Annotated in this window: 48 protein-coding genes, 5 pseudogenes and 1 riboswitch (2 of these 54 cut by a window edge); of the genes and pseudogenes, 13 read left to right on the top strand and 40 right to left on the bottom strand. The window is 39.5% G+C overall.

Annotation, left to right across the window (positions count from 1 at the left end; translation table 11 throughout):
* The 15 genes from NYE65_RS24820 to NYE65_RS24750 all read right to left on the bottom strand — a co-directional run.
* Nucleotides 1-689, bottom strand: the 5' portion of a protein-coding gene (locus NYE65_RS24820; RefSeq protein WP_340861963.1) for an SDR family NAD(P)-dependent oxidoreductase. 100 nt of this gene lie to the left of the window's left edge; only the first 689 of its 789 coding nucleotides appear in the window; the start codon lies at nt 687-689; its stop codon lies beyond the left edge, outside the window.
* 113 nt (nt 690-802) lie between these two features.
* Complete coding sequence (locus NYE65_RS24815; protein ID WP_214768222.1) at nt 803-1,453, bottom strand: GntR family transcriptional regulator; 651 nt, start codon at nt 1,451-1,453, stop codon at nt 803-805.
* Nucleotides 1,454-1,600: 147 nt separating this feature from the next.
* On the bottom strand, nt 1,601-2,398 hold the full coding sequence (locus tag NYE65_RS24810) for a DUF2935 domain-containing protein (RefSeq protein ID WP_340861962.1): 798 nt from the start codon (nt 2,396-2,398) through the stop codon (nt 1,601-1,603).
* 796 nt (nt 2,399-3,194) lie between these two features.
* Complete coding sequence (locus NYE65_RS24805) at nt 3,195-4,745, bottom strand: histidine kinase N-terminal 7TM domain-containing diguanylate cyclase (RefSeq protein WP_340861961.1); 1,551 nt, start codon at nt 4,743-4,745, stop codon at nt 3,195-3,197.
* A 217-nt stretch (nt 4,746-4,962) separates the two neighbouring features.
* Nucleotides 4,963-6,762, bottom strand: coding sequence for a S9 family peptidase (locus NYE65_RS24800; protein ID WP_340861960.1), 1,800 nt, complete (start codon nt 6,760-6,762; stop codon nt 4,963-4,965).
* A 298-nt stretch (nt 6,763-7,060) separates the two neighbouring features.
* Nucleotides 7,061-8,062 (bottom strand): C40 family peptidase, encoded by a 1,002-nt coding sequence (locus NYE65_RS24795; protein ID WP_445670436.1) that lies wholly within the window; start codon nt 8,060-8,062, stop codon nt 7,061-7,063.
* Nucleotides 8,063-8,086: 24 nt separating this feature from the next.
* The gene (locus NYE65_RS24790; protein WP_340861958.1) at nt 8,087-9,169 is read right to left on the bottom strand and encodes a dipeptide epimerase; all 1,083 of its coding nucleotides are present in this window, start codon (nt 9,167-9,169) and stop codon (nt 8,087-8,089) included.
* Nucleotides 9,170-9,184: 15 nt separating this feature from the next.
* A complete protein-coding gene (locus tag NYE65_RS24785) occupies nt 9,185-10,345 on the bottom strand; it encodes a DUF819 family protein (protein WP_340861957.1) in 1,161 nt (386 codons plus the stop codon).
* Nucleotides 10,346-10,506: 161 nt separating this feature from the next.
* Nucleotides 10,507-10,824, bottom strand: a complete 318-nt coding sequence (locus NYE65_RS24780) for a DUF3870 domain-containing protein (protein WP_034312026.1) — start codon at nt 10,822-10,824, stop codon at nt 10,507-10,509.
* A gap of 320 nt (nt 10,825-11,144) precedes the next feature.
* The gene (locus NYE65_RS24775; RefSeq protein ID WP_340861956.1) at nt 11,145-12,011 is read right to left on the bottom strand and encodes a carbon-nitrogen hydrolase family protein; all 867 of its coding nucleotides are present in this window, start codon (nt 12,009-12,011) and stop codon (nt 11,145-11,147) included.
* 52 nt (nt 12,012-12,063) lie between these two features.
* A complete protein-coding gene (locus tag NYE65_RS24770; RefSeq protein WP_340861955.1) occupies nt 12,064-13,548 on the bottom strand; it encodes a sodium:solute symporter family protein in 1,485 nt (494 codons plus the stop codon).
* On the bottom strand, nt 13,545-13,745 hold the full coding sequence (locus NYE65_RS24765; protein ID WP_053534973.1) for a DUF3311 domain-containing protein: 201 nt from the start codon (nt 13,743-13,745) through the stop codon (nt 13,545-13,547). Before NYE65_RS24765 ends, NYE65_RS24770 begins: the two co-directional genes overlap by 4 nt.
* Nucleotides 13,746-13,874: 129 nt before the next feature.
* Nucleotides 13,875-15,107: a Zn-dependent hydrolase gene (locus NYE65_RS24760; protein WP_340861954.1), complete on the bottom strand. Its 1,233-nt coding sequence runs from the start codon at nt 15,105-15,107 to the stop codon at nt 13,875-13,877.
* Between the two features lie 101 nt (nt 15,108-15,208).
* Nucleotides 15,209-16,828, bottom strand: coding sequence for an amidohydrolase (locus NYE65_RS24755; RefSeq protein WP_340861953.1), 1,620 nt, complete (start codon nt 16,826-16,828; stop codon nt 15,209-15,211).
* Nucleotides 16,829-17,126: 298 nt separating this feature from the next.
* Nucleotides 17,127-18,011 carry a hypothetical protein gene (locus NYE65_RS24750; RefSeq protein WP_340861952.1) on the bottom strand — a complete coding sequence of 295 codons (885 nt, stop codon included), beginning with the start codon at nt 18,009-18,011 and terminating at the stop codon, nt 17,127-17,129.
* 192 nt (nt 18,012-18,203) lie between these two features.
* Between NYE65_RS24750 and NYE65_RS24745 the strand changes: the two genes are divergently transcribed.
* Complete coding sequence (locus NYE65_RS24745; RefSeq protein ID WP_340861951.1) at nt 18,204-18,923, top strand: hypothetical protein; 720 nt, start codon at nt 18,204-18,206, stop codon at nt 18,921-18,923.
* Between the two features lie 986 nt (nt 18,924-19,909).
* Here the strand turns inward: NYE65_RS24745 and NYE65_RS24740 are convergent.
* The 3 genes and pseudogenes from NYE65_RS24740 to NYE65_RS24730 all read right to left on the bottom strand — a co-directional run.
* The gene (locus NYE65_RS24740) at nt 19,910-21,166 is read right to left on the bottom strand and encodes an ATP-binding protein (RefSeq protein WP_340861950.1); all 1,257 of its coding nucleotides are present in this window, start codon (nt 21,164-21,166) and stop codon (nt 19,910-19,912) included.
* Between the two features lie 555 nt (nt 21,167-21,721).
* On the bottom strand, nt 21,722-22,549 hold the full coding sequence (gene speE / locus NYE65_RS24735) for a polyamine aminopropyltransferase (protein WP_328177976.1): 828 nt from the start codon (nt 22,547-22,549) through the stop codon (nt 21,722-21,724).
* Nucleotides 22,550-22,936: 387 nt separating this feature from the next.
* Nucleotides 22,937-23,101, bottom strand: a pseudogene (locus NYE65_RS24730) (IS6 family transposase); the annotation flags it as partial.
* Between the two features lie 302 nt (nt 23,102-23,403).
* On the opposite strand from NYE65_RS24730, the gene NYE65_RS27380 reads away from it, so the two are divergent.
* Nucleotides 23,404-23,637: an IS3 family transposase gene (locus NYE65_RS27380; protein ID WP_445670461.1), complete on the top strand. Its 234-nt coding sequence runs from the start codon at nt 23,404-23,406 to the stop codon at nt 23,635-23,637.
* Nucleotides 23,638-23,925: 288 nt separating this feature from the next.
* On the opposite strand, the gene speB is transcribed toward NYE65_RS27380, so the two are convergent.
* The 5 genes from speB to NYE65_RS24705 all read right to left on the bottom strand — a co-directional run bounded on the left by speB (nt 23,926) and on the right by NYE65_RS24705 (nt 31,282).
* Nucleotides 23,926-24,924, bottom strand: coding sequence for an agmatinase (gene speB, locus NYE65_RS24725; protein ID WP_328177975.1), 999 nt, complete (start codon nt 24,922-24,924; stop codon nt 23,926-23,928).
* 431 nt (nt 24,925-25,355) lie between these two features.
* The gene (locus NYE65_RS24720) at nt 25,356-26,828 is read right to left on the bottom strand and encodes an aldehyde dehydrogenase family protein (RefSeq protein WP_340861949.1); all 1,473 of its coding nucleotides are present in this window, start codon (nt 26,826-26,828) and stop codon (nt 25,356-25,358) included.
* Between the two features lie 182 nt (nt 26,829-27,010).
* The gene (locus tag NYE65_RS24715; RefSeq protein ID WP_328177973.1) at nt 27,011-28,192 is read right to left on the bottom strand and encodes an iron-containing alcohol dehydrogenase; all 1,182 of its coding nucleotides are present in this window, start codon (nt 28,190-28,192) and stop codon (nt 27,011-27,013) included.
* A gap of 88 nt (nt 28,193-28,280) precedes the next feature.
* The gene (locus tag NYE65_RS24710; RefSeq protein ID WP_328177972.1) at nt 28,281-29,753 is read right to left on the bottom strand and encodes an aldehyde dehydrogenase family protein; all 1,473 of its coding nucleotides are present in this window, start codon (nt 29,751-29,753) and stop codon (nt 28,281-28,283) included.
* Nucleotides 29,754-29,890: 137 nt separating this feature from the next.
* Nucleotides 29,891-31,282 (bottom strand): APC family permease, encoded by a 1,392-nt coding sequence (locus NYE65_RS24705; protein WP_340861948.1) that lies wholly within the window; start codon nt 31,280-31,282, stop codon nt 29,891-29,893.
* A 151-nt stretch (nt 31,283-31,433) separates the two neighbouring features.
* Here NYE65_RS24705 and NYE65_RS24700 point away from each other — a divergent pair, with 151 nt between their 5' ends.
* Nucleotides 31,434-32,237, top strand: coding sequence for a MerR family transcriptional regulator (locus NYE65_RS24700; protein ID WP_340861947.1), 804 nt, complete (start codon nt 31,434-31,436; stop codon nt 32,235-32,237).
* Nucleotides 32,238-32,306: 69 nt separating this feature from the next.
* Nucleotides 32,307-32,437 (top strand): annotated as a pseudogene (locus NYE65_RS27375) (MFS transporter); the annotation flags it as partial.
* 197 nt (nt 32,438-32,634) lie between these two features.
* On the opposite strand, the pseudogene NYE65_RS27370 reads toward NYE65_RS27375, so the two are convergent.
* The 3 genes and pseudogenes from NYE65_RS27370 to sdaAB form a co-directional block, all read right to left on the bottom strand.
* Nucleotides 32,635-32,733 (bottom strand): annotated as a pseudogene (locus NYE65_RS27370) (DUF6262 family protein); the annotation flags it as partial.
* Between the two features lie 62 nt (nt 32,734-32,795).
* The gene (gene sdaAA, locus NYE65_RS24695) at nt 32,796-33,671 is read right to left on the bottom strand and encodes an L-serine ammonia-lyase, iron-sulfur-dependent, subunit alpha (protein WP_340861946.1); all 876 of its coding nucleotides are present in this window, start codon (nt 33,669-33,671) and stop codon (nt 32,796-32,798) included.
* 40 nt (nt 33,672-33,711) lie between these two features.
* Nucleotides 33,712-34,374, bottom strand: a complete 663-nt coding sequence (gene sdaAB, locus NYE65_RS24690; RefSeq protein ID WP_340861945.1) for an L-serine ammonia-lyase, iron-sulfur-dependent subunit beta — start codon at nt 34,372-34,374, stop codon at nt 33,712-33,714.
* 219 nt (nt 34,375-34,593) lie between these two features.
* On the opposite strand from sdaAB, the pseudogene NYE65_RS24685 reads away from it, so the two are divergent.
* Nucleotides 34,594-34,863: pseudogene (locus tag NYE65_RS24685) on the top strand (hypothetical protein); the annotation flags it as partial.
* A gap of 270 nt (nt 34,864-35,133) precedes the next feature.
* Here the strand turns inward: NYE65_RS24685 and purU are convergent.
* The 9 genes from purU to glyA form a co-directional block, all read right to left on the bottom strand.
* Entirely contained in the window at nt 35,134-36,003 is an 870-nt protein-coding gene (gene purU, locus NYE65_RS24680) for a formyltetrahydrofolate deformylase (protein WP_328177967.1), read from the bottom strand.
* A gap of 220 nt (nt 36,004-36,223) precedes the next feature.
* On the bottom strand, nt 36,224-37,621 hold the full coding sequence (gene lpdA / locus NYE65_RS24675) for a dihydrolipoyl dehydrogenase (RefSeq protein ID WP_340861944.1): 1,398 nt from the start codon (nt 37,619-37,621) through the stop codon (nt 36,224-36,226).
* Nucleotides 37,622-37,835: 214 nt separating this feature from the next.
* On the bottom strand, nt 37,836-38,015 hold the full coding sequence (locus NYE65_RS24670) for a hypothetical protein (protein ID WP_340861943.1): 180 nt from the start codon (nt 38,013-38,015) through the stop codon (nt 37,836-37,838).
* A gap of 38 nt (nt 38,016-38,053) precedes the next feature.
* On the bottom strand, nt 38,054-38,932 hold the full coding sequence (gene lipA / locus NYE65_RS24665) for a lipoyl synthase (protein ID WP_328177964.1): 879 nt from the start codon (nt 38,930-38,932) through the stop codon (nt 38,054-38,056).
* Nucleotides 38,933-39,177: 245 nt separating this feature from the next.
* A complete protein-coding gene (gene gcvPB / locus NYE65_RS24660) occupies nt 39,178-40,662 on the bottom strand; it encodes an aminomethyl-transferring glycine dehydrogenase subunit GcvPB (RefSeq protein WP_340861942.1) in 1,485 nt (494 codons plus the stop codon).
* Complete coding sequence (gcvPA, locus tag NYE65_RS24655) at nt 40,655-42,007, bottom strand: aminomethyl-transferring glycine dehydrogenase subunit GcvPA (RefSeq protein WP_340861941.1); 1,353 nt, start codon at nt 42,005-42,007, stop codon at nt 40,655-40,657. Before gcvPA ends, gcvPB begins: the two co-directional genes overlap by 8 nt.
* Before the next feature lies 1 nt (nt 42,008).
* Nucleotides 42,009-42,404: a glycine cleavage system protein GcvH gene (gene gcvH, locus NYE65_RS24650; RefSeq protein ID WP_328177961.1), complete on the bottom strand. Its 396-nt coding sequence runs from the start codon at nt 42,402-42,404 to the stop codon at nt 42,009-42,011.
* Nucleotides 42,405-42,553: 149 nt separating this feature from the next.
* Entirely contained in the window at nt 42,554-43,663 is a 1,110-nt protein-coding gene (gene gcvT / locus NYE65_RS24645) for a glycine cleavage system aminomethyltransferase GcvT (protein ID WP_328177960.1), read from the bottom strand.
* Between the two features lie 147 nt (nt 43,664-43,810).
* Complete coding sequence (gene glyA, locus NYE65_RS24640) at nt 43,811-45,061, bottom strand: serine hydroxymethyltransferase (protein ID WP_328177959.1); 1,251 nt, start codon at nt 45,059-45,061, stop codon at nt 43,811-43,813.
* A 168-nt stretch (nt 45,062-45,229) separates the two neighbouring features.
* Nucleotides 45,230-45,333: riboswitch (glycine riboswitch) on the bottom strand.
* Nucleotides 45,334-46,217: 884 nt separating this feature from the next.
* On the opposite strand from glyA, the gene rocF reads away from it, so the two are divergent.
* Nucleotides 46,218-47,168 (top strand): arginase, encoded by a 951-nt coding sequence (gene rocF, locus NYE65_RS24635; RefSeq protein WP_328177958.1) that lies wholly within the window; start codon nt 46,218-46,220, stop codon nt 47,166-47,168.
* A gap of 370 nt (nt 47,169-47,538) precedes the next feature.
* Entirely contained in the window at nt 47,539-48,975 is a 1,437-nt protein-coding gene (locus tag NYE65_RS24630) for an amino acid permease (RefSeq protein ID WP_328177957.1), read from the top strand.
* 259 nt (nt 48,976-49,234) lie between these two features.
* Here NYE65_RS24630 and NYE65_RS24625 read toward each other — a convergent pair whose 3' ends face one another.
* Nucleotides 49,235-49,513 carry a hypothetical protein gene (locus NYE65_RS24625; RefSeq protein WP_133346176.1) on the bottom strand — a complete coding sequence of 93 codons (279 nt, stop codon included), beginning with the start codon at nt 49,511-49,513 and terminating at the stop codon, nt 49,235-49,237.
* 380 nt (nt 49,514-49,893) lie between these two features.
* Between NYE65_RS24625 and NYE65_RS24620 the strand changes: the two genes are divergently transcribed.
* Both NYE65_RS24620 and NYE65_RS24615 read left to right on the top strand, forming a co-directional pair.
* Nucleotides 49,894-51,225 (top strand): oligosaccharide flippase family protein, encoded by a 1,332-nt coding sequence (locus NYE65_RS24620; RefSeq protein WP_340861940.1) that lies wholly within the window; start codon nt 49,894-49,896, stop codon nt 51,223-51,225.
* A gap of 180 nt (nt 51,226-51,405) precedes the next feature.
* Complete coding sequence (locus NYE65_RS24615) at nt 51,406-51,597, top strand: DUF3934 family protein (RefSeq protein WP_034312059.1); 192 nt, start codon at nt 51,406-51,408, stop codon at nt 51,595-51,597.
* A gap of 215 nt (nt 51,598-51,812) precedes the next feature.
* On the opposite strand, the gene NYE65_RS24610 is transcribed toward NYE65_RS24615, so the two are convergent.
* Nucleotides 51,813-52,178, bottom strand: coding sequence for a DUF948 domain-containing protein (locus NYE65_RS24610; RefSeq protein WP_158226141.1), 366 nt, complete (start codon nt 52,176-52,178; stop codon nt 51,813-51,815).
* A 95-nt stretch (nt 52,179-52,273) separates the two neighbouring features.
* A complete protein-coding gene (locus NYE65_RS24605) occupies nt 52,274-52,663 on the bottom strand; it encodes a DUF948 domain-containing protein (RefSeq protein ID WP_328177956.1) in 390 nt (129 codons plus the stop codon).
* Between the two features lie 130 nt (nt 52,664-52,793).
* Between NYE65_RS24605 and NYE65_RS24600 the strand changes: the two are divergent.
* The 3 genes and pseudogenes from NYE65_RS24600 (at nt 52,794) to NYE65_RS24590 (ending at nt 54,100) form a co-directional block, all read left to right on the top strand.
* Nucleotides 52,794-53,048 (top strand): annotated as a pseudogene (locus NYE65_RS24600) (four-helix bundle copper-binding protein).
* Nucleotides 53,049-53,332: 284 nt separating this feature from the next.
* The gene (locus NYE65_RS24595; RefSeq protein WP_340861939.1) at nt 53,333-53,680 is read left to right on the top strand and encodes a hypothetical protein; all 348 of its coding nucleotides are present in this window, start codon (nt 53,333-53,335) and stop codon (nt 53,678-53,680) included.
* Between the two features lie 108 nt (nt 53,681-53,788).
* Nucleotides 53,789-54,100, top strand: coding sequence for a hypothetical protein (locus NYE65_RS24590; protein WP_340861938.1), 312 nt, complete (start codon nt 53,789-53,791; stop codon nt 54,098-54,100).
* 389 nt (nt 54,101-54,489) lie between these two features.
* Here the strand turns inward: NYE65_RS24590 and NYE65_RS24585 are convergent, their stop codons facing one another.
* Nucleotides 54,490-55,161 carry a hypothetical protein gene (locus NYE65_RS24585; protein WP_340861937.1) on the bottom strand — a complete coding sequence of 224 codons (672 nt, stop codon included), beginning with the start codon at nt 55,159-55,161 and terminating at the stop codon, nt 54,490-54,492.
* A 317-nt stretch (nt 55,162-55,478) separates the two neighbouring features.
* Between NYE65_RS24585 and NYE65_RS24580 the strand changes: the two genes are divergently transcribed.
* Nucleotides 55,479-55,688: a YqaE/Pmp3 family membrane protein gene (locus NYE65_RS24580; RefSeq protein WP_106026579.1), complete on the top strand. Its 210-nt coding sequence runs from the start codon at nt 55,479-55,481 to the stop codon at nt 55,686-55,688.
* 60 nt (nt 55,689-55,748) lie between these two features.
* Here the strand turns inward: NYE65_RS24580 and NYE65_RS24575 are convergent, their stop codons facing one another.
* Nucleotides 55,749-57,671, bottom strand: partial view of a helicase-related protein gene (locus NYE65_RS24575; RefSeq protein ID WP_340861936.1) — the 3' portion only. The gene runs 648 nt beyond the window's last position; only the last 1,923 of its 2,571 coding nucleotides appear in the window; its start codon lies off the right edge, out of view; it ends in the stop codon at nt 55,749-55,751.

Here is a 57,671-nt window from a genome sequence, read left to right as displayed (position 1 = left end):
GGATCAGCATACCGGCCATCCGGAGTCGTTGCTTCCAACTGTTTTCTAGCCGCTTCAGCTGCCGCGGAATCTCCTTGACCAAATCCGCTTTCAATCGACCGCATCATAGCCGTGTTGACGACACCTGGGCAGACGGCATTCACCCGGACACCATGTGGAGCTACTTCGACACCAGCTGTTTTCGTCATTCCTAGAACCGCATGTTTACTAGCGCCATACGCCACCATGTTTGGCGTTGCCAGTAAACCAGCTCCAGAAGCTGTATTCACGACCGCCCCGCTTTTTTGTTCAATCATATGGGGCAATACATGTTTCATGCCCAAGAAAACACCTCGTACATTTATTGACATTAATTGATCGAAAACCTCAGCAGGATAGTCGATAAGCGGCATTATTTTGCCTTCCCAACCTGCATTATTCAAGAAAATATCGATTTTTCCATAGAAATCTATCGTTTTTTGAACATAATTTTTTATATCGTCTTCCTTTGTAACATCGGCTTTAACGAATTTGGCTTCGCCGCCGTTTTCTTTGATTTCATTTACCGTTAGCATGCCAGCCTCTTCCGAAAGGTCTACAACAACCACTTTGGCACCATTTTCTGAAAGTGTAATAGAAGCTGCCCGGCCGATACCCCCGCCGCCACCGGTAACAATTGCTACTTTTTCTGTAAAATCGAATGCTTGCATAATATTCTCCCTTTCTCCCTTTGATCTTGGTGAAGATATTCTTGTTTGAATACGATTACATCATAACATTCTTTTTGTCGATTGTCGACAATTCGGTTTTAGAGTCAAAGACTCTACATCACTCCACGATTCAAGGCTTCATGAATTTCATTTTTTGCTTTAACTAAATCATCTTCTAGAATGGCCTCAATAGACATCTTTAATCTGAAATGGAAACTTTCCATCGTTTCCGTATTCCATTGACTTTGGGCAAAAACCATGAGGATATGACTGGCTTCTTCAAAAAATCTTGCTAATGCTTTGTTATTGGCGATTGAAAAAATATATCGAAATATCTGTGTTGCCCTTTTTTGATACTCGATAACATTACCTTTTTCACACTCATCGGTTGCACTTTCCAAATGCCTTTGTAATGATTGCTTATTTTCTGAGTGCCAATTCCCTTGGGAAAATTCAATGCCCATCTGGATCAGTCCGATCGTAACATCATTATATTCAATGATTTCCCTTTGTGAAAATGGCTTGACGATCGTTCCCCGCCGCGGCATCCTCTCAACAATACCGTCAACCTGCAGTAAATAAAGGGCTTCACGTACTGGTGCACGGCTAGTGTTCAATTCTTTGGAAATGTCTTCTTCGACGATTTTCTCTCCAGCTTCTATTTCACCTTCAATGATTTTTTTTAAAATGTGTTTAGCGATTTGTTGTGGTAACGATTCTCCAAAATAAATGCCATCTGTCAAATTGGAAGCATTTCCAAACATCTTTCAGCACTCCTATACTTCTATAATTAATTTTAGTTCTTCTAGTATAACATAAGGATAGGAATTAACTTCCTTTATAAATCACATCCATTAAGGAAAGCACATATAAAGAGCCCGTTTAAAGAAAGGGCTCCATGAGGTACTTTTTTATTCGACTAGCCTCGGTTTCGCTGGATCGCAATTTGGCTTTTCCATGTCTGTCGATTCAGCGAGTTTCGTTAAATAATAACATTCTTCACGCCACATATGATCGGCCATTAATGGCGAAAAAGTTCCAAGAGCCTGCGCACTGAGGTCAAGCTCCTCCAATTCAAGCAGGAAGTGCTGGAAGAATTTAATTTCCAATGTGACGTCCGCATTCATTTTTTCCAATGCTGGGAATGTTGACAGATTAGTTCGTAAAAATCCAGCCATTTCAACAGCTTTTAAATAAAAATCATTAAAATGTTTTTTATATTGCTCACTTTTCTCTTTTAATCTTTTTTCAACATCATCCATATTGGATGATATTGTACCTGCATGCCCTGCTGCATCTAGCAGCCAAAGCAAATGATGATGAAGTTCATGAAAAACCGGCGGCATTTGATTTGCATTGAAATATTTCAATAATCTTAAATATTCTTCTAATTCGTTCACCATATGATTAATAAATGAAGGTGAAAGATGTATTTTAATTTTACCTACCAGATGCTCTTTTAAAAGACATAGCTTAAACTCCCGAAATCTTAATGTTTCTTGTTCTGCTGTGGCAGTAAGTTGCGAAATCTCTTCCGAATTGGCTTTACGAAGGAGAGTATCAAAAATTCGAATGAATTCTGAGGCAATTTCAATGTATTCCACTTCGACCGGAGCTAAAGACTCGTGGATGAACCTGGCATGGTCTCCTAAGATTTGCAGCCAAAACCGATGCTCGAATCTTGCTGTTTTCTCCAAAAACTCGTTCATTTGCTCTCCCCCATAATTTAAAGTAAAAGAAACACACTTATAATTTGTATTCTTAAACCTACAAACTTATTAATATAAATTATATGTGGCTTAATCAATCTAAAATTGATTCATTACCCGCACGATTGAACATCCGGCCGAGACAAAATCCCGTCCACACCCCAAGTGGGTCAAACGTGTTCATACCTTCTCCAAAAACGTTCATTTGCGTTCTAATTTAATCTCTGGCAGTATAACTAAAAAAACAATGTTCTTCGAGTGGTGAAAGTTCAGAAATAGAATTAAGGGACGATAGAATTAAAAGCAAATGGAAAGCTGAAATCAGACCGTTTCTTCTTGCTCGTTTTTCTCTTACTGCGGATTTCTATTTTGATATGACAGCGGAAACCAGCCTTGATTCTGCCTCAAAAAAGGAAATCATGAACTTTTATCATTTAAGAGAATTATTGATGCAATCCGAATGGTTAAATTCCTTCCGAAAACGGATTTTCAGAGGTAAAAATCTTGAGATCGAGTACCGTCTTAGAAGAATTAATGAATTCTTCAGCTTCAAATAGCCCCCTTCAGCCTTTGAATGAATCTTTGAAACGAGTCATGGACAACATTACCGCCTCATTTTTTCTTACGGAAACAGCCTCGGTTATAGAGTATTCAGAGCAAGTAAAAAGTAATCTCCAGCTACAAGAAGTTACGCAAGTTCTTCAGTTTGTTTACAGGGATTACTGAATACAACAATTATGAACACAATGAAAAAACCTAGAACAAGTTCAAGGTTTAAAGGAATGGTAATATAGTCTTAGGCTATGATCCGTACACAATTTCGGCCATTCTTCTTTGCGGCATATAAGGCTTGGTCGGCCCGTGGCATCAATGTTTGGATGGTATGGCCTCGATCACCAGCTTCAATTGATGCATGAGTCACACCGAAACTGCAGGTAACGGAAATCTTCTCTCCATTAACCTCTGCAATACTTTCAGAAACCTTACCCCTTATAACATCGGCTAACTCATATGCAGTCGGTAAAGCGGTATTCGGCAAACATACGATAAATTCTTCACCACCATAGCGCCCCAATAGATCTCCTTCCCGAATATATTCTTTTGCAGTATTTGCAACAAGCATTATGACGGCATCCCCTGCTTCATGTCCAAAAGTATCATTAACATTTTTAAAATGATCGATATCAAACATGATGACTGAAACACTGCCGCCTTCCCTGCTTAGAGCATCGAATAAAATTTCCGATTTTTTGATGAAAAATGTTCTATTCAATATTTGGGTTAACCCGTCCAAGCTGGCAAGTTGTTTCAACTTTTCCAGCATGAGCACTCTTTCAGTTACGTCGGCGAAGGTAATGATCTGTCCGATAGGCAGGTTGCTTTTGTTGAACACGGGTGAAAAACCAATATGGTAATGTACCATATCACCATTTATGCTGCATGTAAAATCACTGTCTTGCTTAAGGTAGATTATTTCACTAAGATGATGATTCCCATTTAGCACACTTGTAATCGATTTACCTATAGTATGTTCATCCAACAAAGGTATGATTTTGCGCATTCCATGGTTATAATCAACAATCAAACCCTGTTGATTTAAAACGATGACACCCTCTTTCATACTTTCAAAAACAGTATCCCTGGCGATCGGTGCTACATTGAACATTTGAAAAGTCAATAGTGCCGCACCATGAAAAATAAACGTGATACTCATGGATACAGGACCAAGATCGATACCATATAAGCTTAATCCATTTATATAATAGTAATTTGCTAATATAGGAATAAGCAGACCTGCCACCATCATTGATATTTGCATCCTGAATCTGAATGAAGAATTTTTCAACTGCCTTAGCAATATTATTATACTTATCATCACACATAAAAAAAGAAACAGGGAGTGAACGTAAAACCAAGGGCCGCCCACCAGTTTAATTATTGGAAAAGGACTATCGCCTCTCAATCCCATTGATTTGTAATAAAAGTGATGAGAATCATTTGTATAATGCATGAAAATGGTGATGAACGGTATGATGAAGAGTGCATATTTCCATACCCTCTTGATTCTATGCCCTATATATTCTATGCACATCAACAAAAGGAAGACTGGGATGAAAGGCAAGGCCAAGTACTCGACCCTTAACCAAAATAAGATTTGTTCCAAAGATGTACTGGAAAGTTCGAAAGCATAGGAAAAAGTAAAAATGGAAGACAATAATGTCACGATAATATACGGTGTTTCTCCAGGTGCATCCTTGACCTTTAATAGTGCAAATAAACACAGGAACAAACTTAAAGCACCTGCCAATATAACTACGAGTAAGTATATCGATAATTCCCGTGGCATTGCGAATCAACTCCGTTTAACAAAAAAATGATTTTTCCGTATATTATATAGCACTTTATAACTAGGTGACTAGTGTTTATTCGGGGAATTCTGAATTTTGAATGACTGATTTTAATGCCGTATTAGGAAGCTATTTACTAACTCCCAAAACTCAAAAACCCCTGCTTCATCACTTTGAACGTGAGCGGCAGGGGTTCTTAACTTGTATAAATATGGATTATACCTTCTCTGTTACTGCTGTGAATCGCTTTAAGAAGGAGAGTATTTTTTGATAGACGGCAATTTCATTTTCTTTTTTGGAAAATCCATGTCCTTCATTTTCTAGAAGCATATAATCGACATCTCTTCCTTTATCCTTCAACGCTTGAACGATTTGATCCGATTCCTCTTTGACGACACGGGGATCGTTTGCCCCTTGAATGACAAGCATTGGCTTTATCATGGATTCTAGATAAGTGATAGGCGAAAACTCGATTAGTTTTTCTTTATCTTTTTCCGGATTTCCTACCCATTGGTCCATTACTGGCTTCCAGTCTTCAGGTACAGAATTGATAAATGAGAATAGGTTGGATGGGCCGAAGATATCGACAACCGCCTTAAAATAATCCGCATGTCGCCCGTGCAACAGAAGGGCCATGTAGCCTCCGAAGCTTCCGCCCATCAAAAGAATGTTGCCTTTTTGTGCATGCCCTTGGTCTATCAGCCAATCAAGGCCGGCTACATTATCAAGTCGCGGTCCATTTCCCCAATCTCCCTCTACCATTTTCATGAATTCCAAACCATAACCAGTAGAACCGCGGAAGTTTGGCGCGAAAATACTGTAACCGTTATTCAGAAAAAATTGAAATGAAGCTCTAAAAAACTTCCGTTCTGCCGCTTGAGGTCCTCCATGAGGCCAAAAAATTACTTCACCATTGCCATTTTCCTTTTTTGCCCTAAAAAATAACGATTCGATCTCCCGGCCATCAAAGGAAGGGTAGGTAATGATGTCCGGTTCAACCAATTCATTAGAATCGACGCCAGGAACAGTATATTTAGTTAATGATACCCACTCATCACCTGTATTTTTATAGATATTATGAGGCTTGGTTGCACTCATGCCAAATAGGTAAAGCGTGCCTGATGCAGCAACTTCAAGTTTATTAATGACACTGCATGGCACGGGGATGTTTCTCCAATTTTCATTTTGCAGATTGATTTCATATAATTGATCCTCTACACCCTTTTGACTGGTTATATATAATAATTGATTCTCTTTACTATAAGTAAAAGCAGTAAAACTCTCATTCTCCAATTCTTTAACTTTACAGAACTTGTTTGTTTCAAGGTTGTATGAAGCCAAATAGGTAAAGTCCGAATCATAATCAGTCAATAAATATATCATCGAATCCGAAACAAAAACCCCATCATTCACTGTGTGTTGTTTCTCTGTCGGCGGAGTGAGCAGGATATCTTCGTTCCCTTTTTTTGCATAGAGAAGAGTATATGTATTAGCAAAGTGTTTATAGTAAAGTAAGGTTTCTTCATCCGGGCTGAAGCCAAATAAATAGGTCGCTGCATCTTTTCCCTCCAGTACCAGCCTTTCCTGTCCTGATTCTAAATCCAAACAATAGGAATTAAGAAAGGAAGGATTTCCTCTGGATGTCGTGTAATAGAGATTTTTACTGTCATTCGATAATTTTGGCATGAAATTACGTGTATTTTCATGATTAACGATTTCCTTCATTGTTCCTCCATTCAAAGGAACTCCGTAAAACTGGGTATTTTCATTACCGTCTTGATCGAAACCAGCAATGATAAACCGGCTCTTCTTATCATATATAAGCCCTTGGCAGCTTTGATCGATGGATGTTAGCGGATAAGGAAAGGAGTTTGGCAAATCCATTCCCCATAAATTATACTTGCCGCTCAAATTGGTACTGAAAACCAGATGTTTTTCATCTGGACTTACAGCAAAATCAGCAATGGAAAACGTTCGTAAAAATTGCTCAACATCAGGTTTTGGAAAAGTGATCATCATTGGCAACCCCTTACTTTTATAATATTGAGAAATATCCGTAAATAATTATACCATATTTTTCCTAAAAGGTACTGAGGAAATAGTGAATTAAGGTTTTAACTAGCGAAATATGGATAATTTAGTCTCATTAAATATTAACTAAAACACTCTATAGGCATTCGGAACATCCAGGTTATGCAAAACTATTCTTTTTTAAATTCATCGGAGCATCGTTATGTCATTCTATATACTGAGTAAAGATCTATTTACATATGAAACAAGCTTAAGAGCACTGGGCTCTTAAGCTTGTTAAGCATCAATCGATATATCTTCTTGCTCCGGCATATTCCTCTCCGTATCCCGATGTTTTTATTTCATCAATCCTTACATGTGTTGAGCTGTTAGGCGAATGGATCATTTTGCCGTCACCAATATACATTCCGACATGATGGACCCTTCCTTTCCCTTTATCATGGGCAAAAAATAGTAAGTCACCTGGCTGAAGATTTTCTTGTTCAACCTTTTTGCCATGCTGGGCCTGAATGGAAGAGTCCCGTGGGATCGTTATTCCATTAGCATGGTACATCGTATACGTAAATCCAGAACAGTCAAATCCAAAACCGGACATTCCAGCCCATAGGTAAGGTAGCCCCAAAAAACCTTTTCCTGATTCAACGATGTCCTTACCGGTTGGATCCGGTATTTGATTTTCATTTTGATAGACTGAAACGTCTTGCTTTTCCATCCATTTTGCCCCATTACCCGGTGTCATCACCTTCACTTTATCTTTTTTCACCTGCAATAGCGGAAGGCGGGTATTGAAGCTGACTTCGATGAATCTGGACTGAAGTTTCGAATCCGAATAGAGCCAGGTCTTTGGGGCATTTACAAGGGCAAATCCTCGTTTAAATTGCTTCTCAAAAGAATGTCCGTCTTTTAATTGTCCCTTCGGCATCCAACCTGGGTAACCAATATCATTGCGGGGTGTAGGTTGATTGGAAACGGCTACTTTCACCCATTCGCCACGTTCTTCAAGAATCGTCACTTTAGAACCATATAAAGCTTGTGTTTCCAGGTTACCTACAAGCCATAGCTTGTCTTCATATTTCATCGAGCCGATCCATTCATTCAAATCAGCGGGATTCGATGCAGAAGGGGCATCGATTCCCCTTAATAATCCCGGCTCAGTCCAAAGAGTGGCCACGTTCACATCAACATAGGCAATTCTCTGCTTCTCCCTGGAACTAGCTTCATTGGGACTGCCTACTAAAATGCCAAAAGCCAATAAAGATAACACAAAAACGGTTAACCTTTTCAAATCATTCACCCTTTCGAAATTTTTTTATTGAGCAAAAGAGGATTTCCTCTTGACTCCCAGTCCAGGTTTATCGGAAATGAGAAGTTGATCTTTCATAAATTGAATGCCTTCAAATGGCTCATTCTTAATCCATAATGGGGCATCTAAATCAATCTTCGTTATATTTGGATGGGCGGTTGCCAGATGAGCCGCGGCCGCTACACTAACGGATGATTCCATCATACTCCCGATCATGCATTCCACCCCGGCTGCTTCTGCCATATCGGCGATTTGGAGTGCACGTCGAATTCCGCCAGTTTTCATTAATTTGATATTAAGGAAATCAACAGCATGTTCATTCAGGAGCCTCATGGCATCACGTGGGGAAAACAAACTTTCATCGGCCATGATCGGCACTTGGACAGAGCGTTTTATTTTTTTCAATCCTTCGATATCATGGGCTTGCACGGGCTGTTCCACCAAATCAACGTTCAGCTTTCTTTCTTCGATTTCATGAATGATGGAAATCGCTTGTTTTGTTGTCCACCCTTGATTTGCGTCAATCCTGATCATGACCTGTTCGCCAACAGCAGCACGAATGCAGGCAACACGCTCCACGTCATTCTTCCAATCCTTCCCCAGTTTTATCTTCATCGTAGAGAATCCGCTTTCGATAAGGGACAATGCCGCCTTTGCCATTTCTTCAGGTTCATCAACGCTGATTGTCATATCATTTTTCAGGACATTAGATTTACCGCCAAGATATTGATATAATGGGAGCTGCCATCGTTTGCTGACTGCGTCGTACAAAGCGATTTCAACAGCAGCTTTTGCACTTGTGTTACCTACACAGGATCGTTGGATCAGCTGAGACAATGCATTGATATTCTCGATGTCGCGGCCAAGTAGATGTGGTCTGATCACTTCTTCAATGACCGTCATGATTCCTTTTGTAGAATCACCTGTGATGGCAACCGTAGGGGCTGCAGCCCCCAAACCTTCCGTTCCATCCTCCAATTTTACGGAAACCATGATGTTTTCAATTTCCATTGCAGTGCGTAATGCAGTCTTGAATGGCTTGATAAGTGGCAAGGTTTCCACTGATACTTGTAAACTTTCAATCTTCATATTAACAACCCTTCCTTAAAAGCTTGAGAGTATATATGATGTAAGAATTCCAAAATAGGTGCCCAGAAGACTGCCAAGTACTGCCATCAATATCCCGACTGGTATTAGCGACCGGTTGAATGCACCTGCCAATATGGGGGCTGATGCCACGCCCCCTATGTTGGCCAAAGAGGCAACTCCCATTGTAAATAGATCCAACTTAAAGATTTTGGCCAAAATGACCATGATCAATCCATGAAAGAATAGAATCATAAAGCCGGAAATAATATACACAGGTGCTTGAAACAGCTGTGAAAAATCGGCATGGGAAGCAATTAAACCAATGACGATATAAAGCATGACTTTGGAAATTTCCATGGAACCGGCAATACGTCCAACCTTCGTGACAGCCAGAATTAATCCTACGGTCGAAGCGATGATGATCGTCCAAGTGGTTCCATTCACAGCGGCACCGAGTACCGGGAGTCTCTCCCCAATTTTGGTTGCACCTGCTGAAACAATTAAAGCCAGCGCCAAGAAACCGATCAATTCAACGAATCCAAATTCCGTCTTGGCGGTTTCCCCCGCTTCAAGCTCGGAAGTCATCTGATCAATGAAAGATGTATCCGCTTTCGTCCAAATATTGAATTTTCCAGCAAGAGGCACCAGCCAAAACAAGAACATGACCCAAATGGAATAATTAACAGTATCCATGATCAACGCATAGCCAAAAATATTTTCAGGCACATCGAGTATGCCTTGCAAGATCACCATATTGGCAGAGCCCCCTGTCCAGCTTGCGCTCAAGGCCGAGAATGCCTTCCAAGTTCCTTCCGCATAAAAGCCATTCATTAAAACGTAAGTAAGCGTGAACCCTCCAATAATGCTGAATGAAGCCGCAAAAAAAGTTAACAGCATCTTTGGTCCAAGCCTGATGATTTTCCGCATATCGCATTGCAAAAGCATAAGCATCAACATGGCAGGCAAGAGGAGCGCCCGTATGGTGCTATATGCACTTTCGACTGACTCACTATCTGAAAAGACCCCGAATGTTTTCATCAGAGCCGCTCCAATATAAATAAGGACAATACCAGGAACATACTTGAAGAACTTTCCTCCTATCTTTTTCTCCACAACCGCAATCAGGGCAGTAAATGCCAATAAAAAGCAGACAAACATTACACCATCTTGAATCATATTCCATACCTCCTAATCTTTTATAACTAAATGCAATTTCCATTTTATTTAACCCCATCAATGAATTATTGCATGGCACTACATAGAAAAATCCAGCTGCCAAAGAGCGCGTACGCACTCTTTAACAGCTGGATTTCAATTGCGACTGACAAAAGAAGCAGCTATAACTTATAAAGTTGCTGATATTTGATGCTGGCATTTCTAAGGGCGACGGTCAGTGCTTTCTGAGATGAACCAAAATACCGTTGCTCAATTTCTGTCTCCAATTCATCGGGCCGAAGAATGGATTTACCAACTAACATGGATTGAATGAAGCGTGATGTAATCGATATCGTGGTCGAGCATTCCGCATCCACTATTTCATGCGTATCACGATCAATGACGAACCCGATAAAAAAGCAGTTGAATTGCTGTGTAATTGGATTATTGGACGGTGCCTTCGATTCGCCAACTATATATACTGTATTCTGTTGAAACATGATTGTTGTGCCTCCTGCCATTACAGACATCATAACAGGTATAAATAGGGTGACTATCTATATTATTACAATATGAAATGGTTATATATATTTTAATATATATAGCAAGCATTTGACAATATATTTTGTATATTAAGTCAATTCCCGATTCCTTCGGCCAGAGAATAGATAAGTTCTACAACTAATACGCCAATCAAACTGAAGAATCACGAAGAATAACCAGGTATTGTTAAAGAACTCGTCTCAGGGGTCATTTTTTGACCTACCACCACACTTTATTGGACCTTCATTCGGACGACAATGGTTCGGGATCCAACACATCATTTCAGCCCTTCGTATGGTTCATATTTCGCATACATATCTTTTCGGCGATTACGATCCTTGAAGGTGGTTGCTGCACCACTTTTTCGATTCTCATAAAGTTCGTCCATATCCACTGTACCGGTAATGATCGTATGTTCATTCATTACCGCCTCGGCCACTATTCCATTAGCAGGCCAAGCGCTGTCACAGGGGCTAAGGATACTGGCACGGCCATACCCGTTCGGCAAGGGTGATCCCGGTTCACCAACTGTGGGGCAATGAACAAAATATACCTGATTTTCTATTGCACGTGCATGTGCGCAATGGCGAACTCTCCAAAAACCAGCCTCCGTAAATGTGTATGATGGGCAAAAAATGATGTCGGCACCGTTCACTGATAATATCCTTGAAATTTCAGGTATCTCCGCTTCATAACATACCGCTATCCCTATCCTAACCGGACCCACGGAATAAACCTCCAGTTCATCGCCTTCAGAAGTATGCCAATTCGCTTCAGCAGGAAAGATATGAGTCTTTTTATGCTCCACGACTGATCCGTCTTCATCAAAAATATAAGCAATATTGTAGTATTCATTTTCGCGGCGTTCCAGATGAGTGCCTGCAATGATGACCTGTTTTCTTTTTCTTGAAATTGACCTGAAAAGATCTTTGTATTGATTGGTATATTCATCGATGCTGATAAGGGACGAAGCATCCTGTTCTCCAAAGGCCGCTGATAACCCGATAGTTAACAGTTCAGGAAAAATGATATAATCCGAGTTTTCGGGAACTTGGGTGATCAAGTCTTCTACTTGTTTCTGAAATTCAAGGAAATTTGACACTTTTTCTACACGAAATTGGCAAGCCGTTATTTTAATTTTCACAAAAGCCCTCCCATATCATGTTTTATCAGCTCTTCCAGACTTTTAAAAGAAATCAGGATATCTTATCCAGATCATTCATCTCGGTCTGTTGCATGGAGATTTGTTTAGTCAGGGCACTTACAAGGAATGTTACTAGTATATTAATCAACAAAGCTATGACGCCTGTACTGATATCATTAATTACATGTGGGGTATTTGGCAGGAATGTAGCAACCTTCACATTTGCAATTGTCGCATATAAAACAATCAGGACACCTGCCAATATTCCAGCCATCGCACCATACTTATTGATTATATTGGTTTTTGGCAAACTGAAAAACAAGGACGGGGCCAGTTGCGTAATTAAACTGTATGACATGATATTCAGGATGGCCAAAGCCTCGCCGCCTGTAACCGTTACAATTAAAGCAATGATTGAGATACCAATAATGATTATCCTTGAGACAATCAATTGATGTGTTTCAGTCGCAGCAGGGACCAGGACTTTGAAAAAGCTATTTGTCAGACCTACCGATGCAGCCATTAGCATGACTGAAGCCGGTACTAGGGCCGTCAATAAACCTGCAGCTCCGATAACCCCTATCACCCAAGGATCGAATGTTTGTATCGCCAGCCTTAAAAGTGAGAGATCACCATCAGCTCCTTGCAAACCCGGGATTTGCATGATGGCTGTAAATCCAATGAAAAAAACGAACAGCAGCAACAATGTGTATAAAGGTAACGCAATCGCATTTTTGCGAAGGGTCCTTTCCCCATTGGACGATAAAACGACCATGAAAGTTTGTGGCAGCAAATAAAATCCTAGTGCATTCAGCAAAACGGTGGACACAAACCAGGACTGACTCAATCCCTGATCTGCCAAAACCAACATTTCCGGTTTGGCAGCTTGCACGGTCTCGAACATTGGCTGTATGCCTCCGAAGTAATGAACTGGAATGTAAATCCCTAAAAAGATGACAACCACCAAAATCATGAAATCTTTCAGTATGGCAGTCCATGCCGAACCATGAATGCCTGAAATCATTACATAGGTAGTTACAACCACAGCACCGATCACACTTGCAGCAACTGGTGAAATTGCTCCGTATGATGCTTCTGAAACAATGATACCCAACCCTTTAAGCTGTATGACTATGTATGGGACGAGGGCTAAGCTTCCCAATACAGCAACGATCATCCCCATTGACCTGCTTTTATATTTAGATGCAAAATACTCTGGCTGAGAGATAATGGAATGTCGTTTTGAATATCTCCATATTTTAGGGACGAGCCAATATGATAGGACATAAGCTAAGAAAATATAGGCGGGAACATAATAAGCAGCGGCACCTTTTGAGTATGCCCACCCACTTCCGCCCAGGAATGTAAAAGTTGTATAAACTTCACCTGCTATCAAGAGAAAAATGAAGAATGTACCGAAGCCCCTGCCCCCTACGGCAAATTGCTCCATATCCATATCCTTCCCTTTTCTTGCTTTAATCCCTAAATAAAGTGCTAGAATCAAGAAGATGGCAATGATGAGCAATGAGATATTCATTCAGATTCACTCCCTTTATTATCAGGATCGAACTTATAGACGATCATTAAGATAATCGATGCCATCACCATCCAAAATGCAACCCAAAATAACAAAAAAGGCATTCCCAATATGTACGGTTCTATTTTATTTGCATAGGGCAATAAACCTAAAAACCCTATAAATGGAACAAAAAGCAATAGCTTAATAGCATCCAAATTATACCCTCCCCTAATTAGTTTCCTTACATGGGTGCATAACCATCAGTCAAGCCGACTTTCATGCTGAACTGATGGTTTGATGGCACCCTTCGGTCACTGGCTGTATACAACCAACCATATTTCCGCTTAAGATGACTGGATGGCAAGGACCGTTTCCAATATTACATTGACGCCTTTTTCACAATCTTCCCGTGTAGTAAGTTCCTCTTCACAATGGCTTTTCCCGTTGATGCTTGGGACGAAAACCATGGCAGTAGGTATATAACTGGCTATAAACTGTGCATCATGTCCTGCACCGCTTACCATTCTTTTATATGGTAGTCCTAATGAATTGCTCGATTGCTCGAGCAAATTGCAAATGGATTTGTCGAACCACACGGTATCCCTGTCCCACAATTTTTTCGCTTGGATGTCGCAGCCGCCTTCTGAACCTCTAGTTGTAAGGTCTTTTATGACTTCCTCCACCTTTTCGATGACTTTGGAATCCTTATGTCTCGCTTCAAGCGAAAAAACCACTTTATTAGGGATGACCGTATGGATATTCGGAAACACATTTACCCTTCCCATCGTAAAAACCAAATCGTCATCAAGCATGCCTAGCTTCTGACGGGCCTCCATGATCAAGCTATTCGCGGAAAAGAAAGCATCTTTTCTCATATTCATCGGGGTGGTTCCTGCATGATCGGATTCTCCTGTAATTTCTATCTCATAGCAAACCATACCAAGGACACATTCAACGACACCGATCGTTAGTGATTCCCGTTCAAGAATGGGCCCTTGTTCTATATGCAACTCTAGAAATGCCGTTGCTTCTTTTAAACGAGACTCTTGATCCCCTGCATATCCAATGGCACTCAAGGCACTTTCGAAAGTGGTTCCTTCACTATCCGTCTTTTGCAGCATGACGGATTTTTCGAATTTACCCGAAAGAACTCCCGAAGACATCATGGAAGGTTCGAATCTGGCTCCCTCTTCGTTCGTAAAATTGACGATCATTACCGGAATTTTAGGCTGGATATTGTTTTCGACCAGAGTACGCACGACTTCCAAGCCTGCAGCTACACCCAAGATACCATCAAACCGCCCGCCCTTTTTTACCGTATCCATATGAGATCCCATTACAATAGGTGGTTTGTTTTCAAGTCCCGCTAAAGTGGCGTAAATATTCCCCATATCATCAATCTTAATGGTCATACCCAATTCTTTACAGCAAGCGCAAAAATAATCACGGACTAATCGATCTTCGTCGGAAAGGGATAGCCGTGTGACCCCGTTGTTTTCTGTGCGTCCAAAATCAGCAAATTTTTCTAGCGTACGACTTAGCCTCTCACCATTAATTAATAATTTTTGCTTTTTCATAGCGAATATCCCCCTTTTAATAACCTGCTAAATCCTCTTCGTTCGCTTAAGCCAAAAAAATGTTAGTGAAGGTCTTGTTGTTTTAGAATAGTCACGCTAGATTATATTTCCACCATCGTTTCCCTAAGATAAAGAATCTCCCCATTCAGAATCGTCGATTCAACTTTCAAATCCTTGATATTTTGGGAATCCACTTTCAATATACTATCATTCAATACTACTAGATCGGCCAGCTTTCCTGCCTCCAGGCTGCCTTTGATATCTTCATCGAAACTAGCAAACGCGCCATTCCATGTGTATAGTTTAATGGCTTCCAATACGCTAATCGATTGAATCGCACCTATTTTCATACCAGACCTGCTTGTTCTATTAACAGCAACGTGTATGCCTAATATAGGGTCGTGATCAGTAACGGGAGCATCTGAACCGGCTGCGGCCAGGATGCCATTATCAATAAAATCACGGGCAGCGTACATATGGTTGACCCTATTGCCGTAATGTTCAATATATATATCACCGAATTCATAAGGAAATGGGGGGTTGGGGATTGGGATGACCCCAAGTTCTTTCATCCTTTTTTGTAAATCTGGTGAAGATATTCCAGCATGCTCAATTCTATGTCTATGATCTTTTCTGGGCGATTCATTCAAAGCCTTTTCCACGCAATTTAAATACATCTCTATTGCCCTGTCTCCTTGGGCATGGACTGTGATTTGAAAGCCTCTTTTATGTGCCTGACCTAATACTTGATGGATCTCCTCTTCTTTATAATAAAGAATTCCGGAATAACCAGGATCACTCGTATAAGGCTCACGGGTGGCAATTGTCGGACCGGTACTGCTGCCATCCGTAAACAATTTGGCTGGTCCGATTTTGAATCTTTCGTCCCCCGTTCCGGTTATCACTCCCGAATCTACCATTTTATTCACAAATTCATGAGAATTATTCAATGAACCGACCATCGCATAGATACGGACACGAATGTCCTTATTTTTTATGGCCTGCTGCATTAAACGGAAACTGTCAGGACCATGGGCACCAGCTTCATGAATGCTTGTAATGCCTGCTTCAATGAAATGTCCCGATGCTATTTTGACCGCCTTCAACAGTTCACTTTCTGAATAGCTTGCTCTGTCGGCCATTATCATATTTGCTGTTTCAATGAGTTTTCCTGTAAGCCTCCCCGCTCCATCCTTTTCAATGATCCCTCCAGTTGGATTCTCTGAGTTTTCATCAATTCTAGCAATCTCAAGCGCCCTGCTATTCACCACGCTTATATGGCTGCATGTGCGATTCACGATAATGGGATGGTCTGTTGAAATAGCATCCAATTCCGCTAATGTTGGATAACGTTTTTCTTTCACTGCGGTCTCATTGAAGCCCCAAGCCCGAATCCACTCACCTTTAGGGATCGTCGAAGCTTTCTTCTTCAGATCGATTAACAAATCTTCTACAGATTTGATATGTTCAGCTTTACAGCTCACTGCCAATTGATTGACACCATACAAGATTAGATGAATATGAGAATCTATAAACCCGGGAAGTAAGGACTTTCCCTGCAAATCAATCACATTTGTTTCTTCTCCGATAAATACCTTGATTTCCTGATTCGTTCCGACTGCCGAGATACGATCACCGTTAATTGCCAGGGCTTCCGCGACTTCATTTTTTTGATTTACGGTTATGACTTCACCGTTTATGAACACGATATCAGCTTTCAACCAACACACCCCTTCCTTATTGTTTCCCCCTCAGTTCTGCCACCTCTTCATTTGCTGTCCCTGCCGCCACTTACCGGAATATTCTGTTTTCAACAGATTCATTATATCCACACCAGATTGTGAAATCATTAGACAAATAGTTAAAAATATCATCGTTTTTTTATACCTTTTATATAATTGCGTATTAATTCCCATGGTTTGCTGGCCCCAGCCCCCTCTATTCCTAAGGGGGCTATAACCAATCAAAAAAAGGATAGATCCAGCTGCTTATTTGCTTATCTATCCCGCCATTATTCAATTACAACCCATTGTTTCTCCCGATAATGCCAATGGTCAAATACTGTTTATTTTCTTGAAAATCCCATGGCCAGTATCGAAGGGTTAATTCGCTTTTATCCAATTTTTCAATAAACGTTTTTACTCCTATCAAGGCTGCCCCATAACCAACGTTCGAGGCCAATGCAAAGATGGCATTCAGCCCTTCGTTAATGGTATCCATATACTCAGGTTCGATTTTTAAGATATCAGTCCATGTAATACAGAATCCATTTTGCTTGGTACATTTAGATATAGAGTGATTCACTGTACGAACGATCTCATCCCTTACATCCAAAATTCCATTCTTAATCTCTTCTGCATCTTTTTTCTGATAGTGGTTTGCATGATCGGAAAGAAGCTCCATGGCCCAATTATAAAATAGTTGAGTATAAATGGCGGAAGTTGCCAAGATATCAAAATCATTATAATAATTAGCAAAAACACGTTCAGAAAGCTGACCTAACCGATTCTCGGTATCCTTTAAATACCGAATAATTCCCTTTGCCGTTTCACCACGATTCAGCATGGAAGATAGGTGGTGATCAAAATCCACTTTATCGAGGCCTGTTACATCAATTTCAATAAGTTGAATTTTCTCCCGGGTCCGTTCAGGCAAATTTGCCGTACCCTTTTCCATACTTTCCATATCAATATCAAATAGGTATATGGAGTTGCATTTAGTTGCCAGATACTCTATATCCAAATCATCGCAATTGCCTGCTCCGACGATAGCCACTTTATCTACGAACGCTTTTTTCGAAAAAACGGCAGCGAATAAACCTGTAACTTGTATACGATGCTGTTTCCACCGTAACTTTCTGTATTCATCCCGATTATGGTTCATTTTTCTTTGATAGGTTTCCAAGTCAATCTCTCCCTTTAGGGTACTAAGGATTTATTTATTGTAACAAAGTATCCCGATCTTTTGGAGGGCAGGTAATTTAGATTTCGCGCTGGGGAAAAGATAGGCTCAATTTCCATAGTAAAATGAGCGATAATGATGTTAGAATAATATGGGAATTGTTTTAAAGTAGCAGTGATTACAGGAGGGTGTTCCTTGAGCAAAACAAAGAAGATTTTACTTACTTTATTAGGTGTTTTTTCAATCATCTTGGTCGGTGTTGTAATCCTTTTGTTTTCATTCACACAGAACATGAAAGCAGATCCCGATGAAGAAAAGAAGATCCGGGATAAAGCTGAAAGATACTTAGAGGAAACTTTTGATGAAGGAACCGAAATATATGATGTCCTATACGACAATATGGGAAACCGGGGCTATTTTGAATACGCAGCTAAAGTGAAACATGAAAAATATGGTACGCATTTTCTTGTTTTCTTTAATGATGAAACAGGGGAAATGGAGGATACATTCCTATCTGATAAATGGCAAGATGATGCAGAGAAGGAAATCAGGCCATATGTTGAAAAAGAACTGGGTGACGTGTTGATATCCAAGGAAATGGAAAATATTGCAGAAAGTGAAGATTGGGAGAAGATTCAAGAAGAAATAGGCGATTATAATCAATTACTCTTGGTCTTTGATGAGGGGATCGGTAAAGAATTGAACATTGATCCGAATAAGCCAGCCAGCTATAAAGATTACGAAGTTTCCCCTACCATCCGGATTACCCTTTCACGTAAGAAACAGGATGCAGATGAAGACCGCTTTAACGAAATGATCAATGGCCTTAAAAAAGATAAAGTTCTTGAACATGGAAATATGATTGTAGAATATATTAGTACCAAAGGTGTGCCACTGCTGGTGGATTTAAATTAATGAGAAAACCTCTCTAGCTTTATTTAAAGCTGCATGTGCATCATCAATAACTAATGTGCTAATATTAATCACAGGTCGAGAGGCATCCCCAACTATACCAAACACTGACCTAGCATTAAAAAGCTTTTGAAAAGTGGTGACTAGTATAGCTTAACCACTCAAAAAATCAATAGGATTTCATTATCCGCACCGAATGTAACACATTTTATCCCCAATCCATTAGCGTCATTAAATACCTGTTCTGTTGACTCTAGTTTGATAGCCAAGCGCATTGTACTCATATTTAAAATGTTCATCTTGAGTTAAATTACCGTCAGCATCATATTTATATACCATGTCATTTTTAGTAGTAATCTGATTAGCTGTGTTATACGTAAATTTATCCGTTTTTTCACCGCGAGTGTTTTCTTTGCGATTCCCAACTTCATCGTAGCTATATTTATTTATCGTGCCATTTGGTAGTACCTCTTGAATTAGTTGACTATTTTCGTCATAACTAAAACTTGATACTCTTTGTTTGCTATTTTCTTCAAGAATATTACCTGAACCATCATAAATATAGGAGAATTCTAGGTTAGATGAAAAGCTAGGTTATGCTTATGTGATGAACAAACATGGATTTGGCATGGCCAATTATACAGTTGCCTATGAAAAAATAAAGATACGTGAAAATAGTTATGGATATTTTCATTTTGTAAAGTTTTTTTGCTATGGATAGTGGAGTAAATATTAAGCATAAAGCAAGCCATCTTTTTTCTTAAAATAAAAAGATGGCTCGCTTTATACTTAAATTCGCTTAGCGTATATTTTCCTTAAAATGTGGGCTGTACGCCCATTCACATTAATTAGTCCTGTCATTGATGAATGAAACTCGTTTTCAGTATCCCCAAAACGAAAAAAACTCTATTCTTTCTGAAAAATAATAGGAAAGAATAGTGTTTTTATAAGTCTCTCATTTTGAGGGTCCCTCGCCATGTTGGGCTCTTTTATAAAGAAGGTATAATAATAGAAAAACATGTTCCCGTCCCTTTTTCGCTTTTTATTTCTATATCCCCGTTTAATTCTTTAATAATACCGTATGAAATCATAGTGCCGAGTCCAGTTCCCTTCTCTTTTGTAGAATAAAACGGCATGGCGATTCGCTTTATCTCCTCAGGGGACATACCAATCCCTGAATCAATAATATTAATCACAACATTATTCTTCATCTTTTTTACATTGATTTGCAATATTCCTCCATGAACCATAGCTTCAATACCATTTATAGCAATATTAATTAAACAACGTTTTATTTTATCGGCGTTGGCATTTATATAAAGAGGATCTTTATTACTTGTTTTAACTTCAACATTATGTAATAGGGCCATCGGTGATAGTGCATTTATTACCTGTTGGACGATTTGGCTAATATCTAAAGATTCTTTCAAGCAAATTTGTGGTTTTGCTAAGGACATATAATCCTCAATAATGAGTTGTGTCTTTTCTAACTCCATTAGCATGACTTGCAAATATTCATCCTTATATGTTTCTAAGATTTCATTTTTACTAAACAACTGCATAAATCCATATACCGTAGTCAGTGGATTACGAATCTCGTGGGCAATAGAAGCGGCCATTTCACTTATCGCATAAAATTTTTCTGCACGTTGAATTTTTTCTTTCATTTTAAACTTTTCAATCATACCTTCAATTAAATAAATAGATAACAATCCCGTAAGGATATTGATTACTATAAAATTGGATAAAAATTGGATAAAAGAAGTTTCGACTTTATCATTTATCCTCATTTGGTTCATTATAGCAAAGGCAGAAAAGGAACTAGTGCAAATGAAAATAAGCAGTGTGCTGAACAATATTTTTCTTTTCTTTAAATAAGTAGGTAGAAAATAATGAAACATCAAAGTAATGGTAATGGTCATGATATATACAACAACTGATGGGAAAAAGCCATTTCCTCCTAAGTAAAAGCGGTAAGAAAGATATACAAAGGTGATAATAATAAAACTTCTAAAACCGCCATAGAGAAAGACTAAAAGGATAGGAATAAGCCTTAAATCATAAATATATCCGGATTGAAAATTAAAGGGAAACGTCATGCAAAGAATAATAGCAATTGATGAAAGGAGGGAAATATATAGATCATTACGTGTTTCTTTTCCATCTTTATCTAACCAAAATACTTGATAGCAGAGAATACAAATAATAATAATGAATGCGTTTAATAATAGTGTAGGTATCCCCATGCTATACTCCCCTAATCTTTCTATTTAGTTGGAATCCTCACGGATTCATTTGACCCTTGACAAAGCGCTCTTTAAATGTGAAAAACACCTCATTCTTGGCATAATGAGATTGTCGAGAAATCACTACCAAACAGAAGAGGTAACTCCTTTTTTAAATTATCGGATATGTGAGAAATAATGGTAAAAAAGTAAATGATTTAGAAATTGCCATACCGTTTTGTTAATTATCATTCGTCTTCTTTGTTCAACTAACGCACCCGTTAGTCCATTAGGAAAGCGAACATTATTAAAGAAACACGTCCAATTATGGAGTTATTAAATCATATAGGTTGTGGTATTTCAAATCACTGTTTATTTTTCAGCCATTTTCATTATCTCATGTGCAACAACCATGTCAGTTCCAGAAAGTCCTACGGAACAAAGGATCAGTCTGTCCAAAATCAGAAAGAATTCATCAATCAATTTTTGTAAACTAGATTCTACTAAGATATTATGTGCCTCTTTTAGACGATTACAATCTTTGCACCACACCCAAATAATTACTACTCTAAAACACTATTTACACAAATTCTGAACAAATTTAGGGAGAACAAATGATGCTTTATGCAATTCAGGAGTGTAATACTTTGTGTCAAGATCAAAGAAACGAGAGACATTTACATCCAGTGGATCATGTGTCTTCGCTCCAAGCGTAAATGTCCACAATCCACTCGGATATGTTGGAATATTACAAGTATAGAGGCGAGTAATCGGGAAAATCTCTTTTGTATCATGAATCGCATCTCGTATCAGATCCCCTTTAAACCAAGGATTATCTGTCTGGGCTACGAAGATACCGTTTTCCTTTAATGCCTTTGATATTCCCGCATAAAACCCTTTAGTAAATAAATTAGCAGCTGGCCCTACAGGCTCGGTGGAATCGACCAAAATGACGTCATATTCATCTTCACTATTTAGAATATGCATAAAGCCATCACCTACACTAAGCTCTACGCGCGGGTTCCTGTACTCAGAGGCGATATTGGGTAAATACTGCTTTGAATATTCCACTACTTTCTCATCGATTTCAACTTGAACAACATTGGTAACGCTTGGGTGTTTCAATACCTCCCGAATCGTTCCCCCATCACCGCCACCAACAACGAGCACCTTTTGTGGATTTGGATGAGTATATAATGGAACATGAACAATCATCTCATGATAGACAAATTCATCCTTTTCGGTGGTCATAACCATTCCATCAAGTAGAAGCATATTACCGAATTCTTCGGTTTGAATCATGTCCAATTGTTGATACTCTGTTTTCTCGGAGTGAAGGTTTTTGTTAACTCTTGCTGTAATACCAAAAGAATCGGTTTGTTTTTCTGTAAACCATAATTCCATATTCGATTTCTTTTCCTTTCTATATTTTTATTTATATGATCAGACAAAAGATAGATGAACTCTAAACAAATGGCACTGCTTCGGTTGTTAATTCTATCGGATCATACAGAATTGAAAATTCGATTAAATCTGTCTATATTCACTATTTAATGATACATCACAACAAACGATAGTTCATTGGCGGCTGGTCCTCCGACGTCGATCAGGAACCTGACGTATAGACAAAATCAAATTTTTTCTCACCCAGTGATACCTTTTTTTTAGAGTGATAGATATAATATAAGCCTTTGCGTTGCACAAAGGTCAAGCTTTTTTAGTAGGAATTTGAATTTTAAAAATAATTTAACTGGGATTATCTGTAAGGGTTATAACCCTAAACGATTTGTAATACATCACTTCGATGCCACTGAGTATATAATTAGCTGTATGAAATGATTTGAACCCTAACAAAGAGCAAACATGCTTCTAAATAAAACGGTAATCTTGTTCTACTATATTCTTGAGATATCTAACTTGCCATATTTGCATGCCTTCAGGTATAGGTTTCTCTTCTTAAAATCAAAGGACCAAAACACTTCCTTTGTGGAAAAGGAAGTGCAGGAAGACCAAAATCCAAGGAGTATTCACAGGAAGATCAGTTAAAAAAGGCTGTAGCTCGTATTAAATATTTAGAGGCAGAACTTGAATTACTAAAAAAGCTAGACGAACTCGAAAGGCAGGCATAGAAGAAAAGAAAATGACAACGAATGAAAAGTTTACGTTAATTAAACAAATCACTCGGCAATATAATATTACGAATATGGTCCGTTATTTTTGTGAAATAGCCGAAGTCAGTCGCAGGATATTATGCTTGGATACATGCTGAAAGGATTCGATTTACTCAAGAGAAGAAAGATTGGCAGGATTATGAACTTTTTAAGGAAATATTTGAGGCCAAGAGGAAAAAAGCAGGTGCACTCACCATCAAAATGATTTTAGAGAATAATTATTTTTTCACGATGTACCATAAAAAGATTCGGAGGCTCATGCATAAGTTCAATCATAAAACCACAATTCGTCAACCGAAACCCTATAATAGCCACTCATGAGCATAAGGCCGTTCCAAACCACTTAAACAGGAATTTTAACCAAGGAGAACCGAGGAAAGTTCTCCTTATAGTTATTATTTACGTTTATTATGGTTCTGGACAACCAGCTTATCTTTCTTGTTCAAAGACGTTGTTACACGAGAAATCATCGCTTTTCACTTATCTAGAAGTCTCACTCAAGTTGGGGATTGTCTATCAGACATTGGAAAAGCTCTCTGATTCCCTAAAAATTCTATGATAAAACGGAGGAAAATCACTTTATATCAGCAAACGCTTCATTTTAACAGACTAATGCTTCTTTATGAAGTTCTGCTCTTTATAATCGCTGATTGCAGCCTGTTTTTTCTCTTTTTCTTTTAAAACATAACTAAGCAAGTCTAATGAGAGGCGCGCTGCCACTTGGCCAGTTATTCCCGTATGATCGTAAGGAGTAGCTACTTCTACCATATCAAAACCGATAACTTCTCCTCTTTTTGCAATTCCATGGAGTAATTCGTTGACTTCATCATAAAGCAGGCCTCCAGGAGAAGGTGTGCCTGTCGCAGGGGCGATCGATGGGTCGAGGCCATCAATGTCCATGGTAATATAATATTTTTCACCTGCTGGAATAAGTTCCAGAACCTGTTCAAATCCCATCTTTCTCATTTGGCGGGGAGACAAGATGACACTTCCGTATTCTCTGGCAGCATCGACATCTTCTTTTTTACTGCTGCTGATTCCACGAATGCCCAATTGGAAAATCTTTTGAACATGATTCATTTCAGATAAGCGGCGGATGCAACTTCCATGTCCAACCCGCATTCCTGAACGGTGATCTGCCCAGTCTAAATGCGCATCAATCTGGATCACATGAAACGGCCCGAGTTCATCCAAGCCCTTTCCTACTGGAATTGTAATGGAATGATCTCCACCTAAAACAACCGGCATTGCACCTTTTGAAACGATTTTTCTAATGGCTTCTTCCGTATTATCATGGGATTGCATCATATCCCCATGTACCATGTCTACATCACCGCAATCAACAACTTTCCATTTCGGGCCAAGATACATGATATCATTTTCAATATCATAGGCTCCATCTAACCCGAAACTATATAATGTAGAGCCTTCACGAATTCCTCTTGGGCCCATTCTTGCGCCTGACTTCCATTGTGTTCCCATATCATTTGGAACTCCAATTACAGCTACATCTGCATCTAGCTGGTCTAGATCAGGACATACGGGATATTTCCCGAAAGTACAGATTCCGGTAAAAGGTAAATTAAGATGTTGTTTTTCATTCGACATGTACTTTGCCTCCCACTTGAATTACTTTCTCGTTAACATATGCAAGCTTCATGCCACCCTATAAAACTAGGCAAAACGGAATTGTGTAGCAGGAACCAACATATTTTCTAATTATCGATTCTCCTTAGTAAACGCCACAAAGAAAGAGTGTAAGGGAAATAATTCATACAAAGTAAAAAATATCAAAATACCATTCTTGTCTTATTAGGTCTTAAAAAAGACAAATCTTGATGAACTGGATTTTTACTCGTAAAATAATCAATTAGGCTGACAGCTTTCTTTCTGTTAAAGCCCATCTTTAGAATTAATATTTGAAAAGTTTAATATATTGGTGAATTCAAAAAAATGTATCCTCTATTATTAGTCAAAAATTCCTTCGATATAAGCATTATTCGCTTTCTTTTTACTCGTTTATCTCTACTTCTAAATTTCTAATGATCAAACCACTTGGTTGGTTCAACTTCTAAATTAATGTTGATTTGTTTTACCTCACTAAACTCATCTAAACCAAAAGTTCCTAATCCCCGGCCAATTCCACTCTGCTTATAGCCTCCCCACGGTGCTTCATTGTAAGCTAGATTGTAAGCATTAACCCACGTAATTCCGGCTCTTATTTTCTTAATCACTCGTAAAGCCATCGCACCGTCTTGTGAAAATACACCTGCTACGAGGCCATATGGGGTATCATTCGCAAGCTGGATGGCTTCTGCTTCATCTTTAAACTTTTGCACAGTCAGTACCGGACCGAATATTTCTTCCTGAACAATTCTCATGTCAGGTTTAGTGTCAACAAATATCGTCGGCTCAACAAAATAACCATTTTCAAGCCCATCGCTTGTGATACGCTTGCCTCCGCAGGCTAGTTTCGCCCCTTCTTCTATACCTAGTTGAATATAGTTGAGCACCTCATTCATATGATCTTCACTGACAAGCGCCCCCATTTCTGTAGACGGTTGATCGCCAGGGCCGACCCGGATTTTTTTCGCCTTCTCTACCAGTCTCTCGATAAACTTGTCATGAATGCTCTCTTCAAGCAGTAAACGAGATCCTGCATTACAAACTTGGCCGGAATTTACAAAAATTCCATATAAAGCATAATCCACGGCTGTTTCAAAATCTGCATCAGCGAAAACAATATTAGGTGACTTGCCTCCTAATTCGAGAGCAATGTTTTTAATATTTCCAGCTGCTGTTTTCATGATGTTTCTGCCTGTTTCTGTGCTGCCAGTGAACGAAACCATATCGACTTTATCGCTTTCCGCTAGTTCATTTCCTACTGTTCCCCCGCCGCCCATAACTAGGTTGGCAACGCCATCCGGTATGCCGACTTCTTGGATAATCTCAAATAATTTAACAGTCGTAATCGGAGTGATCCCAGCTGGTTTAAACACAATCGTATTTCCTGCAGCAAGGGAAGGGGCAATTTTCCAGGCTCCTGTCAGTAAAGGGAAATTCCATGGAGCGATTAGTCCACATACCCCTACCGGCTCCCGAACAACCATAGCCTGTACAGGACCGGAAACCGGGTAAGTTTGTCCATCGGGTTTAGTGACTAAACCGGCATAATATCGAAAACAATCCACTGCATCCGCAATGTCAAATTCCGCTTCTCTAAGAGGTTTTCCGGTATTCGCTGTTTCAAGCTGGCTAAGCTCAGATGCACGTTCTTCAAGGGTCTCCGCTATTTTAAATAGGTAGGAAGCACGTTCTGAAGCTGGCAGATCTGACCAAACTCCGGAATCAAATGCGGTTCGCGCCGCATCAATGGCCATTCGGGTATCTTCTGCATTTCCTTTGGGAGCCTCTGCAATGACCTTGCCGTTTGCAGGGTTTACAACATGACTCTTTTGTTTACTTAAAGAATCCATCCATTCACCGTTTATGAACATTTTCAGATTTAACACTGTAAAAACACCTCCAGTTTTTATGTAAGCCATGGTGGCCGCCCAATTAAAACTCCTATCAAGCTGACCACCGATTCAAAAACTCTTAATCCACATTAACACTTAATAACTCGACACATCTTCATTCCATCGAGGAACATTTAGAATTGGTCATGTCAAATTTTCTAAATCGATCTATATAGTTAAATTAATGTTGTGTTTTTCGCCTCATAAGTCTTTTGGAATAATGCCAAATAATCTTCGCGTGTCACTTTTCTTGAATTCGTCTGTGTACACAAATGAACTGCTGCCCCTTCAGCAAGGAATGGGAAATCTACAGGATTGACATTATTTAAATCTCGAAAATCAGGAATGCCAATTTTACGAGCAAGCTCTTTTAACAATACAACACCTTCATAGGCAGTTTCCTCAATTGTTTTACCTTCTTTATTTGCTCCAAGTTTTTCAGCTACAATTGCATGCTTTTCAGGGTTTGAAGGAATATTAAATTCAAACACATGTGGAAGAAAGATAGAATTTGCTACCCCATGTGGAGTATCATAAAGACCGCCGAGTGGTTCAGCCATAGCATGTACAGCACCAAGATCCGCGTGATTAAATGCCATGCCTGCAATTAAACTAGCTACAAGCATATTTTTCCGTCCTTCTAAGTCGTTCCCATTTTCTACAGCTAACGGAAGGTACTTAGCAATTAATTCAATTGAATAAAGACTGAGAGCATCTGAAATTGGTTCAGCAATATTGCTGGTATAAGCCTCTATAGCGTGTGTAAGTGCATCCATTCCGGTAGCAGCAGTAATAGATTTAGGCAGAGTTAGAGTTAATTCTGGATCCAAAATTGCTAGTTTCGGAGCCAGTCTAATGTCAAGTATAGCCTCTTTCTGTTTTGTAACTGTATCTGTAATGACAGAACCTGTTGTAACCTCACTTCCAGTACCTGAAGTTGTAGGAATACAAATAAGCGGAGTGATTTCTCTCTCTAGTAAATTAAAACCGTAACGATCTCTAAGCTCTCCTCCATGGGTTAAAAGTGTACCAATTGCTTTTGCTGTATCCATCGAACTTCCGCCGCCAAGACCTATCAAAAGATCTATTTCCTCGTCTTTAAATTGTTGATAGGCTCTATGGCAATCTACATCTTTTGGATTAGGAGTAATTTCATCAAAAACAATATAATTGACACCTTCTTGGTCTAACGAATCGGTAACCCTTTGTAAAATTCCAGTTTGCGCCAATCCTTTATCGGTAATTAGAAGTGCCTTTTTTCCTCCTAGCTCTTTTGCTCTTTTCCCAATATTTTTAACTTTTCCGTTCCCAAACTCTATAGAAGTAGGAAGATTGAAATTAAAATCCCAGATCATCATTAATGTCCCCTTTCAATTTTTCAAACAGTGTAATAGTACAGTGACTCACTCTCTTTTACTCCTTTACTCTTTTATATCTACTTCTCCATTAATGATCAAACCACTTGGTTGGCTCCACTTCTAAATTAATGTTGATTTGTTTTACCTCACTAAACTCATCCAAACCAAAAGTTCCTAACCCACGGCCAATTCCACTCTGTTTGTAGCCTCCCCACGGTGCTTCATTGTAGGCTAGATTATAAGCATTAATCCACGTAATTCCGGCTCTTATTTTCTTAGTCACTCTTAAAGCCTTCGCGCCGTCTTGTGAAAACACACCTGCTGCGAGGCCGTATGGAGTATCATTGGCAAGCTGGATGGCTTCCGCTTCATCTTTAAATTTTTGCACGGTAAGTACTGGTCCGAATATTTCTTCCTGAACAATTCTCATGTCCGGTTTGGTATCAACAAATATCGTCGGCTCAACAAAATAGCCCATTTCAAGTCCATTGCTTGTGATACGCTTGCCGCCGCAGGCTAATGTCGCCCCTTCCTCTATGCCAAGTTGAATATATTGGAGTACCTTATTCATATGTGCTTCACTGACAAGGGCACCCATTTGTGTAGACGGTTGATCACCAGGGCCGACCCGGATCTTTTTCGCTTTCTCTATCAGTCTATCGATAAACTTGTCGTGAATGCTCTCTTCAAGCAGCAAACGCGATCCTGCATTACAAATTTGGCCGGCGTTTACAAAAATACCATATAAAGCATAATCCACGGCTGTCTCAAAGTCTGCGTCGGCAAAAACGATGTTAGGTGACTTGCCGCCTAATTCGAGTGCAATGTTTTTAATATTTCCAGCTGCTGCTTTCATGATGCTTCTGCCTGTCGATGTACTGCCAGTGAACGAAACCATATCAACTTTATCGCTTTCCGCTAGTTCATTTCCTACTATTGCACCACCACCCATAACTAGATTTGCAACGCCATCTGGTATGCCAACTTCTTCGATAATCTCAAATAATTTAGTAGTCGTAATCGGAGTGACCTCGGATGTTTTAAATACAATCGTATTTCCTGCAGCAAGGGCAGGGGCTATTTTCCAAGCTCCCGTCAGTAAAGGGAAATTCCACGGAGCGATCAGTCCACATACTCCTACCGGCTCTCGAACAACCATGGCCTGTACAGGACCTGAAACAGGATACGTTTGGCCGTCCGGTTTAGTGACTAAACCGGCGTAATAACGAAAACAATCCGCTGCATCCGCAATGTCAAACTCTGCTTCTTTAAGAGGTTTTCCGGTATTGGCTGTTTCAAGTTGGCTAAGCTCAGATGCATGTTCTTCAATTTTCTCTGCTATTTTAAATAAATAGGAAGCCCGTTCCGAAGCCGGCAGGTCTGACCAAATCCCGGAATCAAATGCGGTTCGTGCCGCATCAATGGCCATCCGGGCATCTTCTGCATTTCCGCTGGGAGCCTCTGCAATAATCTTGCCGTTTGCGGGGTTTACAACATTAGTCTTCTGTTTACTTAAAGAATCCATCCACTCACCGTTTATAAACTTTTTCAGCTTCAACAATTTGAAAAAACCTCCTGTTCGTTATTCTTACTTTAACGATCTCGCTTTAAAAATAGGTAGCGCTTTCATTTTTGTTTATTTTCAAAATATTCCCACCTCCTTTAGTTACATATACTTACTTCAGTGTAAAAAACGGATTAAAAGTCTTCTACCTTTTGGGAAAGAACTTTTTCATTCATATCTTCTACCTCTTGAGGAATGATCTCTTCTTCAAAATTAAACTCAGGAAGAGGCTTGCGAAAAAATTTTGTCATATTAAGAAGATATGCTAAGCCACATACCACCCAGATGCCTCCAAGGATCAATGCCTCCATTTCTAGATGTGACCATAACCACATAGTAAATGCTGCACCCATGAGCGGTAAAAATAAATAACTTATGCAGTCGTTAAAAGAACGTTTCTGATTTCTTATAAAATAATGGGCGATGACAGATAGATTAACAGATGTAAAAGCAATGAGCCCTCCAAAATTGATAAACTTGATGACTTGCTCCAGAGTTAACACGACACCTAGTAAAGAAATTATACCTATCACGATAATACCGTGTGACGGTGTTTTAAATTTGGGATGAATATAATCAAATTGCTTAGGCAATACAGAATCCCGGCCCATTGCATATAACACACGTGATGCGCTCGTAATTGAAGCAACGCCTGAAGAAAAGTTACCAATAATTACCGCAGTAATAAATAATGATTTGAATAGGTTTCCTCCAACTAGTATAGCGATTTCCATGGCTGCTGAATCAGTGTTTTCAAATGAAAAGCCCGGATAGACCAATTGTGCTAAGTAGGAAGAGCCAATATACAAAACTCCTATAAACAGCAACATTATGATAATAGCTCTTGGGATGGTTTTTTCAGGATTGATTGTTTCCTCTGACAAGGTAGTAAGTGAGTCAAATCCAAGAAAACTAAAACAAAGAATTGAAGATCCTGCTAAGATTACTGAAACGGGAACCTCTGAATTGAATAATGGTTTAATCGAGAAAAGAGTGCCTGTCCCTACTCCATCTAATAAATTTTTGACGGTTAATATCCAGAAAAAGCAAACGAAAATGATTTGAGCAATAACGAAAATTTTACTTGCGGATGCTGATGTCTTTACCCCTAGTATGCTCGGTACAACTATGATAGTAGTTAAAAGAAAAATCCACACATAATGTGGAATCCCTGGAAACACTGCACTTAAAAAGACAGTGGACATCAAACACGTCACCATAGGTGTTAACATATAATCAAGCATAATTGTCCAACCAACAATAAACCCAACTTTAGGATTAATAGATTTTTGAGTAAATGTATAAGCTGAACCTGAGATAGGGTATGCCTTTGCCATCTTTCCATAGCTGAGCGCTGTAAAGAATATTGCTAGAAATGCAATACTATACGCACCCGTAATTACACCATGTGAGGTTACGGCAGCTATTCCATAGGTATTAAAAAATACCATGGGGTTATTCCAAGCAATCCCTAAAAAAACAACCTGTGACAAAGTAAGTGTTCTAGCAAGTTTTTTCCGTTTCATAATCAGCTCCCTCACATTTATAAAGAATACTCAGAAGATTTAAATTATTTTGTATTTTGATTATAAAGGTTGTTGTTACACAAAGGTCAACACCTGTATTATATTTTTTAAGGAGGCGATTAAACTGAAAGAAAAATTAACTATTGGTGAGATGGCAAAGTTACGAGGGATGACTACGGAGGCCTTGCGCCATTATGATCGGATTAACTTATTCAAGCCGCAATATATCGATTCACATTCGGGATATCGCTACTATTCTATTTTCCAGTACGAGGTTTTAGGAACCATTAAAGAATTACGGCAACTTGGAATGAGTACTGACGAAATAAAGGATTATTTCAATGAACGTAATTTCAGTAAGTCTTTAGACATTCTTAAAGTCAAACACGCAGATCTTGTTTCAAAGCTTAAAGAATTAACTGACTTGGAAGAAAATATCCAGAAAAAAATTGTATATTTGGATCATATATCAAGAGAAAAGGAACTACAAACGGTCATGTTCCACAAAATAGGACGCAGAAAATTAATTACATTGAATGAAAAAATCAATAATAATTTAGAGCTCTGTTATGGAGTTATAAGGTTAGAAAATATGCTTGCTGAGAAGACACCGATTCTGGCTAGCAACAGACTAGGTATTCTCATCCAGGAAGCAGATCTTAAATCTAAACGTTTTGAAGAACCATCCGTCATTTTTGTTGTGGCGAATAGTAAAGAAAAAATACCAAAAGAGTACCAAAGGATCATTCCGGCAGGGTTGTTTGCGTGCATCCGTTATAACGGAGAATTATTATCGAACCGAAGCGAAAGCTTGAGTAAAATAATTGATTATCTAGATGAAGGTGGTTATCAAATTATCGGCGATGCGCTGCAAATTATGCATATTGATATTACAATCACAGATAAACCAAACGAGATTACCTTTGAAATTCAAGTTCCCGTTCAAAAGATCTGACCTATTTGCGCAGGACAAATGTTTATGTGTATAGTTTAGACGAAAGACATTGTGCACTTCGCTGGTGCACCTCTCAGTGCTCCACCACACTCTCTTTCACATACCGCTATTGAAGCTTTTGGTCTTGCTGGAGTTGCCTGAGCATTAGCTGCTGCTCGTGCTGGGGGTCTGGCTATCGAGGTTTAGAGCAGCGAAGAACCTACAAAGTTACAAAAAGGGGTGATACATATTAGTCATGTATAATATGTATCACCCTTTTACTTCTTGTATAACAAATGCACGCTTATATACAGAGTTTTTTCAAAGCAGCGTAGCTTTATTCCAAAATACACTTATTCAATTAAATGGCCCTTTTATGAACAAGCAGGGAAGGAGAGTATCGTGTTCTCGACATTAATTAAAGTTTTTTATATACCTCTGCGTATGCCACTTTCAATTGCTCTCTAAGTTGTTTGTTATCAACTTCTAATTTCTTAACCTTCCGTTTCAGTGATTCATTGCATAAGACAGAGCAAACTTTTGAGGACGTGATTTCATAACTGAGCTCAAGGTATAGGTTTATTTAAATGAACCGAATATTTCTGCTGCCAATTTACGTCCTGTCGGAGTGGCAGCTAGACCGCCCTCTGCCGTTTCACGTAGTGCAACTGGCATGGTCAAGCCAATTTTATACATGGCATCGATCACTTCGTCACATGGAATGCGGCTCGTAATGCCTGCAAGTGCCATATCAGCTGCCGTTATCGCGTTGGATGCCCCCATTGCGTTACGTTTCACACAAGGAACTTCAACCAAACCTGCCACTGGATCACAAACCAATCCAAGCATATTTTTCAATGTGATTGCCATCGCTTCTGCGGCTTGACTTGGTGTACCGCCGGCCAGTTCTACAATCGCGGCTGCCGCCATTCCACTTGCTGAACCCACTTCTGCTTGGCAGCCTCCAGCTGCTCCAGAAATGGAAGCGTTGTTTGCAACCACGAATCCGAAGGCAGCGGAAGTGAAAAGAAAATCAATCATCTCCGCCCGGGTCGGGTTTAGTTTTTCTTTTACGGCAAATAACGTACCGGGAACCACGCCCGCAGAACCGGCAGTTGGTGTGGCACATATCATCCCCATTGCTGCATTCACTTCGTTCGTCGCAACAGCTTTACTGACGGCATCCAATAATAAATTGCCTGCGAGCGCCTTGCCCGTCTTGATATAATTTTGTAAAAGAACGGCATCTCCGCCCGTTAGGCCTGTAACGGATTGCACTCCTTTCAGACCTCTTTCCACCGCTTGTTCCATCACAGTCAAATTCCTGTCCATCTTTTCGATGATCTGTTCTCTCGACAAACTTAAGAACTCCATTTCTTGTAAAATCATGATTTCCGCGATTTTTACATTTTTACTTTCAGCAAGTTCAACCAACTCTGCTACATTTCGGAACATGTTTTTACCTCCATATCTATGCCCACACTTTTAATGATGATCATTCAACCATCCTTATAACTTGCGACACGTTTTCCAGACCTTCAATTTCCTTCATGACATCGCCCTTGATTTTCTGATCCACTTCAATCACCATAAGGGCCATTTGACCTTTTTCTTTTCGTGAAACTTCCATATGTCCAACGTTAATCTCATGATTAGCCAATACTGTCGAAACGGAAGATATGATTCCAAACACATCGTTATGCACGACTAAAATGGCTGGGTTTTCACCTGACAATTTAAGCTTGAACGTATTCAGCTCCGTTATTTCTATCGTTCCGCCGCCAATCGAGATCCCAACCAGTTCCAATTCCTTATCCTCGTCGAACAGTCTGATCTTGACTGTATTAGGATGATCCATCAAAGTACCCTCGATTGTAAAGGAAACGTCCATACCGGCTTCTTCCGCTATCGTTAAAGAGGCAGGGATACGTTCATCATCCGTATCGAAATCCAAGATCCCGCCTACGACAGCAACATCCGTACCGTGTCCCCTGTATGTTTTTGCAAAAGAACCATATAAAGAAATAATCGCTTTCTTCGGTTGCTTTCCGAATAATGTCCTTGCTACTCTGCCAATTCTGGCAGCTCCTGCTGTATGTGAACTTGAAGGCCCAATCATGACGGGACCGATTATATCGAATGCAGATCTGTATTTCATTGTGTAATGCCCCTTTTCTGGCAAAAAAATTTGTTTAGCCGTCTTTCAATTGCTGCTTTTTTTTTTTCATTCCCCCTTATTTGTGAAACAGTTCTAATCTTTTAATTCTGAACACTATTGAGCCAAGGAAACCTACCCCTGCTCCAACAAATGCACATATCCCAGCAGTGATCGTCACTTTTACAGGATCATTGAAACTGTACATAACTGCCAACCCTGCGATTGGTGTCGCCTTCCCGGTTGCATTATGGGTCAGAAGCATGGAAAAAGTTTTACAAGCAGAGAACGGCCGTTGAACGCGTCAATGCCTATTTAAAAGAATTCTTTCAACTAAAAATGTCCGTTATCGCAGACGAAAAAGCCAAAGTTCAGTTCAATCTTACCAGGCTTGTTTATATTTATAATCCTCCGAAATTAGCAGTAGATCTCCTCAATCAACAAATGCACAAAATGAATCAAGCTGTTAATCGTTTTTTTAATGTAGACTAAAATTCTGTAACTCTCACGAAAGAAAAACTTTTTATGAAATTGATTCAATTATAATAGAGATGGACATGTGGGTATTAATATAGGAATAGGTATAACTAGTACTGGTGTCCCGTTTGAGGTATAACAAAATACTCACAAGGTCGAGTATTTTGTTTGTTCTAATAGAATTAGTAGAAAAATCTTTGAAAATATTGAAAAAATATAATAAGTTACTCAATTAACTTTAAAATTTTTGTTTATCCCTATCTTTGAAGCATCTTAATATTGTACTCAATCAAACACGATTGTTTTATTACCATGAATAATAACTTTATCTTCAATATGCCAGGAAACAGCTTGGGCAAGAACTTGTCTTTCCACATGACTTCCGGCAACCTTTAATTCTTCTATTGTATGTCTATGATTAACCCGCTTTACATCTTGCTGAATAATGGGTCCTTCATCAAGATCATTCGTAACATAATGAGCAGTTGCTCCAATTAACTTAACACCACGATTATAGGCTCTCGCATAAGGATTTGCTCCGACAAACGCCGGTAAGAAAGAATGATGTATGTTAACAATTTGATTTGGAAACTCCGATATAAATGTAGGGGAAAGAATTTGCATATATCTAGCCAAGGCAATAAAGTCTACTTTCCCTTTCAGTAGTTCTAGCGCTTTCTGTTCTGCCTGTTGCTTCGTTTCATGAGTTAAAGGAATATGGTAATAAGGGATATCATAACTTTCTACTATTTTTTTAAAATCAGGATGATTACTGATCACCATCGGGATTTCTACTGGAAGTTCATTTGATTTCCAACGCCATATAAGCTCCATAAGGCAGTGATCCATTTTGGATACAAAGATGGCCATTCGTTTTCTTTTCTTATTACCACTTAAGCTCCATTCCATCGCATAAGCCTGAGCCAGCACATGTAAGTCCTCCTCAAGTTTTGCATAGGAAGCATCAACATCGTTTAAATCAAATTCGATCCTCATAAAAAACATACCTGCTTGTGGATCCGTCGTATGTTGGTCAAAATGAACAACATTTGCTTTGCTTTCTAATAAAAGGTTAGATACAGCCGAGATAATACCTGGCTTCTCTGGACAAGATATTAATAATTTAGCACGGTTAACATTCACTTCTTTATACAATGTTGACTCTCACCATCCTTTAGAGTTGTACGTAAAAATTGTAAAAAGCGTTCGAATTCAGAATGATGGCTAAACACAACCTCTTTCGGTGTCCGAACAATACTGTAACTACAATTTCAATTCTAGCCGTCATGAACTACAGTGAGGGCGGGCGATAGAACCTTAAAAATTACTGACAGACGTTTTTCCTTTCACACCTTCATATCTACAATTTTTTTAGCTAGGCGTGTATTTCCTTACCATATACAGCTAGGGCAGCTTCCCCAATTGCTTCCGCTAATGTAGGATGAGGGTGTATCGTATGCGCAATATCCATAGCTGTTGCATTTAATACTCGTGCAAGACCCGCTTCTGAGATCATATCGGTTACATGAGGCCCAACCATATGCGCTCCTAACAACTTACTAGACTCTTTTTCAACAACGAGTTTGACAAAACCGTCTGATTCACCAAAAACAAGAGCCTTTCCAATCGCACGGAAGGAGAATTTTCCTGTTTTTACTTGATATCCTTTCTCCTTCGCATCCTCTTCTGTTAGTCCAACACTAGCTATCTCCGGGCTACTATATATGCATTTTGAAACAAGCGATAGATCAAGTGGCACAGGGTTTTCTCCTGCCATATGTTCAATTGCGATGATTCCTTCATGTGAAGCAACATGGGCAAGCTGCAATCCTCCAATTACATCTCCAATTGCATAAATGTTTGGCTCAGTCGTTTGATAATACTCATTTGTTTGAATAACACGTTCAGCTTCAACTTTCGTATTTTCAAGGTGAATGCCTTCTATATTTGGTAATCTTCCGACAGATACTAATAATTTTTCTGCTGAAAATGTCGTGTCTTTCCCTTTATATTCCGCCTTAATAGAGACACCCTCACCTTTTTCTAACGATTCTGGAAGCACCTTTGCCCCTGTTACGATTTTCACACCTTTTTTCTTCATTAGTCGCTGTACTTCCTTTGAAATATCTTTATCTTCTGTCGGTAAAATGCGATTGGCATACTCTATCACAGTTACTTCTAATCCAAAGTCAATAAGCATCGAAGCCCATTCTATTCCAATAACACCGCCGCCGACAATAATGATGGAATTTGGGAGCTCTTTCATTTGTAGAGCTTCATCCGATGTCATCACATATCCGCTATCTGCTTCTAGGCCGGGTAATGTCCTTGGACGAGATCCTGTAGCTATTAAAATATTTCGAGAGTTTAATATTGTTTCCCGTTCATCATTATTAAATCTCACTAAAACATCTCTTGACTGTAAAATACTCCCTTTCCCTTCAAACACATCTATTTTCCCTTTTTTCATTAAATGTTGTACACCTTTAAATAAGCGTTCAGTAATTTCTTCTTTCCTGGCCTGTACTTTTGAGAAGTCCAGTCCTACTTCCGGTGCAATAACACCGTATTTTTCAGCGTTCTTTGCATTCGAATATACCTCTGCACTTCTTAATAATGCTTTACTTGGAATACAACCTGCATGAAGGCATGTTCCACCAAGTTTACCTTGTTCCACGACCGCCGTTTTTAATCCTAATTGAGACGCACGAATGGCCGCAATATATCCACCGGTGCCGCCGCCAATGATAACAACGTCATATTCTTGATTCACCTAATACATCCCCCTTTTGTTTTCATAACCATGGATTTATGGATAGAGTAAGAAAAACAACTTATTAAACACGATCTATTCTATTAATAGGTAAGCCGTGACGATTCATTAATTTATTTCAATGGCACATGTACTGGATGCAAAGTTTTCTCCAACAATAATTCTAAATAATCAATTTGTGTCTCTTCATCTAAATAGCGTTTTGTAAAATGATCTAATCTAAGCTGAACTCCCTCATATTCAATAATTGCATCGTTTCTACGGGGCTCGTCCAATAGAGGGAGAACTTCACCGACATCCCGCAGCCGCCGGCTATAGCAGCATCATTGCGAGGAATTTGCGCATCCTTACGTGTCATTTCCTTCAGTTTATTCATGGATGCCTCTGTTATCATCTGATTCTCCCCTTTCTTAATGGATTATTGAAAAATGATTACGCATTAGCCTTAGTTGCACGGACTTGTTCATCTGCATGATAGGAGGAGCGAACAAGCGGACCGGCTTCGCAATGACTAAACCCTTTTGACATGGCAATGTTTTTCAATTCTTCAAACTCTTCTGGACTCCAATATTTTTCGACCTTCAAATGTCGTTTAGTCGGCTGTAAATATTGACCAATAGTCATAATGTCCACTTCATTAGCACGAAGATCATCCATCGTTTCCATAATCTCTTCTTTTGTTTCTCCTAGACCAATCATAATGCTTGATTTCGTCGGGATAGTGGAATTCATTTGCTTTGCCCGCCTTAAAAACTCTAGTGAACGTTCATATGTTGCACGTGCACGAACTTTTGGAGATAAGCGCTTTACTGTTTCAATGTTGTGATTCAAAATGTCTGGCCTTGTATCCATCAATGTTTTTAAGTTGTCATATTCCCCATTCAGATCAGAGGGGAGAACTTCAATGCTGCAAAATGGATTTTGCCGCCTCACTGCCTTTACAGTTTCCGCAAATACCTCTGCTCCGCCGTCTTTTAAATCATCACGAGCAACAGCGGTAATCACAACATGCTTTAAGCCCATTTGCTCTACTGATCCTGCGACACGTCCGGGCTCTTCCCAATCTAGTTCTGATGGTAGCCCTGTTTGAACTGCACAGAACCTGCAAGCTCGCGTACATACACTTCCTAAAATCATGAAAGTTGCCGTTTTTCTGACCGCCCAGCATTCATGAATGTTGGGACATCTTGCTTCTTCACAAACAGTATGAAGCTTTTTTTCACGCATCATTTTCTTTAAGCCCGTATATTGGTCATTCGTATTTAATTTAATTTTAAGCCATTCTGGTTTACGAAGATTACTGATGGACATTTTATTTCTCACTCCTATGAGCAGATGTAATTTTAGCTTTAAAGAGGTTGTTCAATAGTCCTATAAAAAAAACGATTGAGTTTCTCCGTTCCTATGACTTTTTGGTTCTCAAGACTATTTCTCCTTGCACTTCTTGGCTCTTTTTGTCATCCTTTTTACACACGTTTATATGAAACCACCATGAATGAAATAATGAGATTCTTCTTTTTATTTTCATCCCTGGTGGTCCATGTTCAAGCATTTATTTATGACTTTACCTTTTCTTCCTCTACTACTTTCTCTTTGGAATAACGCAAGATTGGTTGTCTAGCTGCTTGGACCTCATCCAATCGCCCAATGACCGTAGTATGTGGTGCGTCTAAAACAACCCCTGGGTTTTCTTCCACTTCTTTGGCAATTTGAATCATTACATCCGCAAAAGCATCGAGTGTTTCCTTCGACTCTGTTTCTGTCGGTTCAATCATCAAACATTCCTCAACATTTAACGGGAAATAGATGGTCGGCGGATGGTAGCCGAAATCTAGCAGACGTTTTGCCATATCAAGCGTTCTTACACCTAGCTTTTTCTGCCTAGATCCGGATAGAACAAATTCATGCTTGCAAATTTGTAAATATGGCGCTTTAAAATATGGCTCTAATCTTTTACGAAGGTAATTAGCATGAAGCACGGCACTTTCAGATACTTGGCGCAGCCCTTCAGGCCCCATCGTGCGAATATAAGTATAGGCCCGCAAGAGAATTCCGAAGTTTCCATAATACCCTTTTACCCTTCCGATAGAGTGCGGATAATTAGCCTTCAGTAAATATTTATCACCTTCTTTTTCTATGCGCGGTACTGGCAAGTAAGGAGTAAGTTTCTGTTTCACACCGACAGGGCCTGCCCCTGGACCGCCACCTCCATGAGGCGTCGTAAATGTTTTGTGAAGATTTAAGTGCACGATGTCAAAGCCCATTTGACCTGGTGTTGTTTTACCTAAAATGGCATTGGCATTCGCTCCGTCATAATATAATAGGCCCCCTGCTTCATGGACAACCTGGGCGATTTCCACAATTTCTTTTTCAAAAAGTCCAAGGGTATTCGGATTCGTCAACATTAGCGCAGCTGTATCAGGTCCCACATGCTTCTTTAATTCTTTTAGGTCAACTAATCCATTTTTATCGGATGGGATCGTGATCGTTTGAAAACCAGCAACACTTGCACTTGCAGGATTTGTACCGTGCGCGGAGTCTGGAACAAGTACTTTCGTTCTGGTTTCACCTTTTTGAGCATGATACGCCTTAACCATCATTAAACCTGTCCATTCCCCTTGAGCCCCTGCAGATGGCTGTAAAGTTACAGCATCCATTCCTGTAATGACAGCTAGCTCTTCTTGTAATTCATATAAAACTTCTAATGCACCCTGTACTGTTTCAACGGGCTGATATGGATGAATGCGGCTAAAGCCTTCCAGACGTGCCACATCTTCATTTATTTTCGGATTGTACTTCATGGTACAAGAACCCAATGGATAGAATCCATTATCGATCCCATGGTTTTTATTAGAAAGCGCGGTGTAATGGCGGACAAGCTGCAACTCTGATACTTCTGGGAGCTCCGCCGGTTCGTCACGAATTAAATGCTTTGGAAATTTGTTATTTATATCAACATAGTCAACGTCACTATCCGGAATACTTGAACCTACACGTCCTGGACGACTTATTTCAAAAATTAACTCATTATATTCAACCATTTACAATCGCCTCCAAAGCATCAACAAATTGGTCAATTTCTTCTTTAGTTCGCTGCTCAGTCACAGCTAGCAGCATTTGATTTCCAAATCCGTAATCACTTTCTAAATCAAATCCACCGATAATACCCGCCTTAAGAAGTTTTGCATTGACTTCCTTTACCGGTAGAGGAAGCCCGACAACAAACTCATTGAAGAATGGTGCTTCATTGATTATGGTAAAGCCCTTCTGTTTTAAAGTTTTCGCCATGTAATCAGCTTTCTCAATATTTAGCTGTGCCATTTGACGAATCCCTTGCTTTCCAAGTGATGCCATACAAATAGAGGAGGCAAGAGCATTTAATGCCTGGTTGGAACAAATATTGGATGAGGCTTTATCACGGCGAATATGCTGTTCACGCGCTTGCAGTGTTAACACAAATCCACGTTGTCCTTTTTCATCTGCTGTTTGCCCTACAATACGTCCTGGGATTTTGCGCATGAGTTTCTTACTTACCGCAAAATAGCCGCAGTGTGGACCGCCAAAGGACATCGGGATTCCTAATGGCTGCATATCACCGATCACAATATCTGCCCCAAGTTTCCCAGGAGCCTGCAAGAGTGCTAGTGCAAGTGGATTGGAGCTTACTATTAAAAGGGCACCTTTTTCTTCCGCAATTTTCTTAATTGCGTTTAAATCCTCAATGGAACCGAAGAAATTTGGATATTGAACAATTACGGCAGCAGTTTCCTTATCGATTTGTTCTTGCAGCTTCCCTAAATCTGTAACCTCATCAGCAAGATTTACTTCCTCAGCTGTGTATCCCGGACCTCCGGCTACTGTATGTAAAATAGCTCGGGATTCAGGATGTACCGCTTTGGATACAAGTACTTTTGAACGTCTTGTAGATGCAACGGCAAGTGATGCAGCTTCTGCAAGCGATGTAAAACCATCGTACATGGAAGAGTTAGCCACATCCATTCCTGTCAACTCACAAACCATCGTTTGAAATTCAAAAATTGCTTGTAATTCACCTTGACTGATTTCCGGTTGGTAGGGTGTATAAGCTGTGTAAAATTCGGAACGTGAAATCATATGATTTACCACACTTGGAATATAGTGATCATATGTACCCGCACCTAGGAAAGTTGGGTAATGATTTGCATTTTTGTTTTTTGTAGCAAGCTGATTCATTTTTTTCAAAAGAAGCGGTTCAGGAACCGCCTCTGGAATGTTTAGCTCATCCTGCAGGCTAATTTCAGCTGGAATATCTTCAAATAACTCATCTATAGAAGAAATATTTAAAAATTTGAGCATTTCCTCTTGGTCCTGTTTCGTATCAGGGAGGTATCTATAAGTGGCTGTCATATTATTCCTCTCCTTCATTAGTAAATGCTTGATATTCTTCTTCGTTTAGAAGTGAATCTAATTCTTCTGGATTGGACATTTCTACTTCGACTAACCACCCTGCTTCAAATGGATGCTCGTTAATCGTCTCTGGAGCGCCTTCTAACTCTTCGTTTACAGTAACTACCATACCTGAAACAGGTGAGTAAAGTTCGGAAACTGCTTTAACTGACTCGATCGTTCCCATCGATTCATTGACATTTACTTCATCATCAATCGCTGGATTTTCAACAAAGACGATATCACCTAACGCCTTTTGTGCATAATCAGAGATTCCAATACGTACACGATTTCCTTCTAATTGTTGCACCCACTCATGTTCTTTGCTATATCGTAAACTTGATATTACTTTCGTCATTGTATTTTCCCCTTTTCTTTTTTACTATTGCCATAATTCAGAATATATTTTAGATAATTTACTCATAGCAGGTTGTCGATTTCGGGCTGCATGCAAAGTAACCGAATTCGACTTAAAACTACACGATAACTCTATTAAAATATTTCCACTTATCTTTTGTAGAATGGTGCATTAACAATAACGGCTTCAATCAGTTTATTACGAATTTCCACTTTTATCGGCGCCCCCACTTCAGCTTGGTCGGCTGATACCAAGGCAAGACCTAAGCTTTTCTTCAAAGATGGTGATTGTGTTCCGGATGTAACAATACCTATTTCCTCTCCACCTTTAGAAATTACCTTGTAACCATGACGCGGAATCCCTCTGCCTGTTACTTCAATCCCTACTAATTTTCGTTTTAATCCAGCTTCTTTTTGTTCTGTAAGAGCAGATTTTCCGATAAAGTCACTTTCTTTGTTCGTCTTTACGACAAAGCCGATTCCTGCTTCAAGCGGGCTGATATCGTTACTGAGTTCCTGTCCATAGAGTGCAAGACGTGCTTCAAGTCGAAGCGTGTCCCGTGCACCAAGTCCACATGGTTGTAATCCATTCGTGGTTCCTGCTTCTAAGAGCTTTTCCCAGAGTACTACCGCTTTGTCTGCTGCTAAATAAAGTTCATATCCATTTTCTCCTGTGTAACCTGTACGGGATACAAGTATGTCGGTAATCTCGGAGATGTTGACATGTTGGGCGAATTTAAAAGAGCCAATTTCTGATAAATCTATTTCCGTTAACTTTTGCAAAATGCTTTCTGCCTTTGGACCTTGGATGGCAAGCTGAGCGATGTCTTCCGAAATATTTTGGATCGTCATCTCTCCTTTTACATGCTGCTTCATCCATTCGTAATCTTTCTCAATGTTTGCGGCATTAATAACGAGTAAATATTTTTCATTCCCTAATTTATAAACTAATAAATCATCGACCGTTCCGCCATCTGGATAGCACATTGCGGTATACTGTGCTTGATTGATGCTAAGTTTTGTTACATCGTTTGTAACAAGGTAATTAATATAACTCTCGGCATCTTTCCCTTCCACAAGTACTTCTCCCATATGAGAAACATCAAAAAGTCCTGCTTCTGTTCGAACAGCTTCATGCTCTTCTAAAATGCTGGTAAATTGAACTGGCAGAGCCCAGCCACCAAAATCAATAACTTTTGCTCCGTATTTTTTATATACTTCAAAAAGCGGTGTTTGCTTTAATGCTGTTTCAGTACCCATGATTTACCCCCAATTATGTTTTTTTCAAAATAGATGTTCTTTTCCTGTTTACCGGTTTCTTTCATCGCCAGGCCTCCAAAAGACGTTTCTCGAAGGGTCCTTGGCATACCATTTCCTATACCTTATACATGACTTTAATTACCTCATTTACACAGTAATTGGCTGTTGAAATAACGGATAAACATCACAAATCCCTTTGGTTGTTTCTCTTGCTTTCTGAAGAACGTCTTTATTCCCTTTACTCTTTAGAACAGTTGCAATCACTTCGCCAATTTTCACCATTTCTTCTTCCTTCATGCCTCGAGTTGTTAAAGCTGCTGTTCCCATTCGGATACCGCTCGTAACAAATGGCTTTTCTGGATCATAGGGAATCGTATTTTTATTAACGGTAATGCCCGCTTCTTCTAATAGTTTCTCTGCTTCTTTCCCTGTTAAATTCCAAGGACGCAAATCTAAAAGGACAATATGATTATCAGTTCCACCAGAAACAAGGGCTGCACCTTCATTTTTTAATGTTTCGCCAAGTGTTGCAGCATTTTCAATGACTTGTTTCGCATAATCCTTAAAGCTTGGTTGTAAAGCCTCGTTGAAAGCAACCGCTTTTGCTGCAATGATATGCATGAGTGGGCCGCCTTGAATTCCTGGGAACACGGATTTATTAATCGCTTTGATAATTTCTTCATCGTTCGTTAAAATGATCCCCCCCCGCGGTCCTCTCAATGTTTTATGAGTTGTACTTGTCACAACATCTGCATATGGGATTGGGGACGGGTGAAGACCAGCTGCTACCAGCCCGGCTATATGAGCCATATCCACCATAAGTTTTGCACCAACTTGATCGGCAATTTCTCTAAATCGTGCAAAATTAATCGTTCTTGGATAGGCACTTGTCCCTGCAATAATCAATTTAGGTTTTTCTTTCTTTGCGATAGCTTCCAACTCATCATAATCAATTAGTTGAGTATCTTCTTTAACTCCGTAGGACACAACTTCAAACCATTTTCCTGAAACGCTGACTGGACTTCCATGAGTTAAATGGCCACCATGTGAAAGGTTCATTCCCATCACTTTATCACCAGGCTGCAGCAGTGCGAAAAAAACTGCGAAATTGGCTTGTGCACCTGAGTGAGGCTGAACATTTGCATATTTTGCACCAAAAAGTTTTGTTAAGCGCTCAATAGCTGCTTGTTCTGCCACATCGACAAATTCACATCCACCATAATAGCGCTTTCCTGGATAACCTTCTGCATATTTATTTGTCATCACACTTCCCATTGCCTCTAATACATCTGGGCTAACGAAGTTTTCTGATGCAATTAATTCCAGGGTTTGATGTTGACGTTGTCCTTCCTTCTCAATCGCTTCAAAAATGGTTAAATCATTTTGTTTTAAACTCATTTTATTTTCCCCCTAGTCTTTTTTGATTATTCTGAATTTTAATACGGTTCGAGATACTAAAATCTCTTTCCCGCTACATCTACTTTTCTATGAAGTTTATTAAAAACAGTATGATTTACTACCTTTTTTGCACGCAAAAAAGGACAGAAAAGGGTAACGTAGCGTTCTCTACCCTTCTCTGTCCTTTTACCTGAGAGTTTAGCTCCATTTTAAATAGAACCTTTCCCCTTTGGTGGCGTACTTGTTTATACGCGCTCTCCAGAGGTGCGTCCAGTTGTGGTTCCATCTACCTGAGAGATTTGTTCCAAGGGTCTTTTTGGAACTTGCTCCTTCGGTGGCTTGTGTCGCATTGCACTCTCCCACAACTGTCATTCGCTTATTCAATTTGGTACATTTAGAATAGTAGTTGTGATTAAGTATGTCAAGTAATTTTGAAAGCGTTACCAACGCTATTCTAAAATAATCCCTTTCTCATCAAAATATGAGCATTCATATATCTTAATGGTTGCTTATTAAAGCGGGGCAGACTCCACTTAATTTCCCACTACCTTCCTCTGATTCGTCTGATCTACCTAAATGAGGAATGGCATAAAAGGTTTTAAACCAACTTATATTTTAACAGGAAGGTAAAGGGCAGCCACTCTTTACCTTTTTTGTATATGTGAAACAAACCCTTCAAAATGGCACTTTCCTCTAGTAATCTATCCTATTTTTTGTAATGAATCGTTTCTCGCGGTTAACCACATTAGAAAAAAAGTTCTTTATTCTCACGTCAAAAAAATTTTTTTAATATAAAAATGAAAAATCCTTCCATGCATTTTAGGTGAAACCGCTCATTTTGATGAATAAATGTAACCAGTATAATATATTCAATATCTTCAGAATCTTCCTTCGGCCACCTATTCCGATTGGTAACGCTATCACTTCCATTCCTGGAATAAAAATCTTAACAATCGCAGATTTCAAAGGGATTCAGCCAATTCCCTTCATACCCCACATGGTAATGTATCCTATTCATAAATAATCAATAATAGGAATTTAAACCCAGGACTTTTACCCTTTTTTCAATCGTATAAATATTCAAAAAAATGTCGAGTTGAGTCATCTATCCTTTTACCCTTATACTAGGGTAGAAAAATCGAAGGAGGAATTACATATGAAAAAGCAAATTTCAATCATTGGTGTGCCAATGGATCTTGGTCAAACTAGAAGAGGAGTGGATATGGGGCCTAGTGCCATCAGATATGCAGGATTAAGTGAAAGACTTGAAAACATTGGCTATACTGTCCGTGATGAAGGTGATATTAAAGTAGAAATACAGGAAAGAGCACAAAGTGATAGTGACACAAATTTAAAGAATCTGCAGGATGTAGCAGAAGGTAATGAAAAATTGAGTCAAAAAGTGGATGAAGTCATCCAAGCAAATCGTTTTCCTTTAGTTTTAGGGGGAGATCACAGCATTGCTATCGGGACATTAGCCGGTTTAGCGAAGCATACTGAAAACTTAGGGGTAATATGGTATGATGCACATGGAGATTTAAATACTGCCGAAACTTCCCCATCAGGAAACATACACGGTATGTCCCTAGCCGTAAGTTTGGGTCTTGGCCACCCTGTACTGACTAACATCGGCGGATATTCTCCAAAGGTCAAACCAGAGAACATTGTCATCATTGGTGCCCGTTCTTTAGACCAAGGTGAGAAAGAGTTAATCAGGGAAAAAGGAATTAAAGTCTATACGATGCATGAGATTGATAGAATGGGTATGACAAAAGTGATGGAAGAATCAATCGCCTATCTGAAAGAACGTACGGATCTTGTACATTTATCACTTGACCTTGATGGTCTTGATCCAGATGATGCACCTGGGGTCGGTACGCCTGTAATGGGAGGCATTAGCTACCGTGAAAGCCATCTTGCCATGGAAATGCTAGCTGAAGCTAATATCATTACATCAGCAGAGTTTGTTGAGATAAACCCAATATTGGACGAGCATAATAAAACGGCTGAAGTAGCTGTCGCATTAATGGGCTCATTGCTTGGGGAAAAATTATTATATGGAGCGGAAGATCATATCACTCCTGATTTATTGGCTCATGTTAAATAATCGGACACTTTGTTTTTGATAGAAAGATAGAGAGTTCGTTAAAGTGATGCTCCATAGGGAAAAGCCCATACTTCGTTTATGAGCTTCTTCCCATTGGCGGATGATCGACATGAATCAATTTACATCCCTAGTTTCCTGACGCTTGGCTTCTCTTTCTTTATTAAGCGGCGCTTTCGAAATAAATTCTGCATAGGTACCTATGTTCATTGAATCATGCTTTTTTAATGCAGAAGTAATCTCTTTTCGGAGGGAATTCGACATCATCTAAGAATCAAAATCAAAAGTATTAGACTTGTAAGAACACAAATTCCCTAATAACGTCCCAGCATAAATGAAACCGTTTGCACCCATCAGGTAAAGGAGTTTTTCAATGAAAACAGCAGAAAATCAACCAAATGAATTAAAACGGAGCATGAAAGCAAGACATTTATTTATGATTTCAATAGGGGGATGTATTGGTACGGGCTTTTTCATCGGTTCAGGCTATACCATTCATGAAGCAGGAGCCTTCGGTGCCATCCTCTCTTACATAGTCGGCGGCTTCATCATGTATTTAACGATGCTTTGCCTAGGTGAACTATCCGTTGCCATGCCTGTTTCCGGTTCGTTTCAAACATATGCGACTAAGTTCATCGGTCCTGGAACCGGGTTTGCCATCGGATGGCTATACTGGTTAGGTTGGGCCGTTACAGTTGCCTTAGAGTTTCTGGCAGCAGGACAGCTAATGCAAAGATGGTTTCCTGAATCACCCGTATGGATGTGGTGTGCAATCTTTGCTTTTCTCATCTTTTCACTAAACGCCTTATCAGCAAAGGCATTTGGCGAATCGGAGTTTGTTTTTTCCAGCATAAAAGTATTGGCCATCATTCTTTTCATCATCGTTGGCGGTGCAGCTATGTTTGGTTTGATTGATATGAAAGGTGGACAAGAAGCTCCATTTTTCTCCAACTTTTTCGCTGAGGGTCTTTTCCCCAATGGGATATCGGCCCTGCTAATCACAATGATTACAGTGAACTTTTCCTTCCAGGGCACTGAATTAATCGGAATAGCCGCAGGAGAAAGTGAAAACCCGGAAAAGGTCATACCAAAATCCATCAAACAAACCGTTTGGAGAACCCTTTTCTTCTTTGTTCTTTCTGTCACTGTACTTTCGGCGCTGATTCCAAGGGAAAAAGCCGGTATCTCAGAAAGTCCATTCGTTGTTGTACTTGATAGTCTCGGAGTTCCGTATGCTGCTGACATCATGAACTTCATCATTCTTACAGCACTTTTGTCAGTGGCGAACTCCGGTCTTTATGCTGCGACACGTATGCTCTACTCGCTTTCAAGGGAAGGTATGGCAAGTCCGAAGCTCGGTTTGGTGAATAAGAGAGGGATTCCGCTCAATGCCCTGCTCATCACACTCGCGATTGCCGGTTTGTCATTACTTTCAAGTGTTGTAGCTGCGGACACAATATTTGTCTTTCTTCTCTCCCTTGCAGGGTTAGGTGCACAAATTGGCTGGATTGCCATTTCAGCTAGTCTTCTTGCTTTTAGAAGATCCTATACCCGCCAAGGCGGCAAGATAGAAGATCTGAAATTTAAAGTTCCGCTATACCCATTCATCCCCATACTTGCATTAATAACAAACTGCATCGTCATGATCAGTTTAGCATTTGTTCCTGAGCAGCGAATGGCGCTTTATTGCGGGGGAGCATTCTTTCTTGGATGTTATGCGGTTTATCACTTTAGAGTGAAGAAAATCAAGAAAATTGAAACTCCCAAGCAGGAAGTTGAATTAAATGCCGGTAAAAAAATGGTCATTTAATCCAGAACGCTGAGAAGTATAGTAAGTGGTGAAAAGCGATTTTACAATCCATCAAGATTGCTTTTCAAAGAAGAAATACCCTGGATGTTTACACACCCAGGGTATTTCTTTTATTTAGTCACCATTCCTGCCAGCTACCCAATGGTAAACCGCTTTCCAGCTTTTTTAGTTCCCCTAACCACCCCTGTATATAAATAGGAAGTTAAATTTCAAGCTCCATCTGGGCAATAAAAACAAATATCAAAACAAAAAAATCATCTTAATCGATGATTTTATATTGTGCAAATTCCTTTAATTTAGGCAGGATTGGCTCTAAAATTTCCTTGGCTATGTAATCGGTGTCCAATCCAATGAAGCGTTCACTTTCCATGTCGACCGATCTCGCATTTTCCGGGTCATCACAAAAAATAAACGATATGATTCCGTTATCTTCCGTCATATCTACATATTTAAATGTAATGTCATGTTTCGTAAGACAACTTTCAAACGCAATGCACAATTCATCTATATTTGATTGACTAATAGATGTGAATTTCATATTGATCATCCCCTCTGCTAAAGGATAGCAAAATAAAGCATGAATTTCAAAGCGAAATTCGTGTCCCACTCTTATGTTCTTCTGACACTTTCGACCAAAGGAACCATGGCAAAAAAAACCTCGATTGGAATATCACCGTATGAAGCCTTTTGATGAATGTCATGGCTAATGATTTTACCATTAGAAATGATTATAACCAAATCGATTTCATTCCATTTCCCGAGCTTACCCTTATTTAATTTTTTATCTTTCAACAGCGATTAATAAGGATTGCCATAGGCATAATCGCATTTTGTATAGCCGTGATCTGCAGTTCCTCATGAATATTCCATGGCATGTCTCATATCTTTATACAAACACCTTGTTAGGAGTGGACCAACATGAAATCTTTTTATAAAGGAACGCTCATCTTGATTGTCGCAGCGTTTTTTGGAGAATGTATCGAATTTTTAGTGAACATGCTCCTAGCCAGGGAATTACACGAAGAGGGCATGGGGCTTTATATGTCCATATTGCCAATTTTCTTTTTGATATATGTGATCGCCAGCCTTGAATTACATATTTCCATCTCAAAATTCGTTGCGGAAAATAAACAGGCCATGCATTATAATCTTATCATTCATGCACTTAAGATGGCTGCAGTCGTCGTATTGGTAATGTGTGTAGTCATGCCTTTCATACTTTCCTTCTCATCCATAATGGACAAATACCATCCCTATATTAAATGGCTGCTCATCACACTGATCCCAATAGTTGCCTTTTCGTCGATTGCAAGAGGCTATTTCATGGGTGTCCAGCAAATGGGGAAGATTGCCTTTTCCAACTTTTTAAAAGATATCATTCAATTCGGCTTGCTTTTCCTCATCTTTAACTTATTTCATTTTAACCAGGAAAAGTCATTATTGATGGCCTTTTTTGTTTTGATTGGCAGTGAGTTCCTCGTTTTTCTTTACTTGATCAACCTTTTGATTCTTCAAATGCGGATCATGAGGCGCGGTACGAACTCACGGACAACCGGTAAACTTGCACGGCGAAAGTTATTGGCGGTTTCTCTGCCCACCATGGGGTTAAGGATCTTTCATGCGATAACAAATGCCATCCAACCTTTTTTGATCCACACTGCCCTTCTCTCGGCAGGATTCGGTGCGGTAGTGGCTACGGAGCATTTTGGGATGCTTACTGGAGTTGCAATGACGATCGGCTTCTTTCCAGCCTTTATCGCGCATTCCTTAATGATCATGCTCATTCCGAATGTTTCGAATGCATACAAGAGGCAGGATAAAGAAAAATTGAGGGTTTTATTGCAAAAATCGATGTCTTTCACCGTATTGTATGGAGTTCCGGCCGTGTTTTTCATTTATTTCTTTGCGGAACCTTTGACCTCCCTCTTTTTTTCTTCAACTTCTGCCGCATACTATTTAAAATTATTATGTCCTTACTTCCTTTTTCATTTTTTTGTCATTCCCATGCAAGCCTATCTCATCGGCCTGGGTTTAGTGAAAGATGCTTTCATCCATACCGTATGGTCCCATATTGTTGCCTTTTTAATGATGTATATCCTAGGGTCACAGGCTTCTCTTAATATGGGAGGAATCATTTTAGGAATGAACACTGGTGCGGTATTATTAACCTTCATGCACTACTTGACCATTTGCAAAAAAATCGGCATAAGCATCTTACTGACGAAATCAAGATCGATATCGATAAAGTGAAGCCAAAAGCAAGTTCCGCACGGCAAAAACCTTACTGTTATTGGTTTATAAAGATTTAGATTAAAAATATTGAGCCTTTCCCTGTACATATCACCTTCGTTACTGTATATTTCAACATACTTGGGTAATAATCAAGTAAAATGGTTTAAACTAACCATACAATAGTAATGGAGTGATTTCATGAGTAAAGCTAAGGCTAAGAGCGGAACGGGTAAAGGTACGGGCACCGGAACGGGCAAGAAGGGCTGGAATCGTTGGAAAACAAGTGCCAACAAGAAAAAAAGCGCCAAACCATATGTTAGTAAAGGCGTCAAGCATTCCAGTGATTCAAAAACATCCGGTCACTCTACAGGTGACAAGACAGAAAAATAATTGCTTGTCCTATAATCCATACAAAACATAGAAAATTTATGTTTGTTCCATATTCTCATACAGGGTGTTAAGAGATCTGTATGAGAGAAATGGGTCTTATAGAAATAAACCACTAACAATATCCATATGAGGCATAAGAATACAGCTATTATACATACCATCAAAAAAGACACTCCAAAACCCGGCAGTGTCTTTCATTTTTATTTTTTTCTTTTTTATCTAATTTGGCTTTTGGGTTTGATAGCATTGATTTTTTTCGGGGAAAACTCTGTCCGGAAGCCGTTAGTGGCTTTTTTAACAGAGTTTGTAACTGAATGTATCGCTTCACCAACGTCCTGAGCAGAATCCAATAATGGTTCGACCGTTTTCATTTTAGTTTTTACATCGTCGGTGATTTCATTTGCAGTTTGCAATAGTTGTTTCGATTCGCCGGATAAATCGTGGATGGCATTTCGCACTTCAACCAATGTGTGATTGGCTTCCCCTATCGTGACCATTCCCTTTTGAAGTGTACTTATCAAAAATACGACCAACCAAATGAAGGCTAAAGCTATTGCAGCCACACTATATTGAATAATCAAGATAAAGTTCCCCCTCTGAATTAAATAGTAGAAACGATTGCTTTTAATAGGTTAGTGAAACCCGGGGTGCCTGTTTTTAAAGATAAATGATGATTCTATTTGAGTTTTATTTGAACCCCCCCAGCTTTAGTTCGAGTTGGAGGAGCTGACGGTGTGGTTAAATCCTTGGGGCGGCCTTCCAAACTGGCTTCTTTCATGGTATTGGTTACATTATGAATCATTTCCCCAACATCTTGAGCGGATTCCAGCAATGGATCTACATTTTCCATCTTCCCTTTTACATCCGCAGTAATTTGATTGGCCGAGTGGATCAGTTGTTTGGACTCTTGCGTTAATCCATGGACGGCATTTCTTACCTCTTCCAGTGTCTTATTTGTCTCTTCGAGCGTTCCCATTCCTTTACGCAGCGTCTGGTTGACATTATATATCAAATACACGACGGCTCCGGAGACACTGGCAACACTTAATTTAATGAACATTTTCATATATCCACTCCTTTCATTTAAATTTATGCATTGTCCCTTTCATTCATTCCCTATAGTCCATTACTTGTCCGATCAGTTTTAAAGAACCATTTACCTTTCCCCAAAAGAAGTTTAAAGGATAGTTTAATGGATAATAGTAAGGGCGTGTAATCATTGTTACGACGCATGCTTAAAAGAAGAACATGTAAACATGATGCTGGAAAGCCTTCGCTTGGATCGGGAATGAGCGGATATTTGCTCTTTTTTAGCACAGGCGATAGGGAGAGGAACCCCGTTTATTTCAGAGTTGGCTAAAGTTTGTGTCAAGATTTGTGAAAGCTGCGGAAATGAATGCAAAAAACACGATCATGAACAGTGTCAAAAATGTGCCGAGGCTTGTTTGTGATGCGCAGAAGAATGCAGAAAAATAGTCGCTGATGTAAGGATAGCATTAGCTATTCCTTTCAGACTATAGACAAATTCGATGAAAATCGAGGTTGTCCATTTTTATGGCTTGTACAATTTGGACGTTGATTGAAACGTAAGGCTCGCTTTCCGCGGGCGGTCGGCCCTCGGCTTTCGCCTGCGGGGTCTCCCCTAGACGCGCTTTTCTAAGCAGGAGTCTCGTACACCCGCTCTAATCAACTTTGTCTTACCTTTTAGATAGAACACTGTTGCCTGGAGTGAGTTTTGTTTTTATTAAAACCTGAGGTGATGAGGATGCCTTCTAAACATGATTCCATTCAGCGAGATCAGCTTGAAATGATTACTTTAGATCAACTTGTGCCACCGAACAATTTGGTTCGTAAAAAGGAGGCTGCCATTAAATTTAAAGAAGATGGCCAATTGAACATGGCGAGGTCCAAAAATGGCCTAACATTAGATCCCCAATCTCATAACTTTAGGCGAAATTCAGAGGAAACTTCAAAAGGGGTTCAGAATTTATTAATTCCGTACCCCATTTATTATCCTTCCCCCTTACCAACTGACTACTTTTTGAACTTATTAAAGGATGATGATATTTCTTATATATTCTAACGAGGTATTTGTCGAAATTTATTTACCAAGAAATTTCAACAAATACGAAAAACATCTATTGAAAATCGCCCTTTTTAGGCACACTAGTATTAAAAACAGGAGGATATTATGACACCTCGGAATGTTCCTGCTAAAGATGATTTAGAAGTGAAAGATACCCCCGCTTCACCTGATAAGGAAAGTGAAGTAGCTAAACTCAATCGATTATTAGGTGCAGTCATGCGATATTTATCAGATGATGAGCAAGAAGAAATAGATATAGAGTATCTTCTCGAAAACACCGAAGGGCTGCGAGATTGGTGGAGCGAATATAGGGAGCTAGACCGAAAACGGGTCGAAGAAGAAATTAAAAATTCGCTGACGGATCTATCCCTCGAAGAACTAGAAAACATACGAGAACAAATCCGTACAAAGGCATAAAAAAATCCCTGCATAGGGATTTCAGTTTGTAGAATGGGGTTCTACCTAAAATATATAATAAGACTAGATTATCCTTCATCATGTTTTTTACTATAATCTTTATTTGATTGAACAAATTTGCGACACTCCTGTAGAATTACTGGCTAGCCGGGACACCGCAGCCGCTTTGATGCGGCTTTGCAGACAGTAGGCGGAAAGGGAATGGATTTCTGATATCAACTGAAACGGTTTTTAAATAAAAAACGGCAGTCAAACTCGCTTTTTTTAGAGCTTGTCGTCTGAAATCCGTGCATTGTGATAAACCAGATCATGCATGATTTTTTTCATACCCAAAGACATTTTTTGAGTTTAACAATCATTCCGTTCATGGGCACCATACAACCTCGTATTCAAACGCCACTCAAGGAACTTAGTTCTAATTGATCGATCATGGAATCAACCAATGCATGCAATGGATTTAAAACTGTCTGTCCTGTCTGAAGTTCATATCTCCTTGCCGCTTCGACCATTGATAGCTGAGCTACAGACAGCCGTCTATTTTCGTTTTTAAACTGGGATAAGTAATTCATGATTTCCTGATTATATCTTTCTCCCAATCCCTGCATAATGAATTCAAAAGCATCGTCGATAATGATGACTTCAAAATCCACAGTCCCATATTTTTCAGCATGTGCAGTTAAACGTTTGACTGTTCCTTCAACAGTGGCAGGGTTCGTGAATAATATCATTTGCGGCTGCTGCGATTGGCAAATTTGCTCAAAATATGGTTCATCGATTTTAATGATGGGCATGGGTAAAGATAGTTGTTCTTCGTCTAATAAAGCAATATAGTTTGTACAAGTTATCAGGATGGCATCCACTTTACATTCGGCAATCCATTCGACCTGTTGTTTAACCTTTTTTTGAGCATCCGAATAATTAAAATTTTCATCCGTTGACACCCGTTGCATCAATCCCGGATCTACAAAATGAAGCCATTCAATATCGAATTTCGAGAATGCGTTTTCTATGTATTCTATATTTGTATAGTGTGCATGCAAACAGCCTATCTTTTTTTTCATAAATCTCCCGCTTTCGTCAGTTAGTATTCTGATTATTCTAACACAAAAACGCGACACGTTGACCGATGGCAGCAAAAACGATGATGAATAACCATGTCCCTCCTGTTATATCGGGGTAAAAGACTGCTTCTTTGAGCCAGATTGCTCAGTAGGTATGAATCGGGCTCTTGAGCATATATTTATCAAGGCGATAACAAGGGGAATCATCAGGAAAATGGAACATCAGTAACCAAATTGCTGCTCATTTAAAGTAAAGTAACCATTAAGAGAAACAAACCGAAGTCAGTTAAAAAACATTATATTGGAGAGTGTTCACCATTCTTTATTTAATTGCGATTCTTTTCCCTCCATTAGCGGTTTTATTGGCCGGTAAACCCATTCAGGCTGTGCTTAATTTGGTCCTCACACTATTTTTTTATGTCCCTGGATTAATTCATGCAATCCTAGTGGTGCATGACAAGAAAGCGGATAAACGAATGAAGCAGCAAGCAGCGTTTATTGCTAAACTGAAACGAACGACTAAGTGATTTATGCAAACACCAATAACCCGAATGCAATGTATTCGGGTTATTGTCAAAAGAATTCGTTTAATTGAATCTGTGCGTCTTTCTAATCCCTCTATGATAACAAGCGTCACATATTTGAAAACGTGAGTCATCAGGCAGCCTTTTTCCACAGCGCTTGCATTTTTTTTGATAATTCAACATTTCATCTTTTAACTGATCATGAACGCCATCACTGATTTCTTCACGGATACGCTCCCAATAAACAGCTTCCGTACGCTTACCCATCCGATATAAAAATAAAAGATGAAGACCTATCGCTTTATAAGATAGCTCCAATTCCTCAAGATTCCTTGTCTTGATGATCGGTTCAGGAAGGTCACTGTTCTCGGCAATCGCTTCGACCGTTTCCAGCCACTGTCTGATCAGACTTGGTTCTTTTGCCGAAAAAGGAATATGCAGGAAACCATATAAATCCATTAAAGAAAAACGAGCTTCGATTTCTGTATCCCGTATCAGTTCGTAAAGCTCCCTTTCTTCCGATAGCGAAGCCTTTTTCGTGCCTTTAGGAGGCTCAAACCTCTCCCACATTTCGAAAAATGTCCCCAGGTTCCGGTAATATTTTTGAAAACGTTCAAATACAGCAGAGGTTGGGGCGATCGTGAAGGTTTGAACTGGCTCATCTACCTGTTCAAGCAACTTATTCATGATATTGATTTCTGCTGTAAATGCTACCTTCCCCGTGTCATAAATCCCTTTTCTACCCGCCCGGCCTGCGATTTGCTTGATTTCTTGAGAAGTCAATCTTCTTCTTCGTGTCCCGTCGAATTTTTCATTTTCAAGAAAGACGATGCGGCGTATTGGCAAGTTCAATCCCATTCCAATCGCATCGGTGGCAACGACAACTGATGTTTCACCGCGATTGAATAATTCTATTTGCCGTTTTCTATTTTCAGGAGGCATACTGCCGTATATCATGCTGACATTATGTCCACTCTCTTTAAGCCGGGATGCTGTTTCCAGTACCTGCCTTCTAGAAAAACAAATGAGGGCATCCCCTTTTTTGGTATACTTCAGTCCAAACTCCCTTTGTTCCACCTCAAGCGGTATTTCCCGTCTGTATTCGTGAAGTTCTAAATCTGCTTCATTCAGAAGGTTCAGAAGCATCTTTTTGATATTATTGCTCCCGATTATGTGTACTTCATTCGCATTAGCTTGCGTAATTGCCCTAAACCAAGAAAAGCCTCGATCTTTATCGGCAATCATTTGGGCTTCATCTATGACGATTACTTCATGGTAGTCTTTTTCATGAAACATTTCAACGGTACTGGAGACATGTTTCGCACCCTCAATAGCCTTTTCTTCTTCACCGGTTTTTAATGAGCAAGGTACACCATCCGCATTTAATTTATCAAACACTTCCAGTGCAAGCAGTCTAAGTGGAGCCAGGTACATACCGCTTTCCGCTTGTTTCATTTTTTCCAGGGCCTTATGCGTCTTCCCTGTATTGGTCTCACCTATATGCAAAACATATCTAACTTTTTTTCCTAATGATGGAGTATAGGCCTTACCCATGATGTCATCGATCATCCTTTGCTCTTCTGCCCGCTTCCTGGCTTCTTCTGCCAATACTTCAGCTTTTCTTCTTTCTCTGTTCTCCACGTCTTTTTCAAATATTTCTTCGTGCAATATTTCATTAAAAGGAATTCCTTCAAGCTTCAGTAAATCAGAAAGGTATTCTTCCTGAAGCTCATCAAAACAGGACTGAGACAAATCGGCCAATTCATCGCTTAGTATACCTTGAAGGGCATCGTCCGTCAGCCTTTCCCCATATGACTCCAAAAAATCATGATGCAGGGCGGCAGATAGATGGTTCAAGTATTTGTCAGGGGCTAATTTCATTATGAAATCCGAAACTAACCTTTCATACCTGTAGTAGTAATTTTCATATTCATAACGGTTCCGGCCCCAACCGATTAACGAATGGATATCGCCTGTCAGCTCTTC

The sequence above is a fragment of the Peribacillus sp. FSL R5-0717 genome (assembly GCF_038002945.1).
GTDB classification, from domain to species: domain Bacteria; phylum Bacillota; class Bacilli; order Bacillales; family DSM-1321; genus Peribacillus; species Peribacillus frigoritolerans.
Note: the sequence above shows the minus strand (reverse complement) of the source record. Positions and strands in the feature narration are given on the sequence as shown.

What these genes read in the sequence shown, in the direction of transcription:
- NYE65_RS24815 (WP_214768222.1), bottom strand. Translation starts at nt 1,453, where the DNA reads ATGTTTGGAAATGCTTCCAATTTGACAGATGGCATTTATTTTGGAGAA.
- NYE65_RS24810 (WP_340861962.1), bottom strand. Translation starts at nt 2,398, where the DNA reads ATGAACGAGTTTTTGGAGAAAACAGCAAGATTCGAGCATCGGTTTTGG.
- NYE65_RS24805 (WP_340861961.1), bottom strand. Translation starts at nt 4,745, where the DNA reads ATGCCACGGGAATTATCGATATACTTACTCGTAGTTATATTGGCAGGT.
- NYE65_RS24800 (WP_340861960.1), bottom strand. Translation starts at nt 6,762, where the DNA reads ATGATCACTTTTCCAAAACCTGATGTTGAGCAATTTTTACGAACGTTT.
- NYE65_RS24790 (WP_340861958.1), bottom strand. Translation starts at nt 9,169, where the DNA reads ATGAAGATTGAAAGTTTACAAGTATCAGTGGAAACCTTGCCACTTATC.
- NYE65_RS24785 (WP_340861957.1), bottom strand. Translation starts at nt 10,345, where the DNA reads ATGATTCAAGATGGTGTAATGTTTGTCTGCTTTTTATTGGCATTTACT.
- NYE65_RS24780 (WP_034312026.1), bottom strand. Translation starts at nt 10,824, where the DNA reads ATGTTTCAACAGAATACAGTATATATAGTTGGCGAATCGAAGGCACCG.
- NYE65_RS24770 (WP_340861955.1), bottom strand. Translation starts at nt 13,548, where the DNA reads ATGAATATCTCATTGCTCATCATTGCCATCTTCTTGATTCTAGCACTT.
- NYE65_RS24760 (WP_340861954.1), bottom strand. Translation starts at nt 15,107, where the DNA reads ATGAAAAAGCAAAAATTATTAATTAATGGTGAGAGGCTAAGTCGTACG.
- NYE65_RS24740 (WP_340861950.1), bottom strand. Translation starts at nt 21,166, where the DNA reads ATGGGGATACCTACACTATTATTAAACGCATTCATTATTATTATTTGT.
- speE (WP_328177976.1), bottom strand. Translation starts at nt 22,549, where the DNA reads ATGGAATTATGGTTTACAGAAAAACAAACCGATTCTTTTGGTATTACA.
- speB (WP_328177975.1), bottom strand. Translation starts at nt 24,924, where the DNA reads ATGTCGAATGAAAAACAACATCTTAATTTACCTTTTACCGGAATCTGT.
- NYE65_RS24715 (WP_328177973.1), bottom strand. Translation starts at nt 28,192, where the DNA reads ATGATGATCTGGGATTTTAATTTCAATCTTCCTACTTCTATAGAGTTT.
- NYE65_RS24705 (WP_340861948.1), bottom strand. Translation starts at nt 31,282, where the DNA reads ATGAAACGGAAAAAACTTGCTAGAACACTTACTTTGTCACAGGTTGTT.
- NYE65_RS24700 (WP_340861947.1), top strand. Translation starts at nt 31,434, where the DNA reads ATGGCAAAGTTACGAGGGATGACTACGGAGGCCTTGCGCCATTATGAT.
- sdaAA (WP_340861946.1), bottom strand. Translation starts at nt 33,671, where the DNA reads ATGTTCCGAAATGTAGCAGAGTTGGTTGAACTTGCTGAAAGTAAAAAT.
- sdaAB (WP_340861945.1), bottom strand. Translation starts at nt 34,374, where the DNA reads ATGAAATACAGATCTGCATTCGATATAATCGGTCCCGTCATGATTGGG.
- NYE65_RS24670 (WP_340861943.1), bottom strand. Translation starts at nt 38,015, where the DNA reads ATGATAACAGAGGCATCCATGAATAAACTGAAGGAAATGACACGTAAG.
- lipA (WP_328177964.1), bottom strand. Translation starts at nt 38,932, where the DNA reads ATGTCCATCAGTAATCTTCGTAAACCAGAATGGCTTAAAATTAAATTA.
- gcvPB (WP_340861942.1), bottom strand. Translation starts at nt 40,662, where the DNA reads ATGGTTGAATATAATGAGTTAATTTTTGAAATAAGTCGTCCAGGACGT.
- gcvPA (WP_340861941.1), bottom strand. Translation starts at nt 42,007, where the DNA reads ATGACAGCCACTTATAGATACCTCCCTGATACGAAACAGGACCAAGAG.
- gcvH (WP_328177961.1), bottom strand. Translation starts at nt 42,404, where the DNA reads ATGACGAAAGTAATATCAAGTTTACGATATAGCAAAGAACATGAGTGG.
- gcvT (WP_328177960.1), bottom strand. Translation starts at nt 43,663, where the DNA reads ATGGGTACTGAAACAGCATTAAAGCAAACACCGCTTTTTGAAGTATAT.
- glyA (WP_328177959.1), bottom strand. Translation starts at nt 45,061, where the DNA reads ATGAGTTTAAAACAAAATGATTTAACCATTTTTGAAGCGATTGAGAAG.
- rocF (WP_328177958.1), top strand. Translation starts at nt 46,218, where the DNA reads ATGAAAAAGCAAATTTCAATCATTGGTGTGCCAATGGATCTTGGTCAA.
- NYE65_RS24630 (WP_328177957.1), top strand. Translation starts at nt 47,539, where the DNA reads ATGAAAACAGCAGAAAATCAACCAAATGAATTAAAACGGAGCATGAAA.
- NYE65_RS24625 (WP_133346176.1), bottom strand. Translation starts at nt 49,513, where the DNA reads ATGAAATTCACATCTATTAGTCAATCAAATATAGATGAATTGTGCATT.
- NYE65_RS24620 (WP_340861940.1), top strand. Translation starts at nt 49,894, where the DNA reads ATGAAATCTTTTTATAAAGGAACGCTCATCTTGATTGTCGCAGCGTTT.
- NYE65_RS24615 (WP_034312059.1), top strand. Translation starts at nt 51,406, where the DNA reads ATGAGTAAAGCTAAGGCTAAGAGCGGAACGGGTAAAGGTACGGGCACC.
- NYE65_RS24605 (WP_328177956.1), bottom strand. Translation starts at nt 52,663, where the DNA reads ATGAAAATGTTCATTAAATTAAGTGTTGCCAGTGTCTCCGGAGCCGTC.
- NYE65_RS24590 (WP_340861938.1), top strand. Translation starts at nt 53,789, where the DNA reads ATGACACCTCGGAATGTTCCTGCTAAAGATGATTTAGAAGTGAAAGAT.
- NYE65_RS24585 (WP_340861937.1), bottom strand. Translation starts at nt 55,161, where the DNA reads ATGAAAAAAAAGATAGGCTGTTTGCATGCACACTATACAAATATAGAA.